At 66.3% G+C, this 55,672-nt stretch carries 51 protein-coding genes and 4 tRNA genes (1 of these 55 cut by a window edge); 32 read left to right on the top strand and 23 right to left on the bottom strand.

From position 1 onward, the window contains the following. Nucleotides 1–343: the start of a response regulator gene (locus F3I62_RS16410; RefSeq protein WP_160490712.1), read on the bottom strand. The gene continues 1,976 nt to the left of window position 1, outside the view; only the first 343 of its 2,319 coding nucleotides appear in the window; it begins with the start codon at nt 341–343; its stop codon lies beyond the left edge, outside the window. 90 nt (nt 344–433) lie between these two features. Between F3I62_RS16410 and F3I62_RS16405 the strand changes: the two genes are divergently transcribed. Then, nucleotides 434–1,324, top strand: a complete 891-nt coding sequence (locus F3I62_RS16405) for an ATP-binding protein (RefSeq protein ID WP_160490711.1) — start codon at nt 434–436, stop codon at nt 1,322–1,324. Beyond that, nucleotides 1,321–1,803 (top strand): GAF domain-containing protein, encoded by a 483-nt coding sequence (locus F3I62_RS16400; protein WP_160490710.1) that lies wholly within the window; start codon nt 1,321–1,323, stop codon nt 1,801–1,803. The genes F3I62_RS16405 and F3I62_RS16400 overlap by 4 nt, the downstream gene beginning before the upstream one ends. A 73-nt stretch (nt 1,804–1,876) precedes the next feature. Here F3I62_RS16400 and F3I62_RS16395 read toward each other — a convergent pair whose 3' ends face one another. Continuing rightward, entirely contained in the window at nt 1,877–2,644 is a 768-nt protein-coding gene (locus F3I62_RS16395; protein ID WP_160490709.1) for a hypothetical protein, read from the bottom strand. Between the two features lie 219 nt (nt 2,645–2,863). Here F3I62_RS16395 and F3I62_RS16390 point away from each other — a divergent pair. The 4 genes from F3I62_RS16390 to F3I62_RS16375 all read left to right on the top strand — a co-directional run bounded on the left by F3I62_RS16390 (nt 2,864) and on the right by F3I62_RS16375 (nt 3,282). After that, nucleotides 2,864–2,939, top strand: a tRNA-Glu gene (locus F3I62_RS16390). A 5-nt stretch (nt 2,940–2,944) separates the two neighbouring features. Further along, nucleotides 2,945–3,020 (top strand) — tRNA-Gly (locus F3I62_RS16385). A gap of 105 nt (nt 3,021–3,125) precedes the next feature. Next, nucleotides 3,126–3,201, top strand: a tRNA-Glu gene (locus tag F3I62_RS16380). Between the two features lie 5 nt (nt 3,202–3,206). Further along, a tRNA-Gly gene (locus tag F3I62_RS16375) sits at nt 3,207–3,282 on the top strand. A 131-nt stretch (nt 3,283–3,413) separates the two neighbouring features. On the opposite strand, the gene F3I62_RS16370 is transcribed toward F3I62_RS16375, so the two are convergent. Next, a complete protein-coding gene (locus F3I62_RS16370) occupies nt 3,414–3,824 on the bottom strand; it encodes a PA2817 family protein (RefSeq protein ID WP_160490708.1) in 411 nt (136 codons plus the stop codon). 196 nt (nt 3,825–4,020) lie between these two features. On the opposite strand from F3I62_RS16370, the gene F3I62_RS16365 reads away from it, so the two are divergent. From F3I62_RS16365 to F3I62_RS16340, 6 genes are all read left to right on the top strand, one after another. Then, nucleotides 4,021–4,695 (top strand): transglutaminase family protein, encoded by a 675-nt coding sequence (locus tag F3I62_RS16365; RefSeq protein ID WP_160490707.1) that lies wholly within the window; start codon nt 4,021–4,023, stop codon nt 4,693–4,695. Nucleotides 4,696–4,837: 142 nt separating this feature from the next. After that, nucleotides 4,838–5,770 carry an ABC transporter ATP-binding protein gene (locus tag F3I62_RS16360; protein ID WP_160490706.1) on the top strand — a complete coding sequence of 311 codons (933 nt, stop codon included), beginning with the start codon at nt 4,838–4,840 and terminating at the stop codon, nt 5,768–5,770. Further along, nucleotides 5,767–6,546, top strand: a complete 780-nt coding sequence (locus tag F3I62_RS16355; RefSeq protein ID WP_160490705.1) for an ABC transporter permease — start codon at nt 5,767–5,769, stop codon at nt 6,544–6,546. Before F3I62_RS16360 ends, F3I62_RS16355 begins: the two co-directional genes overlap by 4 nt. Nucleotides 6,547–6,628: 82 nt before the next feature. Beyond that, the gene (locus tag F3I62_RS16350) at nt 6,629–7,654 is read left to right on the top strand and encodes an efflux RND transporter periplasmic adaptor subunit (RefSeq protein ID WP_160490704.1); all 1,026 of its coding nucleotides are present in this window, start codon (nt 6,629–6,631) and stop codon (nt 7,652–7,654) included. Continuing rightward, on the top strand, nt 7,651–10,719 hold the full coding sequence (locus F3I62_RS16345) for an efflux RND transporter permease subunit (RefSeq protein ID WP_160490703.1): 3,069 nt from the start codon (nt 7,651–7,653) through the stop codon (nt 10,717–10,719). Before F3I62_RS16350 ends, F3I62_RS16345 begins: the two co-directional genes overlap by 4 nt. 141 nt (nt 10,720–10,860) lie before the next feature. Then, nucleotides 10,861–12,219: a DUF4041 domain-containing protein gene (locus F3I62_RS16340; RefSeq protein ID WP_160490702.1), complete on the top strand. Its 1,359-nt coding sequence runs from the start codon at nt 10,861–10,863 to the stop codon at nt 12,217–12,219. 310 nt (nt 12,220–12,529) lie between these two features. Here F3I62_RS16340 and F3I62_RS16335 read toward each other — a convergent pair whose 3' ends face one another. The 3 genes from F3I62_RS16335 to F3I62_RS16325 all read right to left on the bottom strand — a co-directional run bounded on the left by F3I62_RS16335 (nt 12,530) and on the right by F3I62_RS16325 (nt 15,369). Continuing rightward, nucleotides 12,530–13,243 carry a tRNA (adenine(22)-N(1))-methyltransferase TrmK gene (locus F3I62_RS16335; protein WP_218572909.1) on the bottom strand — a complete coding sequence of 238 codons (714 nt, stop codon included), beginning with the start codon at nt 13,241–13,243 and terminating at the stop codon, nt 12,530–12,532. Nucleotides 13,244–13,357: 114 nt separating this feature from the next. After that, a complete protein-coding gene (locus F3I62_RS16330; RefSeq protein ID WP_160490701.1) occupies nt 13,358–14,692 on the bottom strand; it encodes a heavy metal sensor histidine kinase in 1,335 nt (444 codons plus the stop codon). Beyond that, entirely contained in the window at nt 14,692–15,369 is a 678-nt protein-coding gene (locus F3I62_RS16325) for a heavy metal response regulator transcription factor (RefSeq protein WP_160490700.1), read from the bottom strand. The genes F3I62_RS16330 and F3I62_RS16325 overlap by 1 nt, the downstream gene beginning before the upstream one ends. Before the next feature lie 174 nt (nt 15,370–15,543). Between F3I62_RS16325 and F3I62_RS16320 the strand changes: the two genes are divergently transcribed. The 4 genes from F3I62_RS16320 (at nt 15,544) to queF (ending at nt 19,625) form a co-directional block, all read left to right on the top strand. Further along, on the top strand, nt 15,544–16,074 hold the full coding sequence (locus tag F3I62_RS16320) for a plastocyanin/azurin family copper-binding protein (RefSeq protein ID WP_160490699.1): 531 nt from the start codon (nt 15,544–15,546) through the stop codon (nt 16,072–16,074). Beyond that, nucleotides 16,071–17,873: a copper resistance system multicopper oxidase gene (locus F3I62_RS16315; RefSeq protein WP_372240145.1), complete on the top strand. Its 1,803-nt coding sequence runs from the start codon at nt 16,071–16,073 to the stop codon at nt 17,871–17,873. Before F3I62_RS16320 ends, F3I62_RS16315 begins: the two co-directional genes overlap by 4 nt. Then, nucleotides 17,860–18,564 (top strand): copper resistance protein B, encoded by a 705-nt coding sequence (locus tag F3I62_RS16310; protein ID WP_160490698.1) that lies wholly within the window; start codon nt 17,860–17,862, stop codon nt 18,562–18,564. Before F3I62_RS16315 ends, F3I62_RS16310 begins: the two co-directional genes overlap by 14 nt. 230 nt (nt 18,565–18,794) lie before the next feature. After that, on the top strand, nt 18,795–19,625 hold the full coding sequence (gene queF, locus F3I62_RS16305; protein WP_160490697.1) for an NADPH-dependent 7-cyano-7-deazaguanine reductase QueF: 831 nt from the start codon (nt 18,795–18,797) through the stop codon (nt 19,623–19,625). Between the two features lie 42 nt (nt 19,626–19,667). On the opposite strand, the gene F3I62_RS16300 is transcribed toward queF, so the two are convergent. The 3 genes from F3I62_RS16300 to F3I62_RS16290 all read right to left on the bottom strand — a co-directional run bounded on the left by F3I62_RS16300 (nt 19,668) and on the right by F3I62_RS16290 (nt 21,338). Continuing rightward, the gene (locus tag F3I62_RS16300; protein ID WP_160081140.1) at nt 19,668–19,931 is read right to left on the bottom strand and encodes a DUF4404 family protein; all 264 of its coding nucleotides are present in this window, start codon (nt 19,929–19,931) and stop codon (nt 19,668–19,670) included. A 271-nt stretch (nt 19,932–20,202) separates the two neighbouring features. Then, nucleotides 20,203–20,853 (bottom strand): HAD family phosphatase, encoded by a 651-nt coding sequence (locus F3I62_RS16295; protein ID WP_160490696.1) that lies wholly within the window; start codon nt 20,851–20,853, stop codon nt 20,203–20,205. A 68-nt stretch (nt 20,854–20,921) separates the two neighbouring features. Beyond that, on the bottom strand, nt 20,922–21,338 hold the full coding sequence (locus tag F3I62_RS16290) for a thioesterase family protein (RefSeq protein WP_160490695.1): 417 nt from the start codon (nt 21,336–21,338) through the stop codon (nt 20,922–20,924). A 108-nt stretch (nt 21,339–21,446) separates the two neighbouring features. Here F3I62_RS16290 and F3I62_RS16285 point away from each other — a divergent pair, with 108 nt between their 5' ends. Continuing rightward, nucleotides 21,447–22,148, top strand: coding sequence for a VacJ family lipoprotein (locus F3I62_RS16285; protein WP_160490694.1), 702 nt, complete (start codon nt 21,447–21,449; stop codon nt 22,146–22,148). 59 nt (nt 22,149–22,207) lie between these two features. Here F3I62_RS16285 and F3I62_RS16280 read toward each other — a convergent pair whose 3' ends face one another. Next, complete coding sequence (locus tag F3I62_RS16280) at nt 22,208–22,507, bottom strand: PilZ domain-containing protein (protein WP_160490693.1); 300 nt, start codon at nt 22,505–22,507, stop codon at nt 22,208–22,210. Between the two features lie 216 nt (nt 22,508–22,723). Here F3I62_RS16280 and rssB point away from each other — a divergent pair, with 216 nt between their 5' ends. Together rssB and rssC are read left to right on the top strand one after the other, a co-directional pair. Beyond that, entirely contained in the window at nt 22,724–23,908 is a 1,185-nt protein-coding gene (rssB, locus tag F3I62_RS16275) for a two-component system response regulator RssB (protein WP_160490692.1), read from the top strand. After that, nucleotides 23,905–24,399 (top strand): anti-sigma factor antagonist RssC, encoded by a 495-nt coding sequence (gene rssC, locus F3I62_RS16270; protein WP_160490691.1) that lies wholly within the window; start codon nt 23,905–23,907, stop codon nt 24,397–24,399. Before rssB ends, rssC begins: the two co-directional genes overlap by 4 nt. Before the next feature lie 62 nt (nt 24,400–24,461). Here the strand turns inward: rssC and tal are convergent, their stop codons facing one another. Further along, entirely contained in the window at nt 24,462–25,385 is a 924-nt protein-coding gene (gene tal, locus F3I62_RS16265; RefSeq protein WP_160490690.1) for a transaldolase, read from the bottom strand. A gap of 76 nt (nt 25,386–25,461) precedes the next feature. Next, nucleotides 25,462–26,472 (bottom strand): tRNA dihydrouridine(20/20a) synthase DusA, encoded by a 1,011-nt coding sequence (gene dusA, locus F3I62_RS16260; protein ID WP_160490689.1) that lies wholly within the window; start codon nt 26,470–26,472, stop codon nt 25,462–25,464. 466 nt (nt 26,473–26,938) lie between these two features. Here dusA and F3I62_RS16255 point away from each other — a divergent pair, with 466 nt between their 5' ends. From F3I62_RS16255 to nahK, 6 genes are all read left to right on the top strand, one after another. Beyond that, on the top strand, nt 26,939–28,444 hold the full coding sequence (locus F3I62_RS16255; RefSeq protein ID WP_305984662.1) for a lytic transglycosylase F: 1,506 nt from the start codon (nt 26,939–26,941) through the stop codon (nt 28,442–28,444). 164 nt (nt 28,445–28,608) lie between these two features. After that, on the top strand, nt 28,609–31,023 hold the full coding sequence (pqqF, locus tag F3I62_RS16250) for a pyrroloquinoline quinone biosynthesis protein PqqF (protein ID WP_160490688.1): 2,415 nt from the start codon (nt 28,609–28,611) through the stop codon (nt 31,021–31,023). A 455-nt stretch (nt 31,024–31,478) separates the two neighbouring features. Beyond that, a complete protein-coding gene (locus F3I62_RS16245) occupies nt 31,479–32,681 on the top strand; it encodes a porin (protein WP_160490687.1) in 1,203 nt (400 codons plus the stop codon). An 85-nt stretch (nt 32,682–32,766) separates the two neighbouring features. Continuing rightward, nucleotides 32,767–33,168, top strand: a complete 402-nt coding sequence (locus F3I62_RS16240; protein ID WP_160490686.1) for a hypothetical protein — start codon at nt 32,767–32,769, stop codon at nt 33,166–33,168. Nucleotides 33,169–33,456: 288 nt separating this feature from the next. Then, nucleotides 33,457–34,617 carry a nitric oxide-sensing protein NosP gene (gene nosP, locus F3I62_RS16235; protein WP_160490685.1) on the top strand — a complete coding sequence of 387 codons (1,161 nt, stop codon included), beginning with the start codon at nt 33,457–33,459 and terminating at the stop codon, nt 34,615–34,617. Then, nucleotides 34,550–37,180: a hybrid sensor histidine kinase/response regulator NahK/ErcS' gene (nahK, locus tag F3I62_RS16230; RefSeq protein ID WP_160490684.1), complete on the top strand. Its 2,631-nt coding sequence runs from the start codon at nt 34,550–34,552 to the stop codon at nt 37,178–37,180. The genes nosP and nahK overlap by 68 nt, the downstream gene beginning before the upstream one ends. A gap of 258 nt (nt 37,181–37,438) precedes the next feature. Here nahK and F3I62_RS16225 read toward each other — a convergent pair whose 3' ends face one another. From F3I62_RS16225 to F3I62_RS16185, 9 genes are all read right to left on the bottom strand, one after another. Then, a complete protein-coding gene (locus F3I62_RS16225; RefSeq protein ID WP_160490683.1) occupies nt 37,439–37,969 on the bottom strand; it encodes a transposase in 531 nt (176 codons plus the stop codon). Nucleotides 37,970–38,172: 203 nt separating this feature from the next. Further along, nucleotides 38,173–39,018, bottom strand: a complete 846-nt coding sequence (locus F3I62_RS16220; RefSeq protein ID WP_160490682.1) for a DMT family transporter — start codon at nt 39,016–39,018, stop codon at nt 38,173–38,175. After that, a complete protein-coding gene (locus F3I62_RS16215; protein ID WP_160490681.1) occupies nt 39,018–39,680 on the bottom strand; it encodes a response regulator transcription factor in 663 nt (220 codons plus the stop codon). Before F3I62_RS16215 ends, F3I62_RS16220 begins: the two co-directional genes overlap by 1 nt. 71 nt (nt 39,681–39,751) lie before the next feature. Continuing rightward, the gene (locus tag F3I62_RS16210; RefSeq protein WP_256667794.1) at nt 39,752–40,309 is read right to left on the bottom strand and encodes a PQQ-dependent catabolism-associated CXXCW motif protein; all 558 of its coding nucleotides are present in this window, start codon (nt 40,307–40,309) and stop codon (nt 39,752–39,754) included. Nucleotides 40,310–40,557: 248 nt separating this feature from the next. Further along, nucleotides 40,558–41,355 carry an ABC transporter permease gene (locus F3I62_RS16205; protein ID WP_160490789.1) on the bottom strand — a complete coding sequence of 266 codons (798 nt, stop codon included), beginning with the start codon at nt 41,353–41,355 and terminating at the stop codon, nt 40,558–40,560. Next, nucleotides 41,355–42,089 (bottom strand): ABC transporter ATP-binding protein, encoded by a 735-nt coding sequence (locus tag F3I62_RS16200; protein ID WP_160490680.1) that lies wholly within the window; start codon nt 42,087–42,089, stop codon nt 41,355–41,357. Before F3I62_RS16200 ends, F3I62_RS16205 begins: the two co-directional genes overlap by 1 nt. Beyond that, the gene (locus tag F3I62_RS16195) at nt 42,086–43,054 is read right to left on the bottom strand and encodes a YVTN family beta-propeller repeat protein (RefSeq protein ID WP_160490679.1); all 969 of its coding nucleotides are present in this window, start codon (nt 43,052–43,054) and stop codon (nt 42,086–42,088) included. Before F3I62_RS16195 ends, F3I62_RS16200 begins: the two co-directional genes overlap by 4 nt. An 82-nt stretch (nt 43,055–43,136) precedes the next feature. Next, entirely contained in the window at nt 43,137–43,406 is a 270-nt protein-coding gene (locus F3I62_RS16190; RefSeq protein WP_160490678.1) for a hypothetical protein, read from the bottom strand. Further along, on the bottom strand, nt 43,403–44,599 hold the full coding sequence (locus F3I62_RS16185; RefSeq protein WP_160490677.1) for an ABC transporter substrate-binding protein: 1,197 nt from the start codon (nt 44,597–44,599) through the stop codon (nt 43,403–43,405). The genes F3I62_RS16190 and F3I62_RS16185 overlap by 4 nt, the downstream gene beginning before the upstream one ends. A gap of 345 nt (nt 44,600–44,944) precedes the next feature. On the opposite strand from F3I62_RS16185, the gene F3I62_RS16180 reads away from it, so the two are divergent. The 5 genes from F3I62_RS16180 to F3I62_RS16160 all read left to right on the top strand — a co-directional run bounded on the left by F3I62_RS16180 (nt 44,945) and on the right by F3I62_RS16160 (nt 49,107). Beyond that, nucleotides 44,945–45,382, top strand: coding sequence for a copper-binding protein (locus F3I62_RS16180; protein ID WP_160490676.1), 438 nt, complete (start codon nt 44,945–44,947; stop codon nt 45,380–45,382). A 364-nt stretch (nt 45,383–45,746) separates the two neighbouring features. Continuing rightward, complete coding sequence (pedF, locus tag F3I62_RS16175; RefSeq protein WP_160490675.1) at nt 45,747–46,181, top strand: cytochrome c-550 PedF; 435 nt, start codon at nt 45,747–45,749, stop codon at nt 46,179–46,181. A 5-nt stretch (nt 46,182–46,186) separates the two neighbouring features. Beyond that, nucleotides 46,187–47,068: an ABC transporter substrate-binding protein gene (locus F3I62_RS16170; protein ID WP_160490674.1), complete on the top strand. Its 882-nt coding sequence runs from the start codon at nt 46,187–46,189 to the stop codon at nt 47,066–47,068. 241 nt (nt 47,069–47,309) lie between these two features. After that, nucleotides 47,310–48,074: a quinoprotein dehydrogenase-associated SoxYZ-like carrier gene (locus F3I62_RS16165; protein WP_160490673.1), complete on the top strand. Its 765-nt coding sequence runs from the start codon at nt 47,310–47,312 to the stop codon at nt 48,072–48,074. 103 nt (nt 48,075–48,177) lie between these two features. After that, entirely contained in the window at nt 48,178–49,107 is a 930-nt protein-coding gene (locus tag F3I62_RS16160) for a quinoprotein relay system zinc metallohydrolase 1 (protein WP_160490672.1), read from the top strand. 1 nt (nt 49,108) lies between these two features. Here the strand turns inward: F3I62_RS16160 and F3I62_RS16155 are convergent, their stop codons facing one another. Both F3I62_RS16155 and F3I62_RS16150 read right to left on the bottom strand, forming a co-directional pair. After that, nucleotides 49,109–49,519, bottom strand: coding sequence for a PaaI family thioesterase (locus F3I62_RS16155; RefSeq protein WP_160490671.1), 411 nt, complete (start codon nt 49,517–49,519; stop codon nt 49,109–49,111). Nucleotides 49,520–49,974: 455 nt separating this feature from the next. Continuing rightward, complete coding sequence (locus F3I62_RS16150; protein WP_160490670.1) at nt 49,975–51,213, bottom strand: ABC transporter substrate-binding protein; 1,239 nt, start codon at nt 51,211–51,213, stop codon at nt 49,975–49,977. Nucleotides 51,214–51,710: 497 nt separating this feature from the next. On the opposite strand from F3I62_RS16150, the gene F3I62_RS16145 reads away from it, so the two are divergent. Both F3I62_RS16145 and F3I62_RS16140 read left to right on the top strand, forming a co-directional pair. Further along, nucleotides 51,711–53,489 (top strand): PQQ-dependent methanol/ethanol family dehydrogenase, encoded by a 1,779-nt coding sequence (locus F3I62_RS16145; protein ID WP_160490669.1) that lies wholly within the window; start codon nt 51,711–51,713, stop codon nt 53,487–53,489. Nucleotides 53,490–53,893: 404 nt separating this feature from the next. Beyond that, on the top strand, nt 53,894–55,444 hold the full coding sequence (locus F3I62_RS16140) for a methyl-accepting chemotaxis protein (protein WP_160490668.1): 1,551 nt from the start codon (nt 53,894–53,896) through the stop codon (nt 55,442–55,444). Nucleotides 55,445–55,672 lie beyond the last annotated feature (228 nt).

Genomic DNA, 55,672 nt, shown 5'->3' with positions numbered 1-55,672 from the left:
AGTCGCTGAACAGGCGGTAGTCGCTCTGCGCCGCAGCGCGCTCCACCGAGGCCAGGGTCATGCCGCTGTTGTCGATGATCTCGGCGCGCATCACCGCCGGCGAGCGCAACAGGCCGAGCACCAGTTCCTGGGCCAGTTCGGCGTCGATGTTGTAGGCGATGCGTGCGGCCGGGTTGTGGCTGATTTCCAGCAGCGAGTTGATTTCCAGATCGATTGCGGCATCTTCGCTGGCATAATCCAGGCTGACCTGGATCAGGCTGAGCAGGGTTCCCAGGATAAACGCCACCAGCACCGTGAGACTGGCCTGTTTGAACGACAGGCGGTGGGTGAGTGATATATCCATGGAGAGTGGGTGTGTTCCTGAGTCCGTGCGCCAGCCAAGCATAGCCCATCGCACCCTGCTGCCGGCAGGGGCGCTTTTGAGGAGTGAGTCGTGGATTCCCGCTTGAACAGTTTCTTACAACGCGCCGAAGCGGTGCTGGAGCGTCTCGATCCGCTGTTGCCGGTGCCCCGGGTGGCGCTGGACTGGAGCCAGACGGTGGCGGCCCGCTGGTTTCGCGAGGGCCATGGCGGCTATCTGCAGCCTTTGCAGGTCAGCCTGGACCTGAGCCTGAACGATCTGGTCGGCATCGACATGCAGCGCGAGCAGCTGGCGCGCAATACCTGCCAGTTCGTCGGCGGGCTGCCGGCCAACCATGTCCTGCTGTGGGGCGCCCGCGGCACCGGCAAGTCCTCGCTGGTGCGGGCCCTGCTGGCCGAGCATGCCAAGTCCGGGCTGCGCCTGATCGAGATCGAGCGCGATTACCTGGCCGACCTGCCGCGGGTGGTCGAGCAGCTGGCGGGCTTGCCGCAGCGCTTCGTGCTGTTCTGCGACGACCTGTCGTTCGAGGCGGGCGAGGGCGATTACCGGGTGCTGAAGAGCGTGCTGGATGGCTCGCTGGAGCGCGCCCCGGACAACGTGCTGCTGTATGCCACCTCCAACCGGCGCCATCTGGTGCCGGAGAAGGAGAGCGACAACGACAACTGGCAGCGCGTCGAGGGCGAGCTGCATCCCAGCGAGGCGGTGGAAGACAAGATTGCCCTGTCCGACCGTTTCGGCCTGTGGCTGTCGTTCTACCCCTTTACCCAGGAGCATTTCCTCGCCGTGGTGCGCCACTGGGTCGAGGTGCTGGCGGCGCAGGCCGGCCTGCAGTGGCAGTGGAGCCATGAGCTGGAAATCCTGGCCATCCGCTGGGCGCTCGGGCGCGGCAACCGCAATGGCCGCTGTGCCTACCAGTTCGCTCGTAGTTGGGTCGGCCAGCAGTTGCTGGGGACTGATCAATGATCGATTTGGCTGGGGTCGGGCAGGGGCAGTCGGGCTATGCCTTGTTGGCCGCGCAGCTGGAGGCCCTGCTGGCGGGCGAGCGCGACTTCATCGCCAATAGTGCACAGTTCGCCGCCTTCCTGTTCCATGAGCTGGAGGGGTTGAACTGGGCCGGCCTGTACCTGAACCGGGACGAAGAACTGGTGCTAGGGCCTTTCCAGGGCAAGGTGGCCTGCGTGCGCATTCCTTTCGGGCGCGGCGTGTGCGGGGCGGCGGCCAGCAGCCGGCAGACCCAGCGGGTCGATGACGTGCATGCCTTCCCCGGGCATATCGCCTGCGACGCGGCCTCCAGCAGCGAGCTGGTGGTGCCGCTGGTCAAGGATGGCCGCCTGATCGCCGTGCTGGACCTGGATAGCCCGCGCCCGGGGCGTTTCACGGCCGAGGACCAGGCGGGGGTCGAGCGCCTGGCGCAGATCTTCCTGGCGTCGAGCGACTGCTGAACACCGCATAAACGAGAAAGCCCGGCAATGCCGGGCTTTCTCGTTCAGGAGGCTTGGCGACTGCCGTGCTTGCTCAGTCGTAGATGTTCTTCTTCTTCCAGTCGTCTTCCTCGAACGACTTGAGGCCATCGGTCAGCTCGCTGTGTTCGTCGGCCGTCGGCTTGGTCTTTTCCAGCACCATGCTGTTGGCGTTGGCCAGCAGCTGCTCCAGCTGCTGCAGCTGGTTCTTGTAGCGGTTCGCGTCGGCCTGCTTGCGCAGGTACTGCACGCCGCGCTCGTAGGCCAGGCGGGCCTGGCCGGGCTGGCCTTGCTGCAGGGAGTGCTGGCCGAGAGTGGTGAAGAACTCGTAATGCAGTTGCACCAGGATATGGCGGATCTCGCCGATCCAGCGCTTGGCCTCGTTGGCGGGCAGCGCGCCATCCTGCGCGGCGCGTGTTACCAGGCCATGGAAGTTCTCCAGGAGATAGCGCACATCCTTGGCCTTCACCTCGCTGGCGATCGGCTGGGGGGCGTTGCGCACCGGGATGTCCTCGCCCTTGGCGACCCAGTCGCGCAGCTCGGCGATGCGGTTGCGCAGGTTGGAGCTCTGCTTGTCCAGCGGCAGCAGGCGGTCACTGTAGTGAAGTTCTAGGCGGCTCAGGAGGAGTTTCAGTGCCGGGCTCATCAGTTGCCCCGGCATGTTCTCGGAAACTTCACGGCTGCGACGCACGCGGTCATTGAGATCAGCCTTGCGCCGGGCTTTTTCCAGCTTGCTGTTCTCCACCATATGGTTGATGTAGCCGATCGCGATGAGTAGCACGATACCGACGACGATCAAGGCGGTGATGACGAGTGGGGACACCGGTGAACCTCCCGAACGCTAGTTTTTCCCGAGTGTAGTGCCTTGGCCTTCCTACTCCTAGCACCGTATCAATTTCAGTAGCGAAGTCATTGATTTAGAAAAAGTTTTGAATGAGGGTTGACGCTCCCCGAAAGGCTCCATAGAATGCGCGCCACTTTAAGCGAGTTAGTGAAAGCCGACACGCTGGAAGTTGGGATGCTGTTACAAGCTCCTGGCCACGTCCCCTTCGTCTAGTGGCCTAGGACACCGCCCTTTCACGGCGGTAACAGGGGTTCGAGTCCCCTAGGGGACGCCATGTTTGCGGGAATAGCTCAGTTGGTAGAGCACGACCTTGCCAAGGTCGGGGTCGCGAGTTCGAGTCTCGTTTCCCGCTCCAGTTTCACGAAGCGCTGCTTTTCGTAGCGGTGCTTCGATTAGCGTTACAGGGTCGATGGCAACATCGCCTGGAAACACCGGAAAGCTGTTGTAAGCTCCGGGGCACGTCCCCTTCGTCTAGTGGCCTAGGACACCGCCCTTTCACGGCGGTAACAGGGGTTCGAGTCCCCTAGGGGACGCCATGTTTGCGGGAATAGCTCAGTTGGTAGAGCACGACCTTGCCAAGGTCGGGGTCGCGAGTTCGAGTCTCGTTTCCCGCTCCAAATAAACAAAAACGCCGCTCAATCGAGCGGCGTTTTTGTTTGCGCGCGATTCAGCGCCATGCAAAAAAGGCCCGCCGGTCATGCCGTGCGGGCCTTTTTCGTGGGTGCCCCTGATGCGGGGCGCTGCGCCGTCAGTGTTTGGGGCTTTCCGGCGGCAGGGCCAGCAGCTGCTTTTCCTGGTTCCAGTCGAAGGGCTCGCCATTGGCCTCGGCTTCGTAGCGGCGCTCGTCGAGGGCCTGGTACAGCTCGATCTCCTCGTCCGGCATGAAGTGCAGGCAGTCGCCGCCGAAGAACCACAGCAGGTCGCGCGGCACCAGGTGGGCGATCTGCGGGTAGCGGTGGAAGATCTGGCTGATCAGGTCCTGGCCCAGGTACAGGCTGTTTTCCGGGTCTTTCGGCAGTTCCGCCAGCAGTTCGTCATAGCGCTCGAGGAACAGACCGTGGGTATCGTCTTCCACCAGTTCGGCTTCGCCCAGGGCGACCAGGATGCCGCGCAGGTGGGTGAGCAGGGCGAGGTGGTGGTCGAGGTGGGAGGCAGCCATGGCAATGATCCTGATTGAAAACGAGCGCGGCAGTATAGGGCGCCAGGCGCCTGCTGTCCCGGCTTGCTGGTCGGCAACTCCATATAGGTAGCTGCTGCCGGGCCGGCATGGCGACAAGGCCGGTGAGCTTGGCCGGATCGCCGCTTTCGCCGCACTGCTGCCTCGATAGACTGGGACAAAGCCTCGGGAGCGTGCCATGCCGTCCTACCTTCAAGCCGGTCAGTTCATCGATAGCGACCATCCGCTGGTGGTCGAGTTCGCCGAAACCTGGCGCGACGCCAGCGCCGATCCGCGCGAGCAGGCGGTCAGCCTGTACTACGCGGTGCGCGACCAGATTCGCTACAACCCCTACAGCTTCAGTCGCGATCCCGAAACCCTGAAGGCCAGCCATGCGCTGGCCGCCGGCGAGTCCTACTGCGTGCCCAAGGCGCTGCTGCTGGCGGCCTGCGCGCGACATTGCGCCATCCCGGCGCGCATCGGCCTGGCCGATGTGCGCAATCACCTGTCCAGCCCGCGCCTGCTGCAGATCCTCCGTAGCGAGGTGTTCGCCATGCATGGCTACACCGAACTGCTGCTCGACGGCCGCTGGGTCAAGGCCACGCCGGCGTTCAATTTGGCCCTGTGCAAGGTGTTCAAGGTGGCGCCGCTGGAGTTCGATGGGCGCACGGACAGCGTGTTCCACCCGTTCAACCAGCAGGGCGAGCGCTACATGGAGTACCTGGCCGATCACGGCCAGTTCGACGACTTGCCGGAGGCGCTGTTCTTCGGTCATCTGCAGCGCTGCTACCCGCATCTGTTCGCCGCCGATTCGGCGTTTCTGCAGGGCGATCTGCAGGCCGAGGTGGCCGCCATGCAAGCTATCGATAGTTAACATCAGCATTCGCGGCTTTTTTCTTGCGCCGAGTCTGGGTAGGGTGCAGGCCATGCAGGCTCCGCTAACCTGAAACATCAGGTTGCAAATGCCGTAAAGAGCCCCTACCTAAGCCTTTCCTTTTGCTGAGTACCTAGCCCCCATGAGTTCCGCCCTGTCCATCCGGCAGCTGACCAAGACCTACGGCAATGGCTTCCAGGCCCTCAAGGGCATCGACCTGGATGTCGCCGAAGGCGACTTCTTCGCCTTGCTCGGCCCCAACGGTGCCGGCAAGTCCACCACCATCGGCATCATCTCGACCCTGGTGAACAAGAGCGGCGGCACGGTCGAGGTGTTCGGCCACGACCTCGATCGCGACCCCTCCGGCCTCAAGCGCTGCCTGGGCGTGGTGCCGCAGGAGTTCAACTTCAGCCAGTTCGAGAAGGTCTTCGACATCGTCGTGACCCAGGCCGGCTACTACGGCATCCCGCTGAAGCTGGCCAAGGAGCGCGCCGAGCAGTACCTCAACCAGCTCGGCCTGTGGGACAAGCACGACGTGGCCGCGCGCATGCTCTCCGGCGGCATGAAGCGCCGCCTGATGATCGCCCGTGCGCTGGTCCACCAGCCGCGCCTGCTGATCCTCGACGAGCCCACCGCGGGGGTGGACATCGAGCTGCGCCGCTCGATGTGGAGCTTCCTCACCGAGCTGAACCAGCAGGGCATCACCATCATCCTCACCACCCACTACCTGGAAGAGGCCGAGCAGCTGTGCCGCCACATCGGCATCATCGACCACGGCAGCATCGTCGAGAACACCAGCATGAAGGCGCTGCTCAAGACCCTGCACGTGGAGACCTTCCTGCTCGACCTCAAGGATGCGCTGCTGGTGCCGCCACAGCTCGCTGGCTACCCGGCGACCCTGGTCGACCCGCACACCCTGGAAGTGCAGGTGGAGAAGAGTCTGGGCATCACCGAGCTGTTCCGCCAGCTGGCGGCACAGAAGGTCGAGGTGCTGAGCCTGCGCAACAAGAGCAATCGCCTGGAGGAACTGTTCGTTTCCCTGGTGGAGAAGAACCTGGCCAAGGTGGCGAAATGAGTCCCGAACTGAGTTCCAACCTGATCGCCCTGCAGACCATCGTCATCCGTGAGGTGCGCCGCTTCACCCGCATCTGGGCGCAGACCCTGCTGCCACCGGCGATCACCATGGCCCTGTACTTCGTCATCTTCGGCCGCTTGATCGGCAGCCAGGTCGGTGGCGTCGGCAAGTACAGCTACATGGAGTTCATCGTGCCGGGGCTGATCATGATGTCGGTGATCACCAACTCCTACAGCAACGTGGTGTCGAGTTTCTTCAGCAGCAAGTTCCAGCGCAATGTCGAGGAGCTGCTGGTGTCGCCGGTGTCGCCGCACACAATCCTCATTGGTTACACCATCGGCGGCTCCCTGCGCGGCCTGGCGGTGGCCTTCATCGTTACCCTGCTGTCGCTGTTTTTCACCGAGCTGCAGGTGCACCACCTGGGCGTGACCGTGCTGGTGATCACCCTCACCGCGATCACCTTTTCCCTGGGCGGCTTTATCAATGCGGTGTACGCGCGCAACTTCGATGATATCTCGATCATCCCGACCTTCGTGCTGACGCCGCTGACCTACCTGGGCGGGGTGTTCTACTCGATCAGCCTGCTGCCGGAGTTCTGGCAGACGGTGTCGCTGGCCAACCCCATCCTGCACATGGTCAACGCCTTCCGCTACGGCATCCTCGGCGTGTCCGACATCAATATCGGCGTCGCCATCGGCATGATGCTGCTGGCCAGCAGCGTGCTCTATGTCGTGTGCATTCGCCTGTTGCAGAGCGGTCGGGGCATGCGCCAGTAGCACTGGGCGTAACACTTTCGGCGGCTTGCACTGCGGGCTGCCGCCGGTAGACTCGACCTCTGATCTAAAAAAGAGGTCGCTTATGGCATCGCGCACTGGTTTCCGCTTGCTCGCCATCCTGTGTTCGCTGCTGGCGCTGCCGGTCCTGGCCGAGCAGGCGCCTCTGGTCGAAGTGACCCAGCCGGAGAGAAGTCTGGTGCGCGACGAGCTGATCACCTTCGGCTCGCTGCGCTCCGACGAGTCGACCATGATCCGCCCCGAGCTCGGCGGGCGCCTGGCGGCCGTGCATTTCCGCGAGGGCGAGGCGGTCAAGGCCGGCGAGCTGCTGGTCAGCCTGGATGATGCGATTGCCCGCGCCGAGCTGGCCCAGGCCCGGGCCAACCTGGATCTGGCGGAAAAGAGCTTCCAGCGCACCCAGCTGCTGTTCACGCGTGGCGCCAGCAATGCCCAGGCCCAGGACGAGGCGCAGTCCCAGCAGCAGGCCGCCCGCGCCAGCCTGGCCCTGGCCCAGGCACGCCTGGACAAGACGCAGATCCGCGCGCCCTACGACGGCGTGCTCGGCCTGCGCCAGGTCAGCGTCGGCGACTACCTGAGCGCCGGCCAGGATCTGGTCAACCTGGAGGTGCTCGACCCGCTCAAGGTGGATTTCCGCATCCCGCAGAAGGCGGTTAGCCAGGTGCATATCGGCCAGGCCATCGAGCTGAGCCTGGATGCCTACCCCGGCGAGCGCTTCAAGGGCGCGATCATCGCCCTCAACCCGCGCCTGGATGAAGTGGGCCGCAGCCAGGCCATTCGCGCACGGGTCGACAACCGCGACCAGCGCCTCAAGCCCGGCCAGTTCGTCAAGGTCTCGGTGATCCTCGCCGAGCGCCCGCAGGCCCTGCTGATTCCCGAAGAAGCGGTGATGCCCATGGGCCAGTTGCAGTTCGTCAACCTGGTGGTCGACGGCAAGGTCGAGCGCCGGCAGATCAGGATCGGCCAGCGCCTGCGCGGCAAGGCCGAGGTGGTGGAGGGCCTGCAGGGCGACGAGACGCTGATCAGCGCCGGCTGGCAGAAGGTCGCGCCGGGCCGCGAGGTACGCACGGTCAAGCGCGGGGAGGGCGCATGACCCTCTCGGATATCTGCATCCGCCGGCCGGTGTTCGCCACCGTGCTGTCGCTGATCATCGTCCTGCTCGGCCTGATGGCCTACCAGCGCCTGGCCGTGCGCGAGTACCCGAACATCGACGTGCCGATCGTCACGGTCAACGTCATCTACCCCGGCGCCAGCCCGGAGATCATGGAATCCCAGGTGGCCCAGCCGATCGAGGACGTGCTGTCCGGCATCGAGGGTCTGGATTTCGTCAGCTCCATCAGTCGCTCGGAAAACACCCAGATCACCGCCCAGTTCCGCCTCGGCAGCAACTCCGACGAGGCGGCCAACGACGTGCGCGACCGCCTCGGCCGGGTGCGCAGCCTGCTGCCCGAGGAGATTCGCGAGCCGCTGGTGCAGAAGGTCGAGGCCGACGCCCAGCCGGTGATCTGGCTGGGCTTCTCCAGCGAGCGCTTCTCCGCCATGGAGATCACCGACGTGCTGGAGCGGGTGGTGCAGGACCGCCTGCAGACCATTCCCGGGGTGTCCGAAGTGCAGATCCGCGGGGCGCGCACCTACGCCATGCGCATCTGGCTCGATCCGGAGAAGCTGGCCGCCCACGACCTCACCGTGCAGGACGTGGAAGACGCCCTGCGCCGGCAGAACGTGGAGATTCCGGCCGGGCGCATCGAGTCGGTGCAGCGCGAGTTTTCGGTGCTGTCGGAAACCGACCTGAAGACCCCGGAGGACTTCAACAAGCTCATCCTCGACGACTCGCGCGGCTACCTGCTGCGCCTGGCCGATGTCGGCCATGCCGAGATCGGCGCGGCGGATTTGCGCACGGTGGTGCGTTTCAACGGCCAGCCGGCGGTGGCCGTGGGCCTGGTCAAGCAGGCCACGGCCAACCCGCTGGAGATCTCCGACGCCCTCAACCAAGCCCTGCCGGAAATCCGCACACTGCTGCCCGAGGGCATGCAGATGGCGGTGGCCAACGACAACTCACTGTTCATCCGCGAGTCGATCGGCAACGTCTACACCACCATCTGGGAAGCGGTGCTGCTGGTCATCCTGATCATCTTCCTGTTCCTCCGTTCGCTGCGCGCCACCCTGATTCCGCTGGTGACCATCCCGGTGTCGCTGATCGGCGCCTGCGCATTGATGGCGCTGATGGGCTTCACCCTCAATACCCTGACCCTGCTGGCCCTGGTCCTGGCCATCGGCCTGGTGGTGGACGATGCCATCGTGGTGCTGGAGAACATCCACCGGCATATCGAGCAGGGCATGAAGCCGATGCAGGCGGCCTTCGTCGGCAGCCGCGAGATCGCCTTCGCGGTGGTCGCCATGACCCTGACCCTGGCCGCGGTGTATGCGCCGATCGGCTTCATGCAGGGCACGACAGGCAAGCTGTTTACCGAATTCGCCTGGACCCTGGCCGGCGCCGTGCTGGTGTCCGGCTTCGTCGCCCTGACCCTGTCGCCGATGATGTGCGGCCACCTGCTCAAGGCCCATCAGCCGCAGCAGCGACACAGCCGCCTGTACAACCTGATCGAAGGCTTCCTGAACAACCTGACCCCCAGCTACCGCCATGGCCTGGAGCGGGTGCTGCGCGCCTGGTGGCTGGTGCTGGCCCTGCTGCTGGGCATCCTGCTGCTGTGCGCCGGGCTGTTCGCCAGCCTGCGCAGCGAACTGGCGCCGACCGAGGACACCGGCACTATAGTCGGCTCGATCAACGGCCCGGACGGCGCCACGATCGGCTATACCAGCCGCTACGCCAAACAGCTGGAGGCGGCCTACGCGGCGGTGCCGGAAACCAACCGCTACATGGTCATCGTCGGCTTCCCCACGGTGGCCCAGGGCCTGTCGTTCCTCAAGCTGGAGGACTGGGACGAGCGCGAACGCAGCCAGTTCGAGATCCGCGACGAGCTGCTGCCCAGGCTGCAGGACATTCCCGGCGTGCGCGCCTTCCCGATCAACCGCCCGCCGCTGGGGCAGAGCGCGCGCAACCAGCCGGTCAACTTCGTCATCCGCTCTTCGCTGGAATACGCCGAGCTGCAGCAATACGTGGACAAATTGCTGGCCGAGGTGCGCGGCTACCCGGGGCTGGAGAGCCTGGACACCGACCTCAAGCTCAACACCCCGCAGCTCAAGGTCACGGTCAATCGCGAGCAGGCGGTGGTGGTCGGCACTGACGTGGCGACCATCGGCAGGAGCATGGAAAGCCTGTTCGGCAGCCGCCAGGTGACCCGCTTCAAGCAGAACGGCGAGCAGTACGACGTGCTGGTGCAACTGCAGGACGTGGACCGCAGCAACCCGGAAGACCTCAACCGCGTGTACGTGCGCGGGCGCAATGACAACATGGTGCAGCTGTCCAACCTGATCGAGGTGCGCGAGACCGTGGCGCCGCGCGAGCTCAACCACTTCAACCAGCTGCGCGCGGTGACGGTGACCGCCAACGTCGGCTCCGGCTACACCCTCGGTGAGGCGCTCGATCATCTGGAGGAGAAGGCGCGGGCGATCTTCCCGGCCGAGACCCAGTTCGACTACACCGGCACCTCGCGTGACTTCAAGGACGCAAGCTCAGGAGTGGCGCTGATCTTCGTGCTGGCGCTGGTCTTCATCTACCTGGTGCTGGCCGCGCAGTTCGAGAGCTTCCTCGACCCGCTGATCATCCTGCTCAGCGTGCCGCTGTCGATGGCCGGCGCCCTGCTGGCGCTCAAACTGTTCGGCGGCACCTTGAACATCTACTCGCAGGTCGGCCTGGTGACGCTGATCGGCCTGATCACCAAGCACGGCATCCTCATCGTCGAGTTCGCCAACCACCTGCTGCGCGAGGGCCGGGCGCTGCACGAGGCGGTGCTGGAAGCGGCGGTGCAGCGCCTGCGGCCGATCCTGATGACCACCGGGGCCATGGTCCTCGGCTCGCTGCCGCTGGCCATCGCCAGCGGCGCCGGCGCCGAGAGCCGCCAGCAGATCGGCATGGTCATCGTCGGCGGCCTGCTGGTCGGCACCTTATTCACCCTGTTCGTGGTGCCGACGCTGTACAGCCTGCTGCGCCGTTGGAAGCCGCTTGAGGTGGGGCAGGGCGAGGTGGGTTTGGTTTAGGTTGTTTGCAGGCGGGGTGGTCGGCAGCTAGCGGCCATAGACGATTGTGGACAGTCATTGCGGCTCGGTTACGCTATAAAGACTGCCAAGTTGACGTTCAGAGCTGAGCAATTATTCGATTCAGTAACGAGGAAGGAACCTATGTCTCTTAGCGACTATTGGAACGGTCCAGCACACCGGCAGCGTGCGGATGATCTGGACATCCAACTGACGGACCTTCAGGCACGCTATGCGCAGTTGCAAGCGCTTAACAGGAAGATCGGCGCCATGGATGTCCTAGAAGTCCAGGCGCTGATTGAGCAAGAGAAAGGGAAGCTTGCTTCAGTGCGCCAAGAGGTCCAGCACGCCGAGCAAAAGGTGGCGGCGCTTGCGCAACAGTCTTCTGATTTGCAAGGGCAGATCCTCGTATGGGAGGAGACGCTCCTTCTGGAGAGCTTTGCGCTCTATGAGCCCAAGTTCAAGCTGAATGCCAGCCATGAGTACAAGTCCCGCTTGGATACTGTCCGTGAGCAGCAGAAGGTGATGATCAAGACTGGCGCAGCTGCCACCGGGAACATGGCCTGGACGGTCAATGGCAGTCAGACTCAAGGACGCAAGCTCGTAACCGATATGATCAAACTGGTGATCCGGTCGTTCAACAACGAAGCAGATTACTGCGTGGACAACGTTAAGTTCGACAACGTCGAGCTGGGCGAGAAGCGAATTCTCAAGTCGTTCGAGGCCTGCAACCGCCTAGGCAAGATTATGGACGTGGAGATATCGCGTAAATACCTGAGCCTCAAAATTGATGAGCTACACCTTGCTCATGAGTTTCAGATCAAGAAGCAAGAGGAAAAGGAAGAGGCCAAGCGTGCCCGAGAAGAGTTGCGGGAACAGCAGAAGCTTGAGCAGGAAATTCGTGCAGCCCGGGAAAAGATCGCCAAGGAGCGCAAACACTTCGCGACTGCTATGCGAGACCTTCAGGCCCGCCTAGAAAGAGCAGAGTCTGAAGAGGAGCGCGCCCCACTCTTGGCAAAGTTGGCTGAGGTTGAAGCAGGAAGAGCTGAGCTGGAGAGCGAAGAGAGGCTCATTGACTATCGCGAACAGAATGCAAAGGCGGGTTATGTATACGTGATATCCAACGTAGGGGCATTTGGGGAGGGGGTTTACAAGATCGGTATGACCCGACGTCTGGAGCCGATGGACCGAGTCGATGAACTGGGTGACGCATCGGTGCCGTTCTGGTTTGACGTGCATGCAATGGTCTTCTCCGATAACGCCCCTGCACTGGAAGCGAAGCTGCATGAACGCTTTGCCGCAGGCCGCCTAAACAAGGTCAATGGGAGAAAGGAATTCTTCCGTGCTGACATTACTGAGATCGAGTCGGTCATTCGAGAAAACTACGACGCTGCCGTCGAGGTCACCCACGAAGCGCCAGCCGAGCAGTATCGCGAAAGCCTGCGCATGGAATTGCCCAAGGCCGCAATTCAGCAATCAGAACGAGTTGCGATGCAAAGCTAGCATTACCCAATAGTGGGTGTTTGGAAGTCGGCTACGGTTTTCTAGCAAGTAGCCCGGATATATGCACGGTGGAAAACGCTGCGCGGTTTTCCACCCTACGCGATCTTGGGAACTCTGTAGGGTGGACAACGTTTACTTGTCCACCAGCCTTTTCGACAGGCAGTGCTGGGTCGGAGGCTGTCTTGACGAGTGACTGCTTCTGGCCGCTTTGTGCCCGTCGCCACCGACCGCTTTGGGTCGTTGTGCAGGCCAAGAGAATGTGGGTTCAGGCTGGGCTACCGGCGCGCTGCGAGTACTGGAAACGCACCCTTCAGCGCTTCGCGCCTTCTTGAGCAAGCAGTTCGCTGATCCACCCGATCTGTTGTGTGAGCGCTTGCACCTTCTCCTCGGGCACAGCCTGCCGTGCTCGGGCGAAGTGGCTCAGGGTGCACTGTTTCAGGCGCAATAGGCGCTGCCACTTGGCCAGAAATGCCGAGCTGCGTTCCTGTAATTGCAGGGGGCCGAAGTACAGCTCCTGGGCGCTATACCGCACCGGCTCGCTGCGCTCGGCGACGATGATTTCGTAGTTGAAGCGGTTTTCCCGCAGTACTTCCTCGCCGAGGATGCGGTAGCCATGTTCCATCAGCCAGTGGCGCAGGGGCTGCTCGCCGCCGTTGGGCTGCAGGATCAGGCGCTCCTCGCCGCTCAGGCGCGCCTGGTCGCGGTCGAGGATGTCGCGGATCGTCTCGCCGCCCATGCCGCAGAGGCTGATCGCCGTGACGCCGTCTGCTGGCTCGATCGCTGCCAGGCCATTGGCCAGGCGTACGCTGATTCGCTGGCTCAGGCCATTCTCGCGCACGCTGCGTTGCGCCGCGTGAAACGGCGTCAACGCCACCTCGCCGGCCACCGCCGCCGCGATCGCGCCGCGCTTCACCAAGGCGACGAGCAGGTAGCCGTGATCCGAGCCGATATCGGCCAGCCGCGCACCGGCCGGCACATGTGCCGCCACGCGCTCCAGGCGCTCGGATAATCGCTGTTCGTTCAACTGCTGCCTCTTTTCACCACGGGCGTCCGGCACGTTGGGCCGGATCGGCGCGCGATTCTGGCGGGCAACAGCGTGCCTGGCAAATTCCGGCGACCAGTGCCAGGGCGCGGCCTGCTAGGTGGGGAACTCCAGGATAAAGCGCGTCCAGCCCTCGGCCGACTCGCAGCGGATCTCACCGCCATGGGCGCGGACGATGGAGCGGGTGATGGCCAGGCCGAGGCCGGCGTGCTCGGCATTGCCTTCGCGGCGGGCCGGGTCGGCGCGGTAGAAGCGGTCGAACAGGCGCTCGCGCAATGCGGCGGGAATCTCCGGGCCCTGATTGGCCACTTCGATGCGTACCGTGGCGCCCATGCTTGCCGTGCTCAGGTGCAGCTCGCCGCCGCTGGGGGTGAAGCGCAGGGCGTTGTCGATCAGGTTGCTCAGGGCATGGCGCAGCAGGCCGCGGTCGGCGCTGAGCGCGGCTTGGCCGGCGACCCGCAGGGTGACACCGGCATCCTCGACCAGCGGGGCGAAGTACTCGGCCATGGCCGCCAGCTCAGCGCCCAGTTCTAGGGTTTCCCGGCGGGTCTGCAGCAGGCCGTGTTCGGCCTTGGCCAGCAGCAGCATGTCGCCGACCATCTGCGCCAGGTGCTGCAGTTCCTCCAGGTTGGAGTGCAGTGCTTCCTGGTAGTCCTCCAGCGCCCGTGGCTGGCTGAGGATCACCTGGGTCTGGGTCAGCAGGTTGGACAGCGGCGTGCGCAGCTCATGGGCGATATCGGCGGAGAACGCGGAGAGGCGGGCGAAGGCGTCTTCCAGGCGCGCCAGCATGGCGTTGGAGGCCTGCACCAGTTCGCTCAGTTCGGTGGGCAGGCCCCGGGTTGGCAGGCGGGTGGTCAGCGAGCTGGCGGAAACCTGTTGCGCCACTGCGGTCATGTTGCGCAGCGGGCGCAGGCCGCGGCGTGCCGCCCAGGCGCCGAGCAGCGCGGTGGCCAGGGCCGAGAGGCCGACGCAGAGCCAGATCAGCCGCTGCATCCGCTGCAGGAAGTGCTGGTGGTGGGTGATGTCTAGCAGCAGGCTCAGGTGCAGGCCGTTGTCCAGTTGCTCCTCAATCACGCGAAAGTCGGTGCCCTGGTGTTGCCAGCGGCTGATCTGTGCGTCGCCTTGCGGTAGGTGGGCGAGCAGTGGCTGGCTGGTGAACCATAGCTGGCCGTCCGCGCTCTGGATGCGCAACGCCAGCTCGGGGTGTCGCTGCAGCTCCTGCTGCAGTTGCGGGCGGCGCGCGGCGAGAGTCTCGGTGTCCGACGCGCCCTGCAGCAGCTCGGCGAACACCACCAGCTTGCCCTGCAGTTGCTGGCGGTCCAGTTCGACGAAGTGCGCCTCGCTGGCGCGGGTGAACAGGGCGCCTGCGACCAGCGCCACGGCCGCGGCGCAGGCGGCGAACAGCAGGGCCAGGCGATTGGCGAGCGACATCAGTGGCGCGCCTCCAGCACATAGCCCATGCCGCGCACGGTGTGGATCAGCGGCTGGGCGAAGCCGTCGTCGACCTTGGCGCGCAGGCGGCGGATGGCCACCTCGATGACATTGGTGTCGCTGTCGAAATTCATGTCCCACACCTGCGAGGCGATCAGTGACTTGGGCAGCACCTCGCCCTGGCGGCGCAGCAGCAGTTCGAGCAGGGCGAATTCCTTGGCGGTCAGTTCGATGCGCTGGCCGGCGCGTTCGGCGCGGCGGCGCAGCAGGTCGAGGGACAGGTCGGCCAGTTGCAGCTGGCTGTCCTGCGCCACGCCGTTGCTGCGGCGCAGCAGGGTGCGCACGCGGGCCAGCAGCTCGGTGAAGGCGAAGGGCTTGACCAGGTAATCGTCGGCGCCGGCCTCCAGGCCGCGCACGCGGTCCTCCACGGCGTCCCTGGCGGTGAGGAACAGCACCGGGGTGTCCAGGCCGGCGGCCCGCACGCTGCGCAGGATCTGCCAGCCGTCGCAGCCGGGCAGCATCACGTCGAGGATCAGCAGGTCGTGCTCGCCGGACAGCGCCAGCAGCTCGCCGCTGCTGCCGTCGGTGGCCAGTTCGACGCTGAAGCCGGCCTCGGCGAGGCCCTGGCGCAGGTACTGGCCAGTCTTGGGTTCGTCTTCGACTATCAGCAGTTTCATTTGGGACTCACAGTCTGGGGCTCACCGCCGGTGCTCGTGCTGGGTTGGTGCCGGCTTTATACGCCAGCCGGCGGCGCCGGTGGGCAAAGCTGACAAAGTTGTAATCTTCGCGTCAGCTTAGCGCCAGTTGCCGGCGTCTAGAGTGGGCCATCTTCCATCCATGGAGCCTTGCTCATGTCCGCACGTTTCCTTCTGCCGCTGCTCTGCGCCTTCAGCCTGCCGGCCCTGGCCGCTCCGGGCCACTTCAGCTTCGGTGAGCCGGGCAAGGCGGCCGAGGCCGACCGCACCGTCACGATCACCCTGGGCGACATGTACTACGAGCCGGGCAGCGTGCAGGTCAAGGCCGGCGAGACCGTGCGTTTCGTGCTGAAGAACGACGGCGCGCTGCTGCACGAATTCAGCCTGGGCGATGCGGCGATGCACGCCGAGCACCAGAAGCACATGCTGATGATGCAGCAGATGGGCATGCTCACCCCGACCGGCATGTCCCAGGACATGGGCAAGATGGACCATAGCCAGCACGACATGAGCGGCATGCAGCATGGCCAGATGACCCATGACGACCCCAATACGGTAATGCTCGAACCGGGGCAGAGCGCCGAGCTGACCTGGACTTTCAGCCAGAACACCGGTCTGGAGTTCGCCTGCAATATTCCCGGCCACTATCAGGCAGGCATGGTCGGTGCTGTCGAGGTCAAGCCGTGAAGCGTCTGCTACTTGCCGCCGGCCTGCTGGGCCTGAGCCTGGCCGCCCAGGCCGGCCGTTACGAACTGGTGATCGACGAGGGCCAGGTGCGCTTCAGCGACGGCGTGCGCCCGGCGCTGACCGTCAATGGCCAGAGCCCGGCGCCGGAGCTGCGTTTCCAGGAAGGCGAGGCGGTGGAGATCGCCGTCACCAACAAACTGGATCGCATGACCGCGCTGCACTGGCACGGCATCATCCTGCCCTATACCCAGGACGGCGTGCCGGGCATCAGCTTCCCCGGCATCCAGCCGGGCGAGACCTTCACCTACCGCTTCACGGTCAACCAGTCCGGCACCTACTGGTACCACGCCCATGCCGACTTCCAGGAGCAGGAGGGCATCTACGGGCCGCTGATCATCGAGCCCAAGGGTCGCGAGCCGTACCGCTACGACCGCGAATACACGGTGCTGCTGTTCGACTGGCAGGACGAGAAGCCGGAGCGCACCCTGGCCAACCTGAAGAAGCAGGCCGACTACTACAATGACCAGCAGCCGACCCTCGGCGACCTGTTCCGCGACGCCCAGCGCGATGGCTGGAGCGCGGCGCTCAAGGACCGCTGGGACTGGGGCAACATGCGCATGGCCAAGACCGACATCGCCGATGTCAGCGGTTTCCGCTTTCTGGTCAATGGCCGCGACGCCGAGCAGAACTGGACCGCGCTGTTCAAGCCGGGCGAGCGCGTGCGTCTGCGCATCATCAACGGCTCGGGCATGAGCTACTTCGACCTGCGCATCCCCGGCCTGGCGATGACCGTGGTGCAGGCCGACGGCAATGACGTGCAACCGGTGACCGTCGACCAGCTGCGCATTGCCGTGGCGGAAACCTACGACGTGATCGTCCAGCCCAGGGAAGACAAGGCCTACACCCTGTTCGCCGAGTCCATGGACCGGCGTGGCTATGCCCGCGCCACCCTGGCGCCACGGGCCGGCATGCAAGGCGAGGTGCCCGAGCTGCGGGCGCCGCGCCTGCTGAGCATGGCCGACATGGGCATGGCCCACGCCGGCATGGACCATGGAAGCATGGATCATGGCGCGGCGGGCGGCGGCGAGATGGCCGGCATGGATCATGCGGCCATGACCGGCATGGATCATTCGGCCATGGCAGGTATGGACCATTCGAGCATGGCGGGGATGGATCACTCGGCGATGGCCGGGATGGATCATTCGCAGATGGCCGGCATGGACCATGGCGCGATGAATCACGCGGCCATGGCCCAGGCGAACAACCCGGACTACGCCGTCGGCAGCGGCATCGCCCCCGAGCCGGTGGATGGCGGGCGGGTGCTGGTCTACGGCGACCTCAAGGCGATGCGCCCAGCCGCCGGCTACCGGGCACCGGACCGCACCATCGAGCTGCAGTTGACCGGCAACATGGAGCGCTACTTCTGGTCGTTCAACGGGGTGAAATACTCCGAGGCCGAGCCGATTCGCCTCAAGTACGGCGAGCGCGTGCGCTTTCGCTTCGTCAACCAGACCATGATGAACCACCCCATGCACCTGCACGGCATGTGGATGCAGCTGGACAAGGGCAACGGCCAGTTCAACCCGCTCAAACACGTGGTCAACGTCGCGCCGGGGCAGACCCTGGAAGTGGACGTGCCGGCCGACGCCATGGGCGAGTGGGCCTTCCACTGTCACCTGATCTACCACATGGGCAGCGGCATGTTCCGCAAGGTTGTGGTCGAGGCGGCCGACGGCAGCACCCAGCCGTTCTACAGCGAGCAACCGGCCGCTAAGGAGAGCGAACATGCGCATCATTAATCTGCTGCCGGCGCTGCTGCTGGCTACCCCGGCACTGGCCATGGAGTCGCACATGGACGCCATGCCGGTGGCCAAGCTGGCTGTCGATCACCTGGAACAGCGTTTCGATGGCGACGACCAGGCCCTGGCCTGGGAGCTGGAGGCAACCTACGGCAACGACCTGCACAAGGCGGTGCTGAAAAGCAGCGGCGAGCGCGCCGATGGCGGGCCGACCGACTCCAGCGAGACCCAACTGCTGTATCGGCGCATGGCCAGCGAGTTCTTCGACTGGCAGGCCGGCCTGCGTCATGACGACCAGCCGGGGCCAGCCCGCAGCTATGCGGTGCTCGGGGTGAAAGGCCTGGCGCCGCAGTGGATCGAGCTGGACGCCAACCTGTTCGTCAGCGAACGCGGCGACCCGTCGCTGCGCGTCGAGGCCGAGTACGAGCTGCTGCTGACCCAGCGCTGGGTGCTGGAACCCAAGCTGGAGTACGACCTGGCCCTGGCCGACGACCGCGACCTGGGCGTCGGCGCCGGTGGCAGCAGCCTGGAGGCCGGGCTGCGCCTGAATTACCGGGTCAGCCCGCAGTTCTCGCCCTATGTCGGCTATGTCTGGGAGAAGACCTACGGCCGCAGCGGCGACTGGCGGCGCGACGAAGGCGAGCATGACGAGGAGGGCGCCTGGGTGCTGGGGCTCAAGTTCTGGCTATAGAGCTGTAGCCCGGATGCAATATGGAGCGGAGTGGCCTGCTTCCCGGCTTGCATCCGGGCAACGCAGGCTGCCGTAGGGTGCGCCATGCGCACCATGGCCCCGCGCGTTCTGCCCGGTGCGCACGGCGCACCCTAGGATTTGCTTGTCCACCGAGGCTCCGCTTGATCGAAACGCAGCCCCGGTCCTTGGGCGTATAATGCCTGCCGTTTTCCGCTTTCCAGGCCATCGCCATGCAGCATCCCGCCGAACACTCGCCGCTGGGCAAATCCAGCGAATACGTTTCCCAGTACGCCCCCGAGCTGCTGTTCCCCATCCCGCGCGCCACCAAGTGGGCCGAGCTGGGGCTGGAGGCCGGCAAGCTGCCGTACCGGGGCGTGGACTACTGGAACTGCTACGAACTGTCCTGGTTGACTCCGAGCGGCAAGCCGGTGGTGGCCATCGGCGAGTTCGCCATCCCGGCCGACTCGCCGAACATCATCGAGTCCAAGTCGTTCAAGCTCTACCTCAATTCGCTGAACCAGAGCGCCTATGCCAGCCAGGCCGAGGTCGAACAGGTACTGGCGCGCGATCTGTCCGCCTGTGCCGGCGCGCCGGTGGCGGTACGCGTGCGCAGCCTGGATACGGTGGCCGCCGAAGGCGTGGCCGCGCTGCCGGGGCGCTGCGTCGACGAGCTGGAAATTGCGGTCAGCGACTACGCCCATCCGCGTCCTGAGCTGTTGCGCTGCGCCGCGGGCGAGATCGTCGAGGAAACCCTGTACAGCCACCTGCTCAAGTCCAACTGCCCGGTCACCGGCCAGCCCGACTGGGGCACCCTGGTGGTCGAGTACCGTGGCCCGCGCCTGGATGCCGCCAGCCTGCTGGCCTACGTGGTGAGCTTCCGCCAGCATCAGGACTTCCACGAGCAGTGCGTGGAGCGGGTGTTCCTCGACCTGCAGCGCCTGCTGCAGCCGCAGAGCCTGACGGTGTATGCACGCTATGTGCGCCGCGGTGGGCTGGATATCAACCCGTACCGCAGCACGGCGCCGATCAACCCGGACAATCGCCGGCTGGTACGCCAGTAAGCAAAAAGCCCGCGTGATGCGGGCTTTTTTCATTCGGACGGGTCAGATGCCCATGTTGGCCAGGCTCTGCAGGATATTGCGCAGGGTGCCGGCCAGGGTCGGGTGCTGGGTTTCAAAGCGCTCCACGGCCAGGTTGACCCCGTCGACCAGGCTGGCATCCGGTGCGCTGGCCAGCTCCTTGGCCAGTTTCAGGTCGATCTCCTGCATCAGTTCGAGCAGGGCGGCGCGGTCGTCGGCGTCCAGCGGGATATCGGTGGCCAGCTCTTCGCGCAGTTGCTGAAGATGTTGCTGCAGGCGTTCGGGCATGGTTGTTCTCCTTCAAGACTACAAAGTGGACCCTAGCCACGTGGCAAAGGTTCGTCCCTTTGCGTGAAGGTTAATCCAGCCGCGGCGCTCTTGCCTGATCCGGGTCAAATGGCCGGAAGTTTTGTCTTTCAGAATCTGTTTCGGGGCTCGCGAGCTAGAGAAAGACAAGGCGAAAACGGCTGAGGAAGCGGAGTTTACGATTTGTAAATGAGCATTCCGAAGCCGTTTTCAACGCAGTTTTTCCAACGCGCAGCAGATCCGAGACAGGTTCTCAGGGTTTCTCGCCCTTGTGCCGGCGCATGGCCAGGTCCTGCAGGCAGGCGGGGATTTCTCCGGGGTGGTCGATCACCGAGTGGGCGCCGAGGCGATAGAGCTGCAGGGTCGCCGCGACGCGCAACTTGTCGCGCTCCGGGCCGGGCAGGGCCTGCCAGTCGCCGAGGGCCAGGCCGCACAGCGAGCCGCAGGTGGCCAGGCCGATGCACCATAGTCCGGCATTGAGCCCGGCCTGCAGCAGGCGCGGCTCGCTGGCGATCAGCACGCAGCCGTGCAGGTTGTCGACCCGCAGGCCGGCGAGGGCCTGCCAGATGCTGTCCGGCGCCGGCCAGGGGCGGGCCGCGCCGACCTGGGCGGCGGGCAGCCAGCTTGGCAAGGCCCGGGCCAGGCGCGTGCTGACCGCGGCGGGCAGCTCGTCGAGCCAGGCACAGGGCAGCTGCTGGCGCTGCAGCTGGTTGAGCAGCGCGTCGACCCCGGGCAGGCGTTCGGCATACTCCGCGGCACTGGCCAGCAGCGCCGGCAACAGCTCGCGCTCATCCAGGCAGTGGGCGCGGGCGACCGGCAGGGTGCGCGCGCCAAAGTCCACCAGGCAGCCGGAGAGGCCCAGCAGCAGGGCATTGAAGACGGGCACAGCAGGCGAGCCGGGCATGGCGAAGGTCCCCGAGGATATGCGGGCAGCCTAGGCCGGTTCGGTGACGATCCGATGACAGCGGGATTTCAGGCGGGCAGGGCGCCCATGACGCGGCGCAGGCTGTCGGGCACCGGCACCGAGGTGTTGCTGGCATGGTCGATCCAGACCAGCTTGCAGTAGCCTTCGCCGTAGCAGCTGTGCGGGTCCTCGAGGGTGCTCAGGCGGTGCTCGACCACCAGGCTGCTGCGCCCGACCGCGCCGGCGTACAGCTCGATCACCACCGTAGCCGGGTGCACCACCGGCTTGAGGTAGGTGTGCAGGGTCTGCAGCACCACCGGCCCCTGCGGCGCGTGGTCGATGGCGATGCCGACGCGGGCGAACCACTCCACGCGCGCTTCCTGGACATACTCCAGGTAGACGGTGTTGTTGACGTGGCCGTAGTTGTCCATGTCGCCCCAGCGAACCGGGATATGGGCTGTATGCAGGAGCTGCTGTTCCGCCATGCTTTCGTCCACTTTGCTGCTGCCTTAACCGGCACTGCTGTTTATACTGCGCCACACTGAAGGCTGGCTGCGGGCCGCCACACTACTAATGCCAAGGAGAGACTGCAAATGCGTATGGCCGCTGCAAGCTGGATCGACCACCTGGGTCGCCTGTGTGCCTGTGCCACCCTGGTTCTGCTGCCGGCACTGGCGCAGGCTGCCGAGGACGATCCGTGGGAGGCCTTCAACCGGCCGATGTTCCGCTTCAACGATACCCTCGACACCTACGCCCTGAAGCCGCTGGCGCAGGGCTACCAGAAGGTCACCCCGCAGTTCCTCGAGGATGGCGTGCACAACGTCTTCGGCAACATCGGCGACGTCGGCAACCTGGCCAACAACCTGCTGCAGGGCAAGGTGCATGACGCGGGCGTGGATACCGGCCGGCTGATCTTCAACACCACCTTCGGCGTGCTCGGTTTCTTCGACGTGGCCACCGAGATGGGCCTGCAGCGCAGCGACGAAGACTTCGGCCAGACCCTCGGCGCCTGGGGCCTGGGCAGCGGTCCGTACCTGGTGATCCCGTTCCTCGGCCCGAGCAGCCTGCGCGACGCCCCGGCCAAGATCCCGGACAGCTACCTGGGCATGTACCCCTACATCGACCATGTGCCGACCCGCAATGTCACCCGTGGCGTGAACGTGGTTGACACGCGTGCCAGCCTGCTCTCGGCGGAGAAGATGGTCAGCGGCGACAAGTACATCTTCATCCGCAACGCCTACCTGCAGAACCGCGAGTTCCGCGTGCAGGACGGCGAGGTGGTGGACGATTTCTGATTGTCTGCACAGGCATGAAAAAGGCGGCCTTGGCCGCCTTTTTCATGTCCGGATGTAACTCAGGTCATCGACAGGATGGCCAGGCCGATGGACTGGCGCCCGCCGCCCAGGTCGATGACGCGCATCACCTCGCCTTCGGCATCCAGGCCCTTGAGCTCGTTGTGGTCGGAGGCGATATGCACCTTGACCTTCTGGCCCATGCTCAGCGCGCACTCGGCCTCCAGTTGCATGCCGGTGCTCGATAGGTCGAGGCACAGGGCAGGAATGCTGCGGCCTTCGAGGTGCAGCGTGACTGGTGCCTCCAGACGCATGCGGATGAAATCGCGTTTTTCGCTGTAGGCACGATCGCTTTGGCTCATGGACCCTGTCCTCATGTTTTGGGGTACTCCTCCCGGCACTTATAACCCCCGTCGATTTGAGGTGTAAAGTCGCAGCACGACAATCGGCGCCAGCTTGAATCACCCCGCGGATGGGAGTACCGTCTGCGCCGTGAAATGACCGTGCACAGGTGTTGCGGCGATCGCCGCACGCTAATCGTCAACTTCTCTCTCCGGCGTCGTTTGCCTGGATAACGCATGCACAATCCCAGCGCCAAGCTGCTGATTATTGATGATGACGAGGTGGTCCGGGCCAGCCTCGCCGCCTACCTCGAAGACAGCGGTTTCAGTGTCCTGCAGGCAAGCAATGGCCTGCAGGGGCTGGAAGTGTTCGAGCTGCAACGTCCAGACCTGGTCATCTGCGACCTGCGCATGCCCCAGGTGGACGGTCTCGAGCTGATCCGCCGGATCAATGCGCTCGACACCGATGTGCCGGTGGTCGTGGTCTCCGGCGCCGGGGTCATGAGCGATGTGGTCGAGGCCCTGCGGCTGGGCGCCGCCGACTACCTGATCAAGCCGCTGGAAGACCTCGCGGTGCTCGAGCACTCGGTGCATCGGGCCCTGGATCGTGCGCACCTGCGCGTCGAGAACCAGCGCTACCGCGAGAAGCTGGAAACCGCCAACCGCGAGCTGCAGGCCAGCCTGCACCTGCTGGAGGAAGACCAGAACGCCGGGCGCCAGGTGCAGATGAACATGCTGCCGGTGACCCCCTGGCAGGCTGATGGGCTGAATTTCGCCCACCACATCATTCCGTCGCTGTACCTGTCCGGCGATTTCGTCGATTACTTCCGCGTCGACGAGCGGCGCATCGTCTTCTACCTGGCCGATGTCTCCGGGCATGGCGCCTCGTCGGCCTTCGTCACCGTGCTGCTCAAGTTCATGACCACTCGTCTGTTGTACGAGTCGCGCCGTGGCGGTCTGCTGCCCGAATTCAAGCCCTCCGATGTGCTGGGGCACATCAACCGCGGCCTGATCAACTGCAAGCTGGGCAAGCACGTGACCATGCTCGGCGGGGTGATCGACGAGCAGAGCGGCAAGCTGACCTACAGCATCGGCGGGCACCTGCCGTTGCCGGTGCTGTACAGCAACGGCCAGGCGCGTTACCTGGAAGGCCGCGGCCTGCCGGTCGGGCTGTTCGAGGAGGCGGTGTATTCCGACCTGGAAATGGACCTGCCGGAGTCGTTCAGCCTGACCCTGCTGTCCGACGGCATCCTGGACCTTTTGCCCGGCGAGACACTCAAAGACAAGGAAACCGTGCTGCCGCAACTGGTGTGTTCGGCGGGCGGCACGCTCGATGGCCTGCGTCGGGTCTTCGGGCTGGCCAATCTGGGCGAGATGCCCGATGATATCGCCTTGCTGGTGTTGAGCAGGAACCTTGCATGAATCCTGGGAATAGCCCCGGTCGAATCCAGTTTGCCGAGCAGGACGGTACCTTCGTCCTGAAGTTTGTCGGCGAGATCCGCCTGACCCTGTGTTCGGCGCTGGACTCCACAATCGAAAAAATCTTCACGGCGCTGAATTTCTCGGCGATCGTCATCGATCTGACGGAAACCCGCAGCATCGATAGCACGACCCTGGGGTTGCTGGCCAAGCTGTCGATCCTGTCGCGGCAGAAGATCGGCCTGCTGCCGACCCTGGTCACCACCCATCCGGACATCACCCGTCTGCTGCAGTCGATGGGCTTCGATCAGGTGTTCAACATCGTCGACCAGCCGATCCCGTGCCCGGAGTGCCTGGATGAGCTGCCGTCGCAGGACCATTCGGAAGAAGTGGTCAAGGCCAAGGTGCTGGAAGCCCACCGCATCCTCATGGGCCTCAATGAGTCCAACCGCGAAGCCTTCCACGATCTGGTCAACGCCCTGGAACGCAGCTGAATCCAGCGCTACAAAAAAGGGCGATACCCGTGCAGGTATCGCCCTTTTTCTTTGCTCGGCAATCAGGCCCGCGCGGCGAGCAGCGCCTCGAGCTTCTCCTGGTCGCGGGCGAACAGGCGGATGCCCTCGGCCAGCTTCTCGGTGGCCATGGCATCTTCGTTGAGGGCCCAGCGGAAGCCGCTCTCGTCCAGGCTCTGGCGGGCTTCGCCGTTGCCGGCATCGAGCAGGCGCGGCAGCTCGCCCTGGTCGTCGCTCAGTTGCTGCAGCAGCTCCGGGCTGATGGTCAGGCGGTCGCAGCCGGCCAACTGTTCGATCTGGCCCAGGTTGCGGAAGCTCGCGCCCATCACCACGGTCCGGTAGCCATTGGCCTTGTAGTACTGGTAGATGCGCGCCACCGAGCGCACGCCGGGGTCTTCGGCACCGACGAAGTCGCGGCCCTCGGCCTTCTTGTACCAGTCGTAGATGCGCCCGACGAAGGGCGAGATGAGGAACACGCCGGCATCGGCGCAGGCCACGGCCTGGGCGAAGGAGAACAGCAGGGTCAGGTTGCACTGGATGCCGGCCTTTTCCAGCTGCTCGGCGGCGCGGATGCCTTCCCAGGTGGAGGCGATCTTGATCAGCACGCGCTCGCGGCCGATGCCGGCCTGCTCGTACAGGCCGATGATGCGCTCGGCGCGGCGCAGGGTGGCCTGGGTGTCGAAGGACAGGCGCGCATCCACCTCGGTGGAGATGCGCCCCGGAATCACCTTGAGGATCTCCTGGCCGACGGCCACGCCGAAACGGTCGCAGGCCAGGCCCAGGTCGCCCTGGCAGCCGGCGACGGCTTCATCCAGCAGAGGGGCATAGCGCGGCAGCGCGGCGGCCTTGAGCAGCAGGGAAGGATTGGTGGTGGCGTCTACCGGCTGGAGCCGGCTGATCGCGTCGAGGTCGCCGGTGTCGGCGACCACGGTGGTGTACTGCTTGAGTTGGTCCAGCTTGGAAGTCATGACGAAACCCTGTCGTTGCAAGTGTCATGACCTTACCCGAGCGGCGAGTGCCGCTCAACGGTCTGGCTTGCAGGTTTCAGCGACCGGCGAGCAGTTCGCCGGCCTGGTCGAGCAGGGCCAGCGGGTCCTTGACCTTGTGCACGTCCACCGACAGCAGCTGACGGAAGCGCCGCGCGCCGGGGAAACCCTGGGCCAGGCCCAGCACATGGCGGGTGATGTGATGCATCACGCCGCCCTCGGCGATGTGCTGCTCGATGTACGGGCGCATGCGTGCCAGCGCCTCGGCGCGGCTGAGCACCGGGCGATCCTGGCCGAACAGCAACTGGTCGACCTGGGCCAGCAGATAGGGGTTGTGATAGGCCTCGCGGCCGAGCATCACGCCGTCGAAGGTCTGCAGGTGCAGCTGGCATTCCTCCAGGGTCTTGATCCCGCCGTTGAGGATGATCTCCAGCGCGGGGAAGTCCTGCTTGAGCTGCGCGGCGACGTCATAGCGCAGCGGCGGCACTTCGCGGTTTTCCTTGGGCGACAGGCCTTCGAGAATGGCGATGCGCGCATGCACGGTGAAGCTGGTGCAGCCAGCATCGCGCACGGTACCGACGAAGTCGCACAGCTCGGCATAGCTGTCGCGGCCGTTGATGCCGATGCGGTGCTTGACCGTGACCGGGATGGCCACTGCGTCCTGCATGGCCTTGACGCAGTCGGCCACCAGCTGCGGATGGCCCATCAGGCAGGCGCCGATCATGTTGTTCTGCACCCGGTCGCTGGGGCAGCCGACGTTCAGGTTGACCTCGTCGTAGCCATGCGCCTCGGCCAGCTTCGCGCAGGCCGCCAGTTCCGCCGGGTTGCTGCCACCCAGCTGCAGGGCCAACGGGTGCTCGCAGGCGTTATAGCGCAAAAAGCGCTCGGCCTCGCCATGCAGCAGGGCGCCGGTGGTGACCATTTCGGTGTACAGCAGCGCCTGGCTGGACAGCTGGCGCAGGAAGAAGCGGCAGTGCCGGTCAGTCCAGTCCATCATCGGCGCGACGGAGAAGCGGCGGGAAGGAGTTTGGCGCGTGCTATGTGCTTTTGAGGCTGATTCTGTGGGCATGTTGGTGCGTCTTTTCGGCTCTATTTCGCCCGTTTTCGCTTGTTCTTGAGCTTTCCCCGGTACGTTGTACCAGTCACATCGGCCCGTGTGCCAAATCGACCATGGCGACGATCAGGAAGCGAAAACGCAAGGATGGGACCTGCGGCTACACAGCTCAGGCCCGCGTCATGCGCGATGGCGTGCAAGTCTATCAGGAAAGCCAGGCGGGCGACCGGCGCCTGGCAAACGCTTGGCAAGACCCTGCGCGCTGGATGGCCTGGCGATGCAGCGGATTGCGAGCCGATCGGTCGGAGCGGGTGGAGCAGGCCCGTGGCGAATGAACTCCATGGATGCTGGGGTTCGGGCCCAGGCTGGCGGCAAAGTTCCGGCTCACTCGGGCTGCTGCTATCGGTCGCACGGCTGTCCGGAGCCGCTCTGATGCGGAACTGCTACCCTGACCCCAGTCCTTCCATGCGAGGTGTTAACCATGCGTCACCGCCTGATCGCGCTCATCTGCCTACCGCTGGCGCTTATGGCCGGCTGGTCCTTTGCTTCGCCGAACCCTGTTCAGTCCGAAGCCTCTCTACCCGCCGAGCAACTCAGCAAGGCCGAGGAAGACGAGGTCGATGCCATGGTGCTGCCGGTGCCAGAAGCCTGGGTCGGTGACTTCGACGGCATGCGCGAGCGGCGCTTGGTGCGTATCCTGGTGCCCTATAGCAAGACCTACTTCATGGTCGACCGCGGGCATCAGAGCGGCCTGGCCTATGAGTTCGGCAAGGCGCTGGAACTGTGGCTGAACAAGCAGCACCCTTTCGAGCGCAAGTCGCTGCGCTGGCAGGTGATGTTCATTCCGGTGGCGCGCAACGAGCTGCTGCCCAAGCTGCTCAGTGGTGAGGGCGATCTCGCCGGTGGTGGTCTGACCATCACCGAGGGCCGGCTCGGCACGGTGGACTTCGCACCCGTGGGCGTCAAGGGGATTAACGAGGCCATAGTGACCGGCCCCGATGGCCCGGTGTTGTCGCGACTGGAGGATCTGTCCGGCCGGGAAGTGATGGTGCGGGCCTCGAGCAGCTATCACGAGCATCTGCTGCGGCTGAACGAGCGCCTGCGCGAGCAGGGGCTCGAACCGGTCGATATAGTGCCGGCCAGTGAGGTCCTCGAAACCGAGGACCTGCTGGAAATGGTCAATGCCGGCGTGGTCGAGATCACCGTGGCCGATCTTTATATCGCCGAGCTGTGGCAGCCGCTGTTCACCGAGCTGAAGATCCACAAGGGTTTCTATCTGCATGAAGGCGGCGAAGCCAGCTGGGCCCTGCGCAAGGGCAGCCCGCTGCTGATGAAGGAGCTGGCGCGCTTCCAGGAGGGCCACATGAAGGGTACCTCCTTCGGCAATCAGGTCCTCAAGAAGTACGGGGCCGGCAGCAAGTTGATGCTCAACTCCACGGCCGAGGCCGAAATGCGCAAGTTCAAGGAACTGGCGGGCCTGTTCGAGAAGCATGCCGCGACCTATGACTTTGACCACCTGATGTTGATGGCCCAGGGCTTTCAGGAATCCCAGCTCAACCAGGCTGCACGCAGCCCGCGGGGCGCTGTGGGGGTGATGCAGCTGCTGCCGAGCACCGCCGCCGATCCGACCGTAGGGATCCAGGGCATAGAGGCCAGCCCCGATCGCAATATCGAGGCCGGTAGCAAGTACATGCGTCTGCTCGCCGACAAGTACCTGAATGACCCCGAGATCACCCCGCTCAACCGAACCCTGATGAGCTTCGCCGCCTACAACGCAGGGCCCGGCAATCTGCGAAAGTTCCGCCGTCTGGCGCTGAAGTCCGGGCTGGATCCGAACGTCTGGTTCGGCAACGTCGAGCATGCCGCCGCACGCATCGTCGGCCGCGAGACCGTCGACTATGTCGGCAACATCTACAAGTACTACGTGGCCTACAAGCTGGTGGCCGAGAAGCAGGAGCAGCGGGCGGCCAGTAAAAAGCAGCTCTAGAGCGGTTAAAGCCATGCAGATTGCCATGCCGGGCGCGGGTGGTCCGGCCTGGCGCGGCAGCCAGCCCCGGGCGCCGTCGTGGGGAATTGCTCCCAAAGCACTATTGCTGGCGACTGGCGCGCGTAGCAGGCTAGCGTCTACGCAACACTGGCAGAGGTATACGCGTGCTGGCGCCCGGGCAACAGCTGCATCGCCAACGGTTCGGCCCCGGGCTCGAGCTGCTCTGGCTGCACGCCCCGGATAGTCTGCAGGCGGCCCTGGCGCTGGAGCTGGACGGCGGCAGCCATGACGAGCCGGCGGCCTACCCGGGCCTGGCGCATTTTCTCGAACACCTGGTATTTCGCGGCAGCCAGGGCTTTGCCGGCGGCGATGGGCTGATGGGCTTCGTCCAGCGTCATGCCGGGCAGGTCAATGCCAGCACCCTGGGCACGCGAACCCTGTTCCATTTCCAGTTGCCCGAAGCAGCCTTGTCCGGCGCCTGCGCGCGGCTGGTCGACCAGTTGCTGCAGCCGTTGCTGGAACCCGTCGCCCAGCAGGCCGAGCGCGAGGTGCTGGAGGCCGAGTTCCAGCTGCGCTCAGCCGATCTCGAGACCCTGGTGGACGCCGCCATTGCTCAGGCGCTCAACCCCGGTCATGGCGCCGCCGCCTTTCATGCCGGTCAGCGCGCCAGCCTGCCGCTGGAGCAGCAGGCCTTCCAGCAGGCCCTGCGCGACTATCAACGGGCCATTTATGGCCGTGGCTGTATCCGCCTGGTGCTGGTCAGCCGCTTCCCGCTGGCCGATGGCCTGCCGGCGCTGGAGCCATTGCTGCAGCGCCTGGCCATGGGACGCCAGGCGTTGCGCCAGCCAACGCGGGCGCCGCTGCAGCTGGGCTGTGCCCGCGAGCTGCACCTGAGCCTGCCCGGCAGCGCGCCGCGATATCAGCTGGTGCTGGCCCTGGAGCAGCAGGGGCGTGGCGTGCCGCTGTTGCTGCAGTTGCTGCAACTGGCCCTGGAGCACAACAGCCCCGGCGGCCTGCTCGGCGAGCTGCAGGCCGCCGGTCTGTGCAGCGCGGTGCAGACGCGCCTGGTGTTTCAGCACGGTGAGCAGGCCCTGCTGCTGTTCGACTGCCGCTTGCAATCGGGTGGCGTGGCGCGCCGCGGGCAGATCCGCCAGCTGCTGGGCGACTGGCTGCTGCGCTTCGCCCCACGGCTGGTGGACGAGGCGGCGCTGCAGCGCTGGCGGACGATCCGCCGCCAGCGTTGGCCGCTGCTGAGCGCGCTGGAGCAGGCCCGGCAGTTGCTGGAGCAGCCCTTCGACGATCTCGATAGCGCACGACAAAGCATGCAGGCACTGTGCGAGGTCTGGCATGCGCGGCGCTGCCTGGTGCTGCTGCTCGACGCGCGCCCGCTGCCCGTGAGCGTGACCACCGGCTTTGCCCTGGCCCTGGCCGAGGAGCGCGCCCCGGCCTGCCCGCCCTTGCATTCGGCCTTTGTCGATGCCCTGTGGCCGGCTGAGCTGCCCGTGCTGGCCGCGTTGCCGGCCGCGGTCTGGACGGGCGCCTGCCGGGTGCCCAACTGGTCGACGGCGGAACTGGCCGGGTTGTGCCTGCTGTGGCCCGGCGCGGCGCCGGGGACGAGCGGCCTGCGCCAGTTGCAGAAGCGCCTGCAGCCCCTGCAGCGCCAGGCCTGGCGGGCCGGGCTGCGTCTGCTGTTGCAGGCCTGTGGTACGGCATTGAGTCTGCGCCTGCTGGGGCCGGTCGGGATCTTGCCGGTTGTGCTGGCCGAGTCCCTGGCGCTGCTGCGCCAGCCCTGGCCGATGGCGTCGGATGCCGGTGCCGAGCCGCTGGGTGGAATCGCTTTGCGCCAGTTGCTGCAGCGCTTGCCGGAGCATCTGCATGGCGCGTCGGCGGGCGAGGGCAGGGCGCTGCCGGATAAGGCGGCGGGCCTGCTGCTCAGCCATGCGCCGAGTCTGGCCGGGCAACTGGCGGCGGTCTGCGCGCAGGCCGGGCTGCACCTGGACGCCGAGCCCGCGCGGCAGCCCGGCGTCGAGCGGGCGCCGCGCTGGCAGCAGGTGAGATTAGCGGGCAGTGAATGCGCGCTGCTGCTGTTCGTGCCGGAGCCGGCCGATGAGATCGGGCAGGTGGCCTGGCGTGTGCTTGGGCAATGCCTGCCGGCGGCCTTCCAGCAGCGCCTGCGCGATGAGCAGGCGCTGGGCTATGCGCTTTTCTGCGGCTACCGGCAGTTCGCCGGCCAGGCCGGGTTGCTGTTTGCCGTGCAGTCGGCGACCGCCTCGGCGCCGGCCATCTGGCAGGCGCTGCAGGACTTTCTCGCCGAGCAGGCGCAACGTCTGTCGGCGCTTGCGCCGGCCGACTGGCAGGCGTTGCTCGCGCTGACTCTGGCGCAGCTGCAGAGTGCCGGCGCCAGCCTGGACGAGGCATTGGAGGCCAGCTGCCAGGCCTGGCTGGCCGGGCAGCTGGAGGCGCGGCTGGACCTTGCCGTGCAGCAGTTGAGCCCGGCCGAGCTGGGCGCGCGGCTGGCGGCGCTGCTCGCCACCCAACCCTGGCTGGTACTGAGCAACGCGGGGCAACCCACCGCGTAGGGTGCGCCAGGATTCACGTACGGGCCTGCGGTGCGCACGGCGCACCCTACAGAACCGAGCCAGCCCGAAGGTTGGCGAGGCTCTTTGTAGGAGCGGCTTTAGCCGCGATCCGCTTGGGCGTCCGTCATCGCGGCTAAAGCCGCTCCCACAAAAGCGTGACGGCACAATCGTTCGAGTTGCGGCCGGTCTTTTCCTTCCTCATCCCCTGTGCCGATGCGGCCGTGGCTCACGCCTGCGCGCCTCTCCTGCACAAGTAGCGGGTGCCTCTCCTGCGGCGTACGACCTTCTGCTGCCAGCGGACTAGGGCTTTCGCCCCGCGCCGGTGCGCGACCTGCGGCGCGCGCGCAAAGCAGCGGCGATTCGCGCCCAAGGCAGCGTATGGCCGGCCGGGGCCGCTCCGAATAATCCCTCCGACGCGGCTGACCGCTCAGTCGTCCCACTCCCCGGAGAGCGCCATGCACAACAAAAAGATCGCCAACCTCAAGCTCCTGCCTCTTGCCATCGCCAGCGTGCTGGCCTGCGGTATGGCCCAGCAAGCCACTGCCGAGATCATGCTGTACGACAAGGATGACACCACCTTCGCCACCGACGGCTACATCAACGCCTTCTACGTCAACAGCGACGTGGACCGCGAGGATGATGTGTTCGACCGTCGCCAGTCGCGGGTGAAGATGGGCTTCCTGCCGAACTGGATCGGCTTCAACTTCGGCAAGCAGGTCGACGACCTCAAGCTGGGCGGCCGCTCGTCCTTCTGGGTGACCATCAACGATGGCGAGCAGAACGGCACCGACACCGCCATCGACGTGCGCCAGTTCTACGGCACCGTGGCCAACCCGGAGTGGGGCGAAGTGCTGATCGGCAAGGATTTCGGCCTGTTCTCCCGTTCCAACATCTTCCTCGACGAACTGCTGGCCGGCTTCGGCAACGTCAGCGACACCCTCGGCCTGGTCGATGGCGGCGGCGTGTCCTTCGGCAACATCGGCACCGGCTATCCGTATCCGTTCCCCACCTCGCAGATCACCTACCGCAACAACGGTCTGGCCGAAGGCCTGCGCGTGGCGGTGGGCATCATGGACCCGATCGACTCCAACCAGATCGACCAGGACACCAGCAACGGCCTGGACGACAAGGCCTACCAGGAGAACCCGCGTTTCGAGTCTGAAGTCAGCTACCAGTTCGACGTCGGCGGGGCGCAGATCTACTCCTGGATCAACGGCGGTTACCAGACCTCCGACAACACCAACGACGAAATCGACAGTGTCACCTCCCAGGGCGTCGGTTATGGCGTGCAGGCCAAGATCGGCGGCCTGTCGCTGACCGGCTCCGGCTTCCAGGCCGAAGGCATCAACCCGTTCTTCACCAACAACGCCGGCGAAGCCACCCTGCGCGAGATCGACAGCGACGGCTACCTGCTGCAGGGCTCCTACACCAGCGGCAAGAACCGCTTCGCCCTGTCCTATGGCAAGACCGAGGACGACGGCAACGGCCTGGGTACCGCCGCCGACTACGAGACCCGCGGCGTGGCCTACTTCCGCACCATCAACGACAACCTCAAGCTGGTCGCCGAGTACAACCAGTACGAGATCGACGCCGAGCAGGGTTCCGGCCTGGGCGAAGACACCGACACCTTTGCCGTGGGTGCGGTGCTCAGCTGGTAAGCCGGTAACGAGCGAGCAGGGCGGGTCATGCGCAAGCGGGCCCGCCTTTTTTCTGCCCGCTGCCAACCCTAAAGGAGCAACAAAGGTGATCGGACTCTGGAACGCCCATAGCCAGGACTTCCTGCTCTGGCTGTGCATCGCCACCACCCTGGTCTTCGCCCTGCCGATCTTCTGCGTGCCGCTGTGGTGGGCGCGCTGGATGGGCTGGCGCATTCCGCTGGAAACCCACCTGGCCATCTATTTTGGGCGCTGCCTCGGCGCCTTCATTCTGATCGTGGAGGCGCTGATGCTGCGTGCGGCGCTGACGGGAGAAGCCATGAACGTCGTCTTCGAAATGCTCGCGGCGGTTGCCGTACTGATGATCGCCGTGCACCTCTACGGCGCCATCCGGCGCATCCAGCCGCTCAGTGAAACCCTGGAAATCGGCTTCTACAGCGGCATGCTGGCCCTGGTGCTGCTGTGCTGGCCGGTGGTTGTGCACGTGTAGGGTGCGCCGCGCGCACCTGCGGGCTTGCGCGTGGTTAACCCGGTGCGCACGGCGCACCCTACGGCCTTGTGGCCGGTGGTGATGCCGGTGTGAGGGACTCGGCTGCGTAGGGTGCGCCGCGCGCACCGCCGGCCGGCGCGTGCTTGTCCGGTGCACACGGCGCACCCTACGGATCAGGCCGGCGCCGCTACTTTCGGACTAGTCCCTTCGCTACCCAAGTAGCATGGGGCTGGGCCGGGCACCTTCCTAGAATGCCCCCATAGCGACTATGTGTATGGGGTTGGCCTGATGCGGCATGAGCAAACCGAAGGCGTGGTCACCGCCGTGTCGCACGCCCGCGAGGCCGAGCAGGTGGCGCAGGAGCTGGCGCGCCAGCTGCTGCACCCGCACCTGGGCTTCGTGCTGTTCTTCTGCTCCGCCGAGTACGACCTGGAGGCCCTGGGCCCGGCGCTGCAGGCCTATTTCGGCGGCCTCAGCGTGGTCGGCTGCACCAGCGCCGGCGAGATCACCGCCGAGGGCTACAGCCAGGGCTGCGTCAGCGCCATCGGCTTCGACCACCGCAGCTTCTCCATCGCCAGCGCGCTGATCGACGAAATGGACCGCTTCAACCTGATCGACGCCCAGCAGCTGGTCGAGCGCCTGGTGCGCGACTGCCGCGGCAACGCCCTGGCGCCGATCACCGACCACAGCTTCGCCCTGACCCTGCTCGACGGCCTGTCCAGCCGCGAGGAAGTGGTGCTCGCCGCGCTCAGCGCGGCGCTGGGCAGCATCCCGCATTTCGGCGGCTCGGCCGGCGACGACAACCACCTGACCCGCACCCACGTCTACTACGACGGCCAGTTCCACAGCGGCGCGGCGGTGGTGGTGCTGGTCAACACCTGGCTGGACTTCGAGGTGTTCACCAGCCACCACATCGAGCCGCGGGCGGACAAGCTGGTGGTCACCCGCGCCGACTCCGAGTCGCGGCGGGTGCTGGAGCTCAACGCCGCGCCGGCCGCCGAGGAATACGCGCGGCTGATCGGCGTGCCGCTGGCCGAGCTGGACATGCGCACCTTCGCCGCCCACCCGCTGGCCGTGCGGATCAAGGAGCAGTACTACATCCGCTCGATCCAGCAGGTGAACGCCGATGGCAGCCTGACCTTCTACTGCGCGGTGGAGAACGGCATCGTCCTCACCGCGATGACGCCGGGGCCGCTGCTGCCCAACCTGCAGCGGCAGTTCCAGCGCCTGCGCGGGCGCCTGGGCGCGCCGCTGCTGACCATCGGTTGCGACTGCGTGCTGCGCCGCCTGGAACTCTCCGGCGGCAGCGAGATGCCGGCAGTCTCCGCCTTCCTGCGCGAGCAGCGGGTGATCGGCTTCAACACCTACGGGGAACAGTTCAATGGCATGCACATCAACCAGACCTTCACCGGGGTCGCCATCGGACGCCCCGACCATAGCCAGGACTGAGCTGGAGGCGCGGGTTGCCGAGCTGGAGGCGCAGAACGCGCGCCTGCGCACGATCAATGCCGCGCTGATCGAGCGGGTCGAGTCCGGCCACTCGCTGCGCTCCGACGGCTATGCCGCCTTCCAGCACTCGGTGGTGCTGGCCGAGCAGGTGCGCGAACGCACCGATGCGCTGAACCAGGCGCTGACCGAACTGACCTCCAGCAACCGCCTGCTCAGCGATGCGCGGCTGCGCGCGGAAACCGCCCACCAGCACCTGATCGATGCCATCGAGAGCATCTCCGACGCCTTCGTGCTGTTCGACAAGGACCAGCGCATCGTCCTGTTCAACAGCCGCTTCAAGGAGTTCTGGTCGCGCACCCGGGCGCGCATCGGCGCCGGCATGCGCCTGGCGGAAATCAAGCGCCTGGCGGGCAGCACCGGGCTGATCGTCGAAGAACAGCGCGGGCGCGGCGACGGCCACACCCTCTACCGCCTGATGAACGGGCGCTGGGTGCAGGTCAGCGAACGGCCGACCCGCGAGGGCGGCCTGGTGATCCTCTACACCGACATCACCGAACTCAAGCAGAGCGAGACCCAGCGCCGCGAACAGGCCCTGGCGCAGAAGTCTCGCCTGCTGCAGCGCGCCGTCGACAACCTGTCCCAGGGCGTGGCCATGGTCAATGCCGAGGGCATCCTGGAACTGTGGAACCACCGCTTCCTGGAACTCTGCGGCCTGGCGCCGATCGAGGCGCACCGGCCGTTTGCCGAGATCATGGGCGAGAGCGAGCTGCAGCTGCTCACCCCGGCCAGCCGCGACGCGCACGGCGAGCCGCTGCACGAATGCGAACAGCGCCTGTTCGACGGGCGCATGCTCGAAGTGCGCACCCATCCGCTGCCCACCGGCGGCTTCGTCAACACCTTCACCGACATCACCGAGCGCTTCCGCCAGGCCCAGGCGCTGAGCGAGAGCGAGCGCTGGATCCGCCTGATCACCGACCACGTGCCGGCGCTGATCGCCTACCTGAATGCCGACCTGGTCTACGAGTTCACCAACAAGGTCTACGAGGAGTGGTACCACTGGCCGCACGCCGGCATGCTCGGCCAGAGCCTGCGCGACATCCACAGCGATGAGCACTGGCGGCAGCTGGCGCCCTACGTGGAGCGCGCGCTGTCCGGCGAGAGCGTGACCTTCGAGATGGCCGAGACCAACTTCGCCGGCCAGCAGCGCTACATGCTGCGCTCCTACGTGCCCAATCGCCTGGCCAGCGGCGAGGTGGTGGGGATCTTCGTGCTGATCCGCGACATCACCGAACGCCGACGCACCGCCGAGGCGCTGCACCAGGCCTACCAGAACCTCGAGCTGCGGGTGCGCGAGCGCACCGCCGAACTGACCAGCCTCAATCGCCAGCTGGTCGGCGAGATCGACGAGCGCAGCCGGGTCGAGTCGCGCCTGCGCGAGGCCAAGCAGGAGGCCGAACAGGCCAACCTGTCGAAGACCAAGTTCCTCGCCGCGGTCAGCCACGACCTGCTGCAACCGCTGAACGCCGCGCGCCTGTTCACCAGCGCGCTGCTTGAACAGCGCCACGCCGAGGCCAGCCACGGGCTGATCCGCAACGTCAGCAACTCGCTGCAGGACGTGGAGAACCTGCTCGGCACCCTGGTCGACATCTCCAAGCTGGATGCCGGGGTGATCAAGCCGGACATCAGCAGCTTCGCCGTCGGCGACCTGCTGGAAAACCTCGCCGCCGAGTTCCGCCAGCTGGCCGCCAGCGAAGGCCTGACCCTGCAGTTCGTGCCCAGCTCGGCCTGCGTGCGCAGCGACATCCAGCTGCTCGCGCGGATCCTGCGCAACCTGCTGACCAACGCCATCCGCTACACCGCCAAGGGACGCATCCTGCTCGGCTGCCGCCGGCGTGGGCAGAGCCTGTCGATCGAGGTGTGGGACACCGGCATGGGCATCGCCGAGGACAAGCTGCAGGAGGTGTTCCAAGAGTTCAAGCGCGGCGAGGGCCAGCGCCACCAGGACCGTGGCCTCGGCCTGGGCCTGGCGATCGTCGACAAGATCGTGCGCATGCTCGGCCACCGGGTGCGGGTCAGCTCCTGCCTGGGCAAGGGCTCGCTGTTCGCCATCGAGGTGCCGCTGACCCGCCGGGTCAGCGTCCTGCAGCAGAAGCCGGAGGCCCTGCCGATGGCGGTCGAATGTCTGCGCGGGGCGCGCATCTGGGTGCTGGATAACGACGCGGCGATCTGCGCCGGCATGCGCACCCTGCTCGAAGGCTGGGGCTGCCGGGTGGTCACCGCGCTATCGGAAGACGACCTGGCGCGCCAGGTCGACAACTACCATGCCGGCGCCGACATCCTGATCGCCGACTACCACCTCGACGACGGCCGCGACGGCGTGCAGGCCATCACCGAAATCAACGCCCGCCGCGGCGAACCGCTGCCGGCGCTGATGCTCACCGCCAACTACAGCAACGAACTCAAGCAGACCCTGCGCGAGCTGGGGCATACCCTGCTGCACAAGCCGGTCAAGCCGATGAAGCTGAAGACCAGTTTGAGTCATCTGTTGTTGCAGCGGCGGTAGGGCGTGTGGCCATCGGGGCGCGGAGTGGCCTGTTGGTGCGCACGGCGCACCCTACGGCAGCGGAGCCGGATGTCGGTTGCGCGGTAGGCATAGCAGCTCTCCCGTAGGGTGCGCCGTGCGCACCGCCGGCACCGCGAATGTTGGTGAGGCACATGGCGCACCCACAGACCATGGGTCCCGGATGCGGCGCCTGAGGTCGGTTATGGCGCTTGCCCGTAGGGTGCTCCGTGCGTACCAACAGGCCCACGGCGGCACCGGTTATTCGCCGAACCCGCCACCCTCATCGCCCAGGCGCCCACCCCAATCGGCCGGGTACACCCCATCGCGTACCAGGCGATGGAAGCTCGACCAGGGCCAGTCGCCAACCTGCTGCACCAGGCCATGCTTGACCGGATTCCAGTGCAGATAGTCCAGGTGCCGCTGGTAGTCGTCCTGATCGCGGATCTGGTGTTCCCAGAAGCGCCGCTGCCACAGCGCGTTTTCCCGGCGCAGGTGGCGGCTCAGGTTGACGCTCGCCGGCCATTGCAGGCTCTGGCTGGTCTGGCGCTTGATCAGCGACCAGCGCCGGCCATAGTCGCCATCCTCGGCAGGCAAGCCCCAGATGCAATGCAGATGCTCCGGCAGCAGCACCCAGGCATGGATGGTGAAGGGGTAGCGTTGGCGCGCCTGCTCGATCGCGGCGCGCAGGGCAGTGCGTAACTCGGGTTGGGTGAGCAGTGGACGGCGCTGTTCGGTGCTCAGGGTGAAAAAATACAAGCGGCCATCCTTGGCCCGGCGGTAGTTGGACATTCCTTGTCCCTCGCGGTGGTTGATGCGGTGTGGCGCGATGCCTGTGCGTGGCTTGTAGTGCGCACGGCGCACCCTACGAAGTGCTCGTGCGTTTCACCCTAGCCCAGGACGCGCAGTGTGCCCCGCCAACACCGTAAATGTTGATGGCGCGCACAGACCTGTAGGGTGCGCCGCGCGCACCGCAGACGACGCCAATCTTTCCGTTAAACCTGTGCTCTGCCCTTGGCCTTGACCTGCAGGATCAGGGCAATCCCGCCGAGCACCGCCACTGCCGCCACCATCAGCCGCAGGCTGAGCTGCTCACCGAGCAGCAGGCTGCCGGCGACGGCGGCGATGATCGGTACGCTGAGCTGCACGCTGGCCGCCTGCAGGGCGCGCAGGTGGGGCAGGGCGGCGTACCAGATGGCGTAGCCGATGCCCGAGGCGAGGGCGCCGGAGAGCACCGCATAGAGTGCGCCGAGACTGTCCCATTGCAATTGCTCCCGGTACAGAAAAGCCAGCGGCAGCAGCGCCGGCAGGCTGCGCAGGAAGTTGCCGGCGGTGGCCGCCAGCGGGTCGCGGTTGCCGCGGCCGAGCAGCGAGTAGATGGCCCAGGCGATGCCGGCCAGTAGCATCAGCAAGGCGGCGTGCAGCGGCGGGGCGCTGGCGCCGGGCAGCAGCAACAGCAGCAGGCCGCCGACGGCACTGGCCAGGCCCAGGCTTTGCAGCGGCCGCAGGCGTTCGCCGTGCAGCCAGCCATAGCCGAGCATGCTGGCCTGCACCGCGCCGAACAGCAGCAGCGCGCCGCTGCCGGCATCCAGCTCGATGTAGGCGAAGGAGAAGCCGGCGGCGTAGCCGAACAGCGCCAGCGCCGAGCGCCAGTCACCCTGCAGGCGGCCCTGGCCGCGCAGCAGCACCAGCAGGCACAGCACCAAGGCTCCGGAGCCCAGGCGCAGGGCGGTGAAGCTGCTGGCATCGATGCCGCCGTCGCGCAGGGCGGCGCGGCACAGCAGCGAGTTGCCGGCGAAGGCCAGCATGGCCAGCGCCGTGAGCAGGGCGACGCGCAGCATCAGCGGCGCAGGTAGGCGGCGAAGTCGATGTCACCGGCGCTGAGGATGGCCTGCACCCGGTTATGCACGTTGAGCTTGCGCAGGATCGCCGAGACATGGGCCTTGACCGTGGTTTCGGCGATGTCGAGGTTGTAGGCGATCTGCTTGTTTGACTCGCCCTTGGTCATCCGTTCCAGCACCAGCAGCTGCTTGCGGGTCAGCGCCTGCAGCAGCTCCGGCGGGATGCTCGGCTCGCTGTGGGCACGGCGGGTGCTGCTCTTCTGCGTGCGGATGATGTCCGAGGGCAGGTAGACGTTGCCGTTGAGGATCTGCTCGATGGCCTCGGTCATCTGTGCGCGTGGCGAGGACTTGGTGATGAAGCCGACCGCGCCGTAGGTGATGGCCTGCAGCACGATCTGCTTGTCCTGCTCGGCCGAGACGATCACCACCGGGATGGTCGGCGCCTCGTTGCGCAGGTTGATCAGGCCGCCCAGGCCGTGCATGCCGGGCATGTTCAGGTCGAGCAGGATCAGGTCGAGGTCGTCGTGCACCTGGGTCAGTTCCAGGGCGCTGTCGAGGTCGGCGGTTTCCATGATCTCGCTATCCGGGAAGCCATCGCGGATGACGTTGTGGATGGCTTCGCGAAACAGCGGGTGGTCATCCGCAATCAGGATCTTGTACATGGCCTTTAGCCCTCTTTTTATATGGTGTGGCAGTCACGCAAGGTGCAGTCGGCACAGCGCTGGCAGTAGTTTCAGGGCAGTGGCGCGGGCTCGGCGGGGTGCAGCGGCAGGCCGGCCTGTTGCCAGGCATCGATACCGTCACGGTACCAGTAGAGCCGTTGGTAGCCCAGCGCGCGAGCCCGCTTGATCGCGTTCCACGACAGCCAGCAGTCGGATTTGCAGTAGAACACCAAGGCGCGGCCTGGGTGCTGCCGCTCGAGGCGCGCCAGGTGCTGCTCGAGATAGTTCTGCCACAGCGGCGCCAGCTCGCCGTCGCCGGTGTTGGCCAGCCACAGGCTGCCGGGCAGGTTGGCGTGGGGCGGCTGGTCGGCGATGAAACGCTGGTTCAGCCACTGCGCGCGGAACACGTCGACCAGCGAGGTCTGCGGCTGTTCGCGCAGCAGGCGCTGCAGGCCGGCGGTGTCCAGGGTGGTGGCGCCCTCGGCGTGTGCGGGCGTGGGGCTGCGGTACTGGCTCTGGCGGTAGCCGTCGGCCGTGAACAGCGCTGGTTCGGCCGCCGCGGCGAGGCCGGGCAGCAGGCAAAGGACAAGCACCAGGTGGTGCATGGAGCGGGTGATCGACTTCCGCATGGCTGGCTCCCGGGTCGATTTTATTAAGCCATTAGAGCCATAGGGCTGGGTGGCTGGGAATGCTACGTTGGACAGGAAAACCGCTACCAAAGTACTGCTTTGCTGCTGGGCGGGCTCTGGCGCGGGGGCCCCTGGTGCGCACGGCGCACCCTATGCATCGCGTGTTGGGTAGGCCGCGGTGCCAGGCAGGGCAGGCCAGCCGTAGGCTGCGCCGCGCGCACCACCACAGGCCCGGCACTGCCAACCCATCAGCCCCCGGGGCTGCGGCGCAGGGCGGCGTGCTGAGGGTTGAAGGTGAGCACCGCGAGCAGCGCGCAGAACAGGGTCAGGCCCAGGCAGATGGCCGCCGCCAGCAGGTTGAAGCGCTCGTAGAGGGCGTAGCGCACCAGCTCCACGGCGTGGCTGAACGGATTGACCGCGCACAGCCAGTACAGCCACTCGCTGGCCTCGCGCATTTTCCACAGCGGGTAGAGCGCCGAGGAGAGGAAGAACAGCGGGAAGATGACGAAGTTCATCACCCCGGCGAAGTTCTCCAGCTGGCGGATGCCGTTGGACAGCAGCAGGCCCAGGGCGCTGAGCAGCAGCGCCGCCAGCAGCAGCGCCGGCAGTGCGGCGAGCAGGCCCAGGGCCGGCGGCTGCACGCCGTACAGCCAGGCGATGGCGAGGAAGGCGTAGACCTGCAGCAGCGATACCAGCGCCGTGGCCAGCAGCTTGGCCGCCAGCAGGAAGGCGCGCGGCAGCGGGCTGGTGAGCAGCACGCGCATGCTGCCCATCTCGCGGTCGTAAACCATCGACAGCGAGCCCTGCATGCCGTTGAACAGCAGGATCATGCAGGCCAGGCCGGGGACTATGTAGGTCTCGTAGGTGACGTAGGTGTCGTACGGCTCGATGATCGAGATGCCCAGCGCGGCGCGAAAGCCGGCGGCGAACACCAAGAGCCACAGCAGCGGGCGCACCAGGGCGCTGAGAAAGCGCGATCTTTGTTGGATGAAACGCAGCCATTCGCGCAGCACCACGCCGCGCAGGCAGGCCCAGTAGGCGGTGATCATGACGCCACCTCGCTGGCGGTTAGGCGGCTGAAGGCTTCGGCCAGGCTGCCCCGGCCATGTTCGGCGCTGAGTTGGTCGGCGCGGCCCTGGGCGATCAGCCGGCCGCGGTTGAGGATCAGCAACTCGTCGCCGCCCTGTACCTCGTCCAGCAGGTGGGTGGTCCACAGCACCGCCAGGCCCTCGTCGCGGCACAGCTGGCGCACGTGCTGGTTGAGCGCCAGGCGGCTGGCCGGGTCGAGGCCTACGCTGGCCTCGTCGAGCAGCAGCAGGCGCGGCCGATGGAGCAGGGCGCGGGCGATTTCCACCCGCCGCCGATGGCCGCCGTTGAGCAGGCGCACCTTGTCGTCGCGGCGCTCGCCGAGCTGCTGGCGCTGCAGTTCCTCGTCGATGCGCTGGCTGGCCAGGGCACGCGGCATGCCGTGCAGGGCGGCGTGGTAGTGCAGGTTCTGCTGCACGCTCAGATCGAGGTCCAGGGTGCTCTGCTGGAACACCACGCCGAGCCGGGCCAGGGCCTGGCGCGGCTGCTGGCGCAGGTCGTGGCCGCCGACGCGGACCTGGCCCTGCTGCAGGCGGTAGAGGCAGGTGAGCAGGGCGATCAGGGTCGACTTGCCGGCGCCGTTGGGGCCGAGCAGGGCGCTGAACTGCCCGGCCGGGCAGGCGAAGCTGACCTCGCGCAGGGCCTGGCGCTGGCCATAGGCGAAGCCCAGGGCGTCCACTTCAAGGCTGTTCACGGGGTCACCACCACGCCCCAGGGGTAGCGGCCGACCTTGATCGACTTGACCACCTCGAGGCTGTCCACGTCGATCACCGAGACATCGCCGCTGATACCGTTGGTGGTCAGCAGCTGCTTGTGGTCCGGGGTGAATTCCAGGTGCCAGACGCGCTTGCCGACCAGCAGGTAGTCGAGCACCTCGTAGCTTCGGGCGTCGACCACCGCCACATGGTTGGCCGGGCCGAGGGCGACGAAGGCGTACTTGCCGTCCGGGCTGAGCTTGACCCCGACCGGCTGCACCTTGTCCGGGTGCACGCCCTTGATCTTGAACGTCAGCACCTTGAGCGGCTGGCGGCTGGCGACGTCGATCACCGTCACCGTGCCGCCGATCTCGGCCGAGGCCCACAGGCGCTTGCCGTCGTCGCTGAACTCGACATGGCGCGGGCGCTGGTCGACCAGGGTGTTATCGACCAGCTGCTGGGTGGCGGTGTCGATCCAGTGCAGCATGTTGGTGGTTTCGCTGGTGTTGACCGCCCACTTGCCGTCCGGGCTGACGGCCATGCCCTCGGGCTCGACGCCGACGTCGATCTGGCCGAGCACCTGGCTGCTCTGGGTGTCGACCACGGTGACCAGGGCATCGTCCTCGTTGGAGATGTACAGCCACTGGTCGTTGGGGTGCAGGGCGAACTGCTCGGGGTCGGCGCCGGAGGGCAGGTTCTTGATGATCTGCCGGCTCGCCAGGTCCATCACCTGCACGGTGTCCGAGTCGCTGGCGCAGATGTACAGCAGGCTGCGGTCATGGGACAGGGCCAGGCCGCGCGGGCGCTGGCCGACCGGCAGGGTGGCGGTGACGCTCATGCTGTCCAGGTCGATCACGCTGATGCTGTCGTCCTTCTCGTTGGACACGTAGGCGGTGGCGGCCTGCACCTGGCTGGCGAGCAGCAGCGGCGCGGTGAACAGGCTAGCGAGCAGGGTGCGGTGCATGGCGGTGGTCCTTTCTTGTAATGGTTATGGGTTGGTGCGCACGGCGCACCCTAGGGGTTCACGGTGCGGCCTGGGGTTGGGTTTAGGGTACGCCGGGCGCACCAGCGAGTTCGGCGGCGTCCTGCCTGGCCAGCAGCTGCGCGGCCTGGCGGTCGTGCCACTGGCTGGCGCATTCGCTGAGGCGTTCGCGGGTGTTCTCGCCGCGCTCGGCGGCCAGCCGGGCGTACAGGCAGGGCACGCGCTGGCTGCCGAGGAGCAGGGCGCTGCGCAGGGCCGGATCGGTCGGCGGCACGCTGAACGCCACGCCGCCGCCGAGCACGGCCGGCAGCAGGGCGGCCAGCAGCAGTTTCACGGTGCGACTCCGGCCAGGCGGCAGCGGCTTTCCGCCTGGTCGTAGCCGAGGCTGTCCATTTCGTTGTGTGGATGCAGGAAGCCTTCCTGCGGCGAGCTGCTGATCAGCGCGCGCGGCTGCACCAGTTCGATCGGCTGGCGCAGCTGGCCGTCCCACGGCCGGTAGCTGAGCTTGCGGCCCTTGAAACCATCCAGCGGCAGCTCGCCGCTCAGGGCCAGCTGGCGCAGGGCGGCCGGGGCGCCGTGGCGCAGCTTGCTGACCCCGGCGGCGATGCTGCGCACGGCCATCCAGGCGGCGAAGTCGCGGCTGTTCATCCAGCGCCCGGCCAGGGCCTCGAAGCGCTTCTGCAGCTGGGCGGCGCCGAAGGTTTCCACGGTCTTGTGCCAGCCCACCGGGGTCAGGCCCTGGGTGCCGGCCACCGGGCGCGGGTACCAGGTGTTGTAGGGCAGGTACTCGCCGAAGTCGCCGCGTTCGTCGGCCACCAGCACCACGTCGTACTCGGCGGTCTGGGTGAACAGCGGCATCTCGGCGCTGGCGCTGCGGCGCTGGTCGTTGTCGAAGGTCCAGAGCTTCTCGGCGACTATCTGCAGGCCGAAGCGCTTGGCCGCGCGGCGCAGGGCGGCGGCGTAGGCCTGGTCGTCCTCGGTCTGGCCGACGATCAGCAGCCAGCGGCTCCAGCGGCGCACGGCGAGGAACTGGGCCAGGGCGTCGGCGAGCATGGCGCGGCTGGGCAGGCTGTGCAGCACGTTGCTCGGGCAGTTGTCGGTGCGCAGCGCGTCGTCGGCGCTGCCGGCGTTGAACAGCAGGCTGTCCGGCAGTGCCTGGCTGATGGCGCGCAGGCTGGCGGCCGGAGCGTTGACCACGAACAGGCGGATGCCGGCGGCGTGCTGCTGGCGGGCGGCGTCGAGCAGTTGCTCGACGCTGGGCGCCTGCACGGCCTCAAGGCTGAACTGCTGCTTGAGGAAACGCCCGGTGCTGTTGCTGTCGGTGATCGCCAGCTCGGCGCCGCGCAGGCCGGCATCGGTCGGCTCGGGGATGACGTTGGACAGCAGCGGCCCGCGCGGCGGCTGGTATTCCAGGTAGCCGATGCGTACCTGCAGCTCGCCCTCGGCGGCGTGCAGGTCGGTGGCCAGCAGGCTGGCGCAGGCCAGGGCGAGCAGGTAGAGCAGCGAGTAGGCGGCATAGAACGGCATGGCTGGGACGTCCTGCTGGGGTTTGCGCCAGCATAGGAAGCCCCCGCCGCCCGGGAAATATGCAGAAAGTACCAGTCAGGCCGTACCAAGGTAGTAGAGGGCCGCGGGCGCGCCGCCACTAGCATGGCGCCACGCGCTGGTGATTGCCCCGGGTAGGGCGCCGCGCGTGTCGAACCCCAATAACAACAAGAACCTGTTTGGGATCTTTTGAGCTAGAGCCAGGCAAGGCGAAATTGGGCGAGGACGCGGAGTTTACGAGGTGTAAATGAGCAGTCAGAGCCCAATTTCAACGCAGCATGGCCGACGATCAAGAGATCCGAGACAGGTTCTAAGATGAGGTGCGCCGTGACCCCATTCAAAGCCCTGCTGCTCAACCTCCTGCTGATCACCAGCCTGATCGGCTTCGACAGGGTCTTCGCCGCCGGCGACCTGACCCGTCGCACCCAGCCCCTGGCCGATCTGGTGCTGGGCTCGGAAGCCAGCGACTACAGCATGAGCCAGACCGAGTACCAGCTGGAAACCGGCAAGGCCTACCAGCTCAAGGTGATCTCCAGCGGGCAGAAGGAATACGCCGTGCAGGCGCCGGAATTCGCCGGCAGCATCTACCTGCGCAAGGTCGAGGCCGGCGGCGTGGAGATCAAGGCAACGACCCTCAACGAGCTGGAGTTCGAGGACGCCGGCGAGGCGGAGATCTTCTTCGTGCCGATCAAGCCGGGCAAGTTCCGCTTCTACGCCAAGGGCCTGGAAGGCAAGGGCATGCAGGGCTGGTTCATCGTCAAGTAAGCGGCGCAGCCCCGTCCGGGTCCTGCTGCGCGATGCGTGCAGCGGGCCGCGCGGGCATGCCAACCCCCGCAGGGACCATGCGCACCCTGCTCGCGCCCAAGCCTGCGCGCTCAGCCCGCAGGCCTGCTGCTTCCTACTCCCTTGTGCCGACCGCGTCCGCCCTCGTGCTGCAGGCCGCGCCGCACCGCGCTGGCCCGGCGTAAGGCAAAAGAACCGCGGGTGGCCGTCTCCCGCGCTACTACCAAGGGAGTAGGCGATGGCCACCTAAGCAGCATTCTTCGCCGACCCGGGCGTTCCTACCATGACCTCACGGCGCTCGCCTCGGGCGCCTGCCTTGCACAGCAACTCGAAGAGGTTGGAAGTCATGAACAACAACGCATTCCGCGTCCTGATCACCTGGGCTGGCCTGAGCGTCTCCGCCTTCGCCCTGGCCCACGGCGATGTCACCCCGCAGGCGGTCAATACCGAAGGCCTGGAGCCCCTGGGCAAGGAATGGGTTGACGAGAACCCCTACCGCGAGCCCTACGCCAACCACAAGCTGGCGGTGGAAATCGGCACCTCGGCCTACACCCAGAACTGCGCCCGCTGCCACGGCCTGGAAGCCATCTCCGGCGGCATCGCCCCGGACCTGCGCTACCTGGATGCCGGCATCGAGGGTGACGAGTGGTTCAAGGAGCGGGTGATCAACGGTGCCGTGCGCGATGGCGCGGTGTACATGCCGAAGATGGCCGAGTTCATCAGCCAGGAAGGCCTGTGGGCCATCCGTACCTACCTGGAAAGCCTCAAAGTCGAAGAGTAACCGCCATGCGCCTGCTCGCTTTGCTGTGTGGCCTGGCCCTGCTCTGTTCGCAGGCCCAGGCTCAGGTACGCAGCTTTGACGACATGCTCGATTCGGGCGTGCTCAAGGTCGCCGTGTACGAGAACTTCCCGCCCTACAGTTTCCTGCAGGGCGGCAAGGCCCATGGCGTGGACGTCGACCTGGCGCAGGCCCTGGCCAAGGGGCAGGGCCTGCAGCTGGAGCTGCTGTGGGTCACGCCTGGCGAGAAGCTCGACGACGACCTGCGCAACTTCATCTGGAAGGGCCACTACATGCGCCCCGGCGTGATGGCCGACCTGATGCTGCGGGTGCCCTACGACCGCGAGTTCTCCAACCGGCGCAACGACGTCGGCGAGCTGGCCAACGAGCAGGTGGTGATGTTCGGCCCCTACCAGCGCGAGCGCTGGCAGGTGGTGCACGACACCCGCCGGCTGCCGCAGCTCGACACCATCGGCCTGTTCCAGTACCACAAGGTCGGCGTCGAGGTGGACAGCGTGCCGTCCTTCTACCTGACCTCGGTGCTCGGCGGCCGCCTCAGCGGCATGACCGAACATTACGCCAACACCCGCGAGGCCTTCGAGGCCATGCGCGGCGGCAAGGTCGACGCGGTGATGGCCCTGCGCGGCGAACTCGACTGGCTGCAGCATGAAACCGTCGACCCGCAACTGCGCAACGCCGACAACACCTACCCCAACCTCGGCCAACCGAGCTGGGACATCGGCATGGCCGTGCATGAAAGCAACCGCCAGCTGGCCAATGCGGTGGATCAGCAGCTCGACGAAATGATCCGCGGCGGCGAGATGGCCAAGCTCTACGCCCGCTACGGTCTGCGCTACGAACTGCCCGGCCTGTACCAGGACGTGGAGTGAACGCTTGTGCTGTGGGAGGGGCCTTGGCCGCGAACGGCGGGTCGCTCCGTGGTGGTCCTGATCGCGGCTGAAGCCGCTCCCACAGAAAAGCAGCGCCGTGGGGTGTTAGTGCTTGTGTGGGAGCGGCTTTAGCCGCGAATTACCGGCAACTCGGTGTGGGCTCTGGTCGCGGCCAAGGCCCCTCCTACAGAAAACCATGCAACCCCGTACCCCCACAGCCAATGGATTGATCGGAGGCACGATGCACAGACGTTCCCTGCTCCTCGGCCTGGCCGGCCTGCCGCTGCTGGCGGCGGCCGTCGAGGGTGATCCGCTGCCCTCGGTGATGTGGGATTACCACCACAGCCGCCTGCTCGGCGGCGCGCCGTTCGTCTTCGATGAGCGGGTCAAGGTCAGCGTGCCGCCGTTCGCCGAAGACTCGCGCCAGGTGCCGGTGGAAGTCGACGCCCGCGCCTTGCCCGGGCGCTTCACCCGCATGCTGCTGTGGGCCGAACTCAACCCCATCCCGCAGGTGTTCACCCTCTACCCCAGCGCCGAGATCGTGCCGCTGCTGGCCATCCGTATCCGCGTCGAACAGGCCACGCCGATCCGCGCCGCGCTGCTCGGCGAGGACGGCGTGTGGCATGTCGGCTCCGCCTGGATCGACGCCGCCGGCGGCGGCTGCACCGCGCCCAGCGTGGTGCGCGCCCAGCCCGGCTGGGAAGACCGCCTCGGCCAGGTGCTTGGCGGCAGCTTCGCCCGTGGCGACAACCAGCGCCTGCGCCTGCAGGTGTCGCACCCCATGGACAACGGCCTGGTCGGCGGCGTGCCGGAGTTCTACCTCGACCGCGCCGAGCTGCGTGGCAGCAACGGCGAGGTGCTGGCGCGCTTCGACCTGTTCCCGGCGGTCAGCGAGAACCCGACCCTGACCCTGGAGGTGCGCGGCCACCCCAGCACCCAGCTGTGGCTGCACGACAACAACGGCAACGAATTCCAGGCCGACTTCCAGCCCACTGCAAACCCGTAGGGTGCGTGGGGCCGCCTAGGCCGCGCGCACCACAACCCCTGCACAGGTCTCTGGTGCGCACGGCGCACCCTACGTGATCGTAAACCGGCTTCATGAGGTGACCATGCGCCCATTCCTGCTGTTGCTCGCGCTGCTGTGCAGCGCCTGCGCCCACGCCGAACTCGCCTACCAGCTGCAGCCCAGGCAGATCGCCCCGGGCACCTGGCTGCTGCAGGGCAGCACCGAAAACTTCGCCCAGGACAACGGCGCCAACATCGTCAACATCGCCTTCATCGAGACCGATGACGGCGTGGTGGTGATCGACAGCGGCCCGTCCAGGCGCTACGGCGAAGCCCTGCGCCAGGCCATCGCCGCCACCAGCAACAAGCCGGTCAAGCTGCTACTGCTGACCCACCACCACCCGGACCATGTGCTGGGCAACCAGGCCTTCGCCGACGTGCCCATCGCCGCCCTGGCCGGTACGCGAAAACTCTTGGAAGAGCAGGGCAACGCCATGGCGGAGAACATGTACCGCCTGGTCGGCGACTGGATGCGTGGCACCGAAGTGGTCTTGCCCAACCAGACCGTTGAAGCTGGAACGCTGCAAGTCGGCGGCCACCGCCTGCGCCTGCTGGCCCTGAGCGGCCACACCGGCGCCGACCTGGCCATCCTCGACGAAAGCACCGGCGTGCTGTTCGCCGGCGACCTGGTGTTCTACCAGCGCGCCCTGACCACCCCCAACAGCCCCGGCCTGGACATCTGGCTGGCGGATATCGCCACCCTGGAAGCGCTGCCCTGGAAAGTCATAGTCCCCGGCCACGGCCCGCTGGCCACCGACAAGCAACCCTTCGTGCAGATGCGCGACTACCTCGGCTGGCTCGACCAGATCCTGCGTGACGGCGAGGCACAGGGCGCGGACATGAACGAGTTGCTGCGCACGCCGATCCCCGAACGCTTCGCCGGGGTCAGCCTGAGCCGCTACGAGCTGATCCGCAGCGTCAGCCACCTGTATCCGCGCTATGAACAGAAGGGCTTGGGCAGGGTGGACCGCTAGCCTAGTGTTTGACCGCTAAGGTTGCCGTGGCGTGAACGGCCAGTTGCCCATCAGGCCCCAACAGTCTCGCCTCAGCGAAGGCGATGGATTTTCCTGCGCGGATGATGGTGGCCTCGCCGATGCAGGTGCCTAGCTTAAGCGGAGCCAGGAAGCTGGTTTTGACTTCGATGGTTGGCAGCCATTGCTGCAGCTTGAGGAAGCCCGCTAATGAAATGGGTAGGTCAAGCATTGCCACGGCGAAGCCACCTTGGACATTGCCAAACATGTTGCCAAATGCCGGTTGTGGTGCGAATTCGACCTTTACAAAGCCATGCTCAGCCGAAGCGTCGATTATCGAAAACGGAAGTAGCGCTGCGCATGCCGGTTTAGGGCTAGCGGCAAGGATGCTTTGCAATTTCTCAAGATCATTCATGCGCTCACTCCTTGTTGCTTGCCGCCTGAATCAAGTCGAACCACGAAGCGGTCTCAGCCTGAATCAATGTTAGCCGTTGGCTGCTGGAGTCGTGATGCCGGCTGCGTTCAGGGGGCTGTCGCGGGATCTATCCCGAAATGCGCAGCCCGCCTGATATCGCGTGCGGGCTGTACGAGGCGGATAACGTCCCTTGCCGTCTACCAATCCCTTGTTCTGTTTGAGCCTGTGTGCACCAGCGCAACAGCGTTCAGGGCATCAAGCGGCCGCAACGGCGGCAAGCCCCTTCGCACAAAAGAACAGTGCGCTTGGCCGCCCAGCTAGCCAGTTGCCCGCAGCCTGTCCGGACCCAGGCGCTCTGGCTCTGCGTAGGGTGCGCCGTGCGCACCGGGGCGGCTCGGTGTGGGAGTGGTGCGCGCGGCGCACCCTACAGGGCGGCCGCGCCGGGGAGGCGGGGGTTATTGCAGGGTGAGGATGTCGCCGCGCTCCTGTTGCCAGTCGTCCAGGCTGGGGGCGGCCTGCTCGCCGGCCATGCGGTGGATGATTTCGAAGTAGTCCTGCTTGAACGGGTCGGCCATCACCGCGGCGCGGCTGCGCACGCGCACGGCGAGGATGCTCTGCACGTTCTGGTGGTCGAAGGCGCGCCATTGCTGCGGGTCCTTGAGCAGGCTGTAGCGGTGGTCTTCGAGGGCCTTGATCAGGATTTCGCTGTCCAGGCTGTTGCTGCGCTGCACGGCGTCGGCCCACTGGCGGACGATGGAGTAGGCGGAGGCGGTGGTGCTGCCGGGGTACTCCTGGTATTCGGCGATGTAGCGTTCGACGAAGGCCTGGCCTTGGGGGTTGTTGTCCTGTTTGGGCAGGTCCCAGGTCCAGGCTTCGGTGCCGATCACGTCTTCCATCACCAGCGGGCCGGCCTGTTGCACCACGCTCTTGGTCAGGTTGGGCACGATCACCTGCATGCGCTGTTTCAGGCCCATGTTGTGCACCAGGCGCATGCTGCGCTGCAGGTTTTCCCCGAGCAGGACCAGAACCAGCACGTCGGCCTCGCTCTTGGCGGCCTTGGCCAGGGCGTCGCGGTATTGCTCGCGGCGCACCAGGCCGGTGGGCAGGGCGGTGCGGCCGTGGCGGGCGCGGTCGGTGCTGCCGGTGGCCTGGCGCAGGGCGCTTTCCATGCTGCGGCCCCAGGCGTCGTCGAGGATCACGTAGTGGTAGCGGCGGCGCGGCATGTGCCAGGACAGGTATTCGCCGAGTACGCGGGCGCTCATCAGGGCGCTGTTGGATTCGCGGAACAGGTAGCGGTGGCCGGCCTGGCCGGTGACTTCGTTGGCGTAGCTCAAGGTGGCGAAGTACAGCAGGCCGCGCTCGCGGGCGCGCTGGCCGGCGGCGATGGCTTCTTCGCTGGTGGCGCCGCCGAACACCATGCGCGCGTCCTGGCTGGCGAAGCGGTCAATGTTGTCGCGGGCCTGTTCGGCGCGCGAGGCGGTGTTTTCGCTGAGCAGCTGCAGCGGGCGGCCGAGCACGCCGCCTTCGCGGTTGATGGCGTCGACGGCGAGCAGGGCGCCGCGCCGCAGTTCCAGGCCTTCGTCCTTGTAGTTGCCGGTGCGCGGGTAGTTGAGGCCGATCTTCACGCTGTCGGCAGCGTAGGCGGGCAGGGTGAACAGGCCGGCGAGCAGCAGGCCGGTGAGCAGGCGGTGCATGGCGGCACTCCTTGTGGGCAGGAGCGGCTGTTGTACGGCGCCGGCGGCGGCGCGGCCATGCCCCCTTGTGCCGATGGGCGTGCGACTTAGGTTGGGGGCTGCTTTTGTGGCAGTGAGTCTGTTTGCGGCGGGCTGCGTGCGCTGAGCCGCGTGGGATGGGCTTGGGTGGGAGCGGCTTCGGCCGCGACGCTCTGGCGGGTGGCGCGGGGTTGCCTGGGGACGCGGCCAAGGCCCCTCCTACAGGGGATTGGTGTGGGGGCTTTGTGGGAGGGGCCTTGGCCGCGATGCTTTTGGCGGTGCATCGGGGTTGCCGGCCGATCGCGGTTGAAGCCGCTGCCACAGGGGGAACTGTGTGCTGTGCGGGGCGGGTATTGCTACCAAGGAACTAGGGAATTCGGCACTGCGGTCAATTGTTGAGCAGGCGCGGCAAACCAAGAATTCGTCGCAGACCGGGAAACTTTCCCGGACACAACAACAAGCCCGCAGAGGTAGCCGCAATGAAGCACAACGGTCTCACCCAACCCTTCGTCCGCACGGCGCTGTTTGCCGCGGTCACCCTGGCCAGCCTGACGGCGCAGGCCGGCGTGACTGATGAAGACATCAGCGCCAGTGGCAAGCGTAACGACCAGGTGGTGGTCAACGGCATCAACCAGCAGGGCCAGCGCTACAGCACCCTGGATACCTTGAACAGCAACAACGTCAAGGAACTGCGGCCGGTCTGGGCGTTGTCCTTCGGCGGCGAGAAGCAGCGCGGCCAGCAGGCCCAGCCGCTGATCAAGGACGGCGTGATGTACGTCACCGCCTCCTACTCGCGGGTGTTCGCCGCCGACGCGCGCACCGGCAAGAAGCTCTGGCAGTACGACGCTCGCCTGCCGGACGGCATCATGCCGTGCTGCGACGTGATCAACCGCGGTGTGGCCCTGTACGGCGACCTGGTGATCTTCGGCACCCTCGACGCCAAGCTGGTCGCCCTGAACAAGGACACCGGCAAGGTGGTGTGGAAGAAGACTGTGGCCGACTACAAGGCCGGTTACTCCATCTCCGCGGCGCCGCTGATCGCCAAGGGCATGCTGATCACCGGCGTGGCCGGTGGCGAGTTCGGCGTGGTCGGCAAGATCGAGGCCTACAACCCGAGTAACGGCGAGCTGCTGTGGACCCGGCCGACCGTGGAAGGCCACATGGGCTACGTCTACAAGGACGGCAAGCCGGTGGAGAACGGCATCTCCGGCGGCGCGCCGGGCAAGACCTGGCCGGGCGACCTGTGGAAGACCGGCGGCGCGGCCCCGTGGCTGGGCGGCTTCTACGACCCGACCACCGACTCGCTGTTCTTCGGCACCGGCAACCCGTCGCCGTGGAACTCGCACCTGCGTCCGGGCGACAACCTGTTCTCCTCCTCGCGCCTGGCGCTGAACCCGGAAGACGGCTCGATCAAGTGGCACTTCCAGACCACCCCGCACGACGGCTGGGACTACGACGGCGTCAACGAACTGGTGTCGTTCGACTACCAGGCCGGCGGCAAGACCGTGAAGGCGGCGGCCACCGCCGACCGTAACGGCTTCTTCTACGTGTTGGACCGCACCAACGGCGACTTCATCCGCGGCTTCCCGTTCGTCGACAAGATCACCTGGGCCAAGGGCCTGGACAAGACCGGCCGGCCGATCTACGACGAGGCCCACCGTCCGGGCGCGCCGGGTGACGCGAAGAAGGGCAGCTCGGTGTTCGTCGCGCCGTCCTTCCTCGGCGGCAAGAACTGGATGCCGATGGCCTACAGTCAGGACACCGGGCTGTTCTACGTGCCGTCCAACGAGTGGGGCATGGACATGTGGAACGAGGGCGTGTCCTACAAGAAGGGCGCGGCCTACCTGGGCGCCGGCTTCACCATCAAGCCGCTGAACGAGGACTACATCGGCGTGCTGCGCGCCATCGACCCGAAGACCGGCAAGGAAGTCTGGCGCTACAAGAACTACGCGCCGCTGTGGGGCGGGGTGCTGGCGACCAAGGGCAACCTGGTGTTCACCGGCAACCCGGAAGGCTACCTGATGGCCTTCGATGCCAAGACCGGCAAGAAACTCTATGAGTTCAACACCGGTTCCGGCGTGATCGCCTCGCCGATCACCTGGGAAATGGACGGCGAGCAGTACGTCACCGTGCTGTCCGGCTGGGGTGGTGCGGTGCCGCTGTGGGGTGGCGAAGTGGCCAAGCGCATCAAGAACCTCGACCAGGGCGGCATGATCTGGACCTTCAAGCTGCCCAAGGACCTGGTCGCCAAGAAGTAAGCCGCAGCAGTTGACCCGAACCCGCCAGGGGGAGGGTGAAGCGCTGAAGCACAACCCGGAGCCGACGGTGTCGACTCCGGGTTTTTGCGTTGTGGGCGTGTGGGACGCTCGGGAGATGCTTTTTTGTGGGAGCGGCTTCAGCCGCGACGCCCTGGATGGCCCGGTGTTGCCGGCCTATCGCGGCTGAAGCCCCTCCTACGGCGGGATTGGCGCTATCTGTTGCCGTCCGCATGGCGAGCATCCCCTCCCAATGGCCAACCCGCCCGACGGGCTTCTACCACCAAGGTTCTATGGTGCCCGGCCCGCTGCCGTGCACCAATGCGGGTCTCGCCATCTAGTGTCGGGTCGTGTCGCAAAGCCTGTGCGGCGACCCCTTCCAGTCTGCAGTCAGTACGAGGTCAGGTATGCATGCACGGTCGTTTCGCCCCTGGTTGATCCCCTTGTTGCAGAGCGCCGCCGTGCTGCTGGGGGCGTGGTTCGACTGGCCGCTGTGGCTGGCGCTCGGGCTGCTGTGCCTGCTGTTCTGGCTGCCGCTGCTGCGCCGCGCGCCGCAGGCCGAGCCGGTGGCCGAGCAGGCCGACCTGGCCGGGCTGACCCGCGACCTGTCCCAGGCCACCAGCCACAATGCGCTGTCCGCCGCCGGGGTCAGCTTTGCCGTGCAGCGTCTGGCGCAGAAGCTGGAGTCGATGCTGGATGCCGCCGCGCGCATTGTCAGCAGCGCCGAGCAGATGATCGTCACCGAGAATGCCACCGCCGAACTCAGCCAGCAGGGCCTGCAGGCCTCCAGCACGGTACGCCAGAACAGCGACAGCGGACGTGCCGGCCTGCAGCAGGCGATCGCCTGCATGCACCAGTTGAGCGAGCGCGCCAGCACCAGCCGCGAGCTGATCGAGCGGCTCAACCAGCGCAGCGAGGAAATCCAGCGGGTCACCCAGGTGATCCAGTCCATCGCCAGCCAGACCAACCTGCTGGCGCTCAACGCCGCCATCGAGGCAGCGCGTGCCGGCGAGCACGGCCGCGGCTTTGCCGTGGTCGCCGACGAGGTGCGCGGCCTGGCCGCGCGCACGGCCAGCGCCACCGAGGAAGTCGGCCTGATGGTGCGCGACATCCAGCAGGACACCTCGGCCGCCGTCGAGCAGATCCGCCAGCTGTCCGCCGATCTCGCGGGCGGCGTGCAGCAGGTGGTGCAGGCCGGCGAGCAGCTGGATGGCATCGCCAGCCTGGCGGTGGGCGTGGAAGGGCAGATGCAGACCATCGCCAGCGGCGCGCGCGACAACCGCCTGGCGCTGGACGAGCTGTTCCATGCCGTCGAGCAACTGCGCGAGGACCTGGCCGCCAGCGACGAGCAGACCGAGCGCCTGAGCGTGGCGGCCAGCGCCCTGGAGGGCCAGGCCGAGGCGATCAGCGAGCGGCTGGCCGAGGTCGGCCTGGATGATTACCACCAGCGCGTCTACAACCTGGCCCGCGAGGGCGCCCAGCGCATCGCCGAGCGCTTCGAGGCGGACCTGGCCAGCGGTCAGATCAGCGAAGGCGCGCTGTTCGACCGCCACTACAAGCCGCAGCCGGGCAGCGACCCGCAGCGCTACACCACGGCCTTCGACCGCTATGCCGACAGCGTCCTGCCGGGCATCCAGGAACCGCTGCTGAGCCAGCACGAGGGCCTGGTGTTCGCCATTGCCTGCACCCCGGAAGGCTACGTGCCGACCCACAACCAGGCGTTCAGCCAGGCGCCCACCGGCGACCCGCAGCATGACCGCCTGCATTGCCGCAGCAAGCGCCTGTTCAACGACCGCACCGGCCGCCGCTGCGGCAGCCACCAGCAGCCGCTGCTGTTGCAGACCTACACCCGCGACACCGGCGAGCAGATGCACGACCTGTCGGTGCCGATCCACATTCGCGGGCGGCATTGGGGCGGGCTGCGCCTGGGCTACCGGCCGGAGGCGGCGCGGCGCTGACTGCGGATGGTAGGAGGGGTTGCAGGTCGCTTCATCGTTCAGGCCGGGCACCTTCTTTCTGTGGGAGCGGCTTCAGCCGCGATGCTTCTGGGGTGGCTCGGTGTCGCCTGCTTTCGCGGCCGAGGCTCCTCCTACGAGGGGGTTGCAGGTCGCTTCATCGTTCAGGCCGGGCGCCTTCTTTCTGTGGGAGCGGCTTCAGCCGCGATGCTTCTGGGGTGGCTCGGTGTC

The sequence above is a fragment of the Pseudomonas sp. R-28-1W-6 genome, assembly GCF_009799925.1.
Taxonomy (GTDB): Bacteria; Pseudomonadota; Gammaproteobacteria; order Pseudomonadales; family Pseudomonadaceae; genus Aquipseudomonas.
This window is presented reverse-complemented; position numbering and strand designations above follow the sequence as displayed.

Bases quoted from the DNA above. Each gene is read 5' to 3' on its own strand.
- F3I62_RS16290 (WP_160490695.1), bottom strand. From the start codon at position 21,338: ATGGCGGAACAGCAGCTCCTGCATACAGCCCATATCCCGGTTCGCTGG.
- rssB (WP_160490692.1), top strand. From the start codon at position 22,724: ATGCACAATCCCAGCGCCAAGCTGCTGATTATTGATGATGACGAGGTG.
- F3I62_RS16170 (WP_160490674.1), top strand. From the start codon at position 46,187: ATGCGCCTGCTCGCTTTGCTGTGTGGCCTGGCCCTGCTCTGTTCGCAG.
- rssC (WP_160490691.1), top strand. From the start codon at position 23,905: ATGAATCCTGGGAATAGCCCCGGTCGAATCCAGTTTGCCGAGCAGGAC.
- F3I62_RS16220 (WP_160490682.1), bottom strand. From the start codon at position 39,018: ATGCTGCGCGTCGCCCTGCTCACGGCGCTGGCCATGCTGGCCTTCGCC.
- F3I62_RS16355 (WP_160490705.1), top strand. From the start codon at position 5,767: ATGAGTCCCGAACTGAGTTCCAACCTGATCGCCCTGCAGACCATCGTC.
- F3I62_RS16295 (WP_160490696.1), bottom strand. From the start codon at position 20,853: ATGCCCGGCTCGCCTGCTGTGCCCGTCTTCAATGCCCTGCTGCTGGGC.
- F3I62_RS16365 (WP_160490707.1), top strand. From the start codon at position 4,021: ATGCCGTCCTACCTTCAAGCCGGTCAGTTCATCGATAGCGACCATCCG.
- F3I62_RS16245 (WP_160490687.1), top strand. From the start codon at position 31,479: ATGCACAACAAAAAGATCGCCAACCTCAAGCTCCTGCCTCTTGCCATC.
- F3I62_RS16215 (WP_160490681.1), bottom strand. From the start codon at position 39,680: ATGTACAAGATCCTGATTGCGGATGACCACCCGCTGTTTCGCGAAGCC.
- F3I62_RS16150 (WP_160490670.1), bottom strand. From the start codon at position 51,213: ATGCACCGCCTGCTCACCGGCCTGCTGCTCGCCGGCCTGTTCACCCTG.
- F3I62_RS16300 (WP_160081140.1), bottom strand. From the start codon at position 19,931: ATGCCCGAACGCCTGCAGCAACATCTTCAGCAACTGCGCGAAGAGCTG.
- pedF (WP_160490675.1), top strand. From the start codon at position 45,747: ATGAACAACAACGCATTCCGCGTCCTGATCACCTGGGCTGGCCTGAGC.
- F3I62_RS16350 (WP_160490704.1), top strand. From the start codon at position 6,629: ATGGCATCGCGCACTGGTTTCCGCTTGCTCGCCATCCTGTGTTCGCTG.
- F3I62_RS16165 (WP_160490673.1), top strand. From the start codon at position 47,310: ATGCACAGACGTTCCCTGCTCCTCGGCCTGGCCGGCCTGCCGCTGCTG.
- F3I62_RS16370 (WP_160490708.1), bottom strand. From the start codon at position 3,824: ATGGCTGCCTCCCACCTCGACCACCACCTCGCCCTGCTCACCCACCTG.
- tal (WP_160490690.1), bottom strand. From the start codon at position 25,385: ATGACTTCCAAGCTGGACCAACTCAAGCAGTACACCACCGTGGTCGCC.
- F3I62_RS16140 (WP_160490668.1), top strand. From the start codon at position 53,894: ATGCATGCACGGTCGTTTCGCCCCTGGTTGATCCCCTTGTTGCAGAGC.
- dusA (WP_160490689.1), bottom strand. From the start codon at position 26,472: ATGCCCACAGAATCAGCCTCAAAAGCACATAGCACGCGCCAAACTCCT.
- F3I62_RS16400 (WP_160490710.1), top strand. From the start codon at position 1,321: ATGATCGATTTGGCTGGGGTCGGGCAGGGGCAGTCGGGCTATGCCTTG.
- F3I62_RS16160 (WP_160490672.1), top strand. From the start codon at position 48,178: ATGCGCCCATTCCTGCTGTTGCTCGCGCTGCTGTGCAGCGCCTGCGCC.
- F3I62_RS16330 (WP_160490701.1), bottom strand. From the start codon at position 14,692: ATGTCGCTCGCCAATCGCCTGGCCCTGCTGTTCGCCGCCTGCGCCGCG.
- F3I62_RS16325 (WP_160490700.1), bottom strand. From the start codon at position 15,369: ATGAAACTGCTGATAGTCGAAGACGAACCCAAGACTGGCCAGTACCTG.
- F3I62_RS16310 (WP_160490698.1), top strand. From the start codon at position 17,860: ATGCGCATCATTAATCTGCTGCCGGCGCTGCTGCTGGCTACCCCGGCA.
- nosP (WP_160490685.1), top strand. From the start codon at position 33,457: ATGCGGCATGAGCAAACCGAAGGCGTGGTCACCGCCGTGTCGCACGCC.
- F3I62_RS16195 (WP_160490679.1), bottom strand. From the start codon at position 43,054: ATGCACCGCACCCTGCTCGCTAGCCTGTTCACCGCGCCGCTGCTGCTC.
- F3I62_RS16225 (WP_160490683.1), bottom strand. From the start codon at position 37,969: ATGTCCAACTACCGCCGGGCCAAGGATGGCCGCTTGTATTTTTTCACC.
- F3I62_RS16345 (WP_160490703.1), top strand. From the start codon at position 7,651: ATGACCCTCTCGGATATCTGCATCCGCCGGCCGGTGTTCGCCACCGTG.
- F3I62_RS16155 (WP_160490671.1), bottom strand. From the start codon at position 49,519: ATGAATGATCTTGAGAAATTGCAAAGCATCCTTGCCGCTAGCCCTAAA.
- F3I62_RS16285 (WP_160490694.1), top strand. From the start codon at position 21,447: ATGCGTATGGCCGCTGCAAGCTGGATCGACCACCTGGGTCGCCTGTGT.
- nahK (WP_160490684.1), top strand. From the start codon at position 34,550: ATGGCATGCACATCAACCAGACCTTCACCGGGGTCGCCATCGGACGCC.
- F3I62_RS16340 (WP_160490702.1), top strand. From the start codon at position 10,861: ATGTCTCTTAGCGACTATTGGAACGGTCCAGCACACCGGCAGCGTGCG.
- F3I62_RS16320 (WP_160490699.1), top strand. From the start codon at position 15,544: ATGTCCGCACGTTTCCTTCTGCCGCTGCTCTGCGCCTTCAGCCTGCCG.
- F3I62_RS16185 (WP_160490677.1), bottom strand. From the start codon at position 44,599: ATGCCGTTCTATGCCGCCTACTCGCTGCTCTACCTGCTCGCCCTGGCC.
- queF (WP_160490697.1), top strand. From the start codon at position 18,795: ATGCAGCATCCCGCCGAACACTCGCCGCTGGGCAAATCCAGCGAATAC.
- F3I62_RS16280 (WP_160490693.1), bottom strand. From the start codon at position 22,507: ATGAGCCAAAGCGATCGTGCCTACAGCGAAAAACGCGATTTCATCCGC.
- F3I62_RS16145 (WP_160490669.1), top strand. From the start codon at position 51,711: ATGAAGCACAACGGTCTCACCCAACCCTTCGTCCGCACGGCGCTGTTT.
- F3I62_RS16360 (WP_160490706.1), top strand. From the start codon at position 4,838: ATGAGTTCCGCCCTGTCCATCCGGCAGCTGACCAAGACCTACGGCAAT.
- F3I62_RS16255 (WP_305984662.1), top strand. From the start codon at position 26,939: ATGCGTCACCGCCTGATCGCGCTCATCTGCCTACCGCTGGCGCTTATG.
- F3I62_RS16210 (WP_256667794.1), bottom strand. From the start codon at position 40,309: ATGCGGAAGTCGATCACCCGCTCCATGCACCACCTGGTGCTTGTCCTT.